Genomic DNA, 57,671 nt, shown 5'->3' with positions numbered 1-57,671 from the left:
CGCCGAGCTCAAGCTCCGCCGGATCCGGGGCGGGTACGGAAGCGGGGCCCGCTCCCGTCCGTCAGCTGTCGGCGCGGGACGAGCACGACGGGCAGAAGGGGGCCTTGCGCTCGATACAGACGTCGTCGATCACCGGGCCGTTGGGCGCCGTCGGGCCCGTGGTACTGACGAAGGCGATGGTCGTGGCGGCTGAGCCGGCCACGAACGTGAACTGACGGCGCACGTACCCCATGGCCGCGTAGGTGGTGCCGGTGACATCGAAGGAGAAGTCCTGGAACTCCTGACCGTCGATGAGGACCTTGCCCGTCTTCACGGCCGGGGTCGCGCCGGTCGGGTTCCCGGCGAGCGCGTAGGTGACCGTGTAGGCGGCGCGGGGAGTGGTGGTGAAGGTCTGGCTCACGGCACTGGTGCCGTTGAGGTCGATGGACTGGTCGCCCTCGGCGGCCTGCCAGGTGCCCGCGCCGATCAGGTCCACCGCCCCGAGGGTCACGGACCACGGGCCGATGTCCTGACCCGGGAAGTACGGGGTGAAGAGGTTGGCGGGTGCCCTGGGGTACTCGAAACTGCCGTCGTGGAAGCGGTTGGCGGGCGGCGCCGACGCCGCCGCCCCGGAACTGACACCGGCACCGGCCAGCAGGGCGGCCGTGGCTATGGCTGCGGCGGGGACACGTAATGAGAACAAGGGGCTCTCCCGGAGAAGTGGACGGGACGGTCAGGTTCTCGCGCTCCCAGGCCATGTCGTCACCATGGCGCCGTCCGCCCGGAGGGCGTCGCGGGCCAGGCGGGATCGTGACGATCCATCAGACACGCCCTGGGGTCGCGCCTCACCGGTCGGTAGCCGACGGTTCAGGCTACGGCGGCCCGTACCTCCGGGTGGAGGCACTGTGCGCCGGCCCGAGCGGCGCCTATGGGCGCGGAACAGCGCTCATCCCACCCTCAGCGCTCACCGATGCGCCGTGCGCCCTCGGGGGTGACCCAGGCCGCGAGGGAGGCGTCATACCTGCCGGTCAGGGCGATGGCGGCGGCCTCGGCCGCACAGCCTCGGACATCGTACGAGTGGAGCGGTCCCGTGCTCGAACCGTCACGGAACCCGTTCCGGCGACGCGGCGGTCCGGCCGTGGCTCCGGCGGTGCCGACGGGCCGGAGCGGAACTGACGGCGGCCCGGGAAGGGAGGGCATCGTGGAAGGCATGGCCCGAGGCGGCGTCCTCACCGCCCGGTGTCGGGAGGTGTACTCAGTGTTCGGCGTTGGCAGGTGTACTCACCGTCCGGTATCGGCAGGTGTACTCAGCATTCGGTGTCGCCCCACTCCTGGATGACCACCTCGTCGCCGACCGACAGCTTTCCCGGCCGTATCACGGAGAACTTCGCGCCGAACACCACGCCCCCGCTCGCCGCTCGCCGGTACTCCGCGAGCGTGCGCAGGGGCTCCGGCCCCCGCCGCGCTCCGGCCTCCTGCTCCACCAGGGTGACCGCGCAGCGCGCCGCGAGCTTGGCATAGCCCAACTGGGCGCCGCCGATGATGACATGGCGGGCGCGGTCCTCGGCGTGCGGGACGGTCGCCCAGTCGCCGCCGTCGCTGTCGGGACGGTGACCGCCCGGACCGTCGACGACGATGTTCGGACGGAAACGGTTCATCGGCAGGGGAGGGGCGCCACGTTCGGACATCCGCCGGTTGAGCAGGGTGAGCGAGGCACGGGACAGCAGGTGCACGGCGCCGCTGTCGGCATAGCCGGCGCGGCCAGGGGTCAGTCCCTGCGTGACCCGGTCGTGCTCCGGCGGCACGCGGACGAGACGGCTTGGGGTGCCGAGCACCTCCGAGAGCCAGGCGGCGACGGTGTCACCCTGGTCGATCCCCTGGAAGGCGGCGCCGAACAGCTCGACGTCACGGCGCGGCGCGGACGTGGTCACATCGAGGCACACGGTGCCGTAACGGGTCGTGCCGTCGGCCGAGTCGAGCGTCAGTCGTGTGCCGTCGGCGCTGACGGCGGGCCGGATCAGGGCCAGCCGGGGGTGGTGGCGCTGGGTGCGATAGACCCCGTCCTCGCTGATGACCATGAAGCTGCGGTCGTGCGCGAGGCCGGCCAGGGTGAGGTGCGCGTCGCTTGTCGACGTACCCGCACACCCCTTGACGGGGTAGCAGATCAGATCGGTGACGTAGGCCATCCGGCGTCTCCTTCGGTCGGCGGCCCTCTGAGAACGCCGGTGCTGGTGGGGTGGTGCCATCGGTATCAGGGCGATCCCCACCACCCTGGGGATCAGCCCGTGAGGAGCGCCCGGCCCACATGGCCGGTGGCCGGACTCCGCCTCGGCGAGAACCGGATCACCGGCCGGGACACGCGGTCCGGGTCGGCGTGGCCTCCGGGTGTGCCGCGTCGACCGCGCACCGCGCGGCGCGGTGTTCAGCGCCGGTGGCACCACCTCGACCACCGTCGGCACACCTGAGACCACCGCCAACACCCGAACCTGGAGCGCCGTCCTGCCCGCCCCCGACCTGGACCGCGGCCCTGTCCCGGCCGAGCGTATCCAGGACCCGGCCGGAGCGTCCACACACCGCCCCTGATCACGGCGACGCCCACACCAACGCGGACTGCGCGGTGGTCCTCGCCCGGCGCGTCGGCGATCACACCGCGGTGTACGGACACGTCAGCCGTGCCACCCGGCGGACCGACCACGCCCCGCTCCTCTACGGCCTGCGGCGTTTCCACCGCCGGCCACGGTGAGCGTCGATCGCTCCGCGGGGCCCTGGCGCGGGAGGGAAACGTTGGGTCAAGAGCCCGGCCTGCCCCGGCTCGCCCGGAAGGCGAGGCCCTACACTCGCCGTCACCGAGGCTGGCGTGACCGCGTCTCGTGTGGTAGCCGGGGAGGAGCGGAAGCGTGCGAGGTGAGATGGACTTCATGGGCGACGACACGGACCAGGCGCGGTACTTCGATGACCTCGCGGGCGCCGAGGACGCCGAGGACGCCGAAGACGCGAGGCTCCTTGGCCGACTGGACGACGTCGTCACAGGCGGTACCGGGAACGGATGCGTGCCCGCGCTGCGGGGGGTGAACCTCGGGATACGGCCGGGGAGTTTCCTGGCGGTGATGGGCGGCCCTGCCTCGGGGAAGGCGACACTGGCGCGCTGTCTCACGGGCGATGTGCGGCCGGTCTCCGGGACGGTGTGGTGGGCCGAGGGGTGTTCCGGGAGGGTGTTGGTCGGCTCAGGCCCGGAGCCGGACGGCTCGGCGATCGTGGCGCGGGCGTGGCGGGAGACCCTGATGGAGGCGCTCGCCGAAGAGCCGGATCTGCTGGTGGTGGACCAGCCGGTGTCCCTCGGGGACGGTGGCGAGCGGGAACGGGCCGTCGCGCTGCGCGAGATGGTGACCGAGCGGGGCCTGGCCGTGGTGATGGTGACCGGCGATGCCGTGGTCGCGGCCCAGGCCGATGTGGTCCTCTTCCTCAAGGACGGCCGCATCGTCGATGCCCTCGCCGGAGCCGCGCCGGGCCGGATCGCCGCGTGCGGGGCCCGTGTCGGCGTCCGAGACTGACACACTCCTGCCTTCCGGTGCGCACCTCAGCGGTGGCACCCCACTCCGGTGATTCCTTAACTCGTCCTGCCGGGTGCGGTGTTGAATGAGCGAGCCCTGGTGCCTTCCCGTGCCGGTCCGGTGGGCGCCGCCGTCGCCCGGGCCGGGGCATGGGACGGCGAGCGATCGGAAGCCCTGGCCGCTCCGGCGGGTGCCGCGCGATCCCTGAGCCGTTCGCTCCGAGCCGGGACCTAGCCGGTCGGAGTGCCCACCCCGTTGTCAGGCACCTTGGCTTCGTGTCGTGCGGAGACCGCTGACTCGATGGCGTCCTCGCGGCCCGGTCCCACTGGTCAGGCATATTTCACGTCGCCTTAAAGACATGGCGGCCCGTTCCCGGTGAGGGGCAATCTGTAACCGCCCCACAAGGGCGGCATCCATCAGCGGCGCTGATCTCCGTACGCGTACGACGCGGTGCTCCCTGGCGTACCGGCAGCGAGTCGCCCACCCCGTTCCATGGCGCGTGACGAGCCACCGAGAGGGAACGCGGTTCTCCCGCCCCACTCACCCGGGGTCCCGCGCGTCCCCCATCGCCGGTGCGGGCCCGCCCTTCTCGCCACCCCCGCCATCACACCGCGATGCCGCCCCGGGCGCCGCCCGGAGAGAGCTGTGGAGGAGCAATGGACCCATCACCGACGGCACCGCCCCGCGGACGGCCCGGAGCCGGTGGCGGAGTGCGGCGGCCGAGCCCGGTGCCGTGGCGGAAGTACCTCCCCCGCGAGCCGATCGGGCCGCCCGACCGCACCTGGCCAGGGCCGCGTGCCTGTGGGGCCCCGCTCTGCCGCGGCGTCGACCCGCGCGACGGCGACCAGGACCTGACCGACCCCAGGGACCTGCCCCATAGCCGTCGTAGGGCCGCGGGATTCCGGGTCCGCGGCCCGGAGCGCGCCCCCCGGAGCCACCACGTCCGCCCCGGGAACGCGCGGACGCGGGACCGGGAGGCGGCATGACCACCCCCGCCACGGGGCGGAGCACCCCGACGACGGCCGCGGGCGCGGCCCGTACGATCCTCGATGTCTTCGCGTCCCAGGTGGCGCGCGACCCGAACGCCACCGCGATCCAGCACGGAATGTCCGCACTGACCTTCGCCGAACTGGACCGGCGCAGTACGGCCGCGGCCCGGCGGCTGGTCGGCCACGGCGTCGGACCGGAGAGCCTGGTGGGTCTCCTCGTCGAGCGCGACCCGGACATGGCCATCGGGGTCCTCGCCATCCTGAAGGCGGGCGGCGCCTTCGTACCGCTCGATCCGGCCTACCCGCGCGCCCGGCTCGCCTGGATGGCCGCCGACTCCGGGATGGGGCTCGTCGTCACCGGCTCCGGCCGCAGCGGTCCGCCGCCCCTCGACGGCGTACGGGAGGTGCCGCTGGACGGAGACACAACGGGCGGAACCGGCGGAACCGGCGGCAACGGCGGCGGAACCGAGCCAGCGGACCGTCCGGAGCCGGTGTCCCCGGCGGGCCGGACCGATCCGCGCTCCGCCGCCTACCTGATCTACACCTCCGGTTCGACCGGCACACCCAAGGGCGTCGTCGTCGAACACCGCAACCTGCTGGCCGTGTTCACCGCCTGGGACCGGCTCCACGGTCTGTGCGCGGCACCTCCGCGCCTGCTCTCCGTCACCAGCCTCTCCGTCGACCTGTTCCTCGCCGATCTGCTGCGCTCCGTCTTCGCCGGCGGCTCCCTCGTCATCGCGCCGCAGGACGCCGTCACCGACCCCGGCCGGCTGCTCGACCTGCTGGAGACCACCGGGGCCGACGCGATTGAACTCGTCCCCAGTCTGGCCAAGGCCCTCGGACGGGAGGCGGCGGCCCGCGGACGCACCCTGCCCACGCTCCGGCTGCTCTCCGTCGGCTCGGAGGGCTGGCTGACCGAGGACTGCCGCGAACTGCTCCCCCTGCTCGGGCCCGGCACACGGGTCGTGAACGCCTACGGCGCCACCGAGACCACCATGGACTCCTGTCTGTTCCCGCCGACCGCCGGGCCGGGCCTGAGCACCAGCACCTATGTGCCGATCGGCCACCCCCTGCCCGGGACGACCGTGTACGTCCTGGACGCCGCGCTCCACCCCGTGCCCGACGGCACGACCGGCGAACTGTGGATCGGCGGGCTCGGCGTCGCCCGGGGGTACCACGGACGCCCCCGGATCACGGCCGAGCGGTTCGTCCCCGACCCCTGGACCCCCGGCGGCCGTCTCTACCGGACCGGAGATCTCGCGCGACGGCGCCCGGACGGAGAGCTGGAGTTCCTCGGCCGCTCCGACGACCAGGTCAAGATCCGTGGCTTCCGGGTGGAGACCGGAGAGGTCGAGGGCACCCTGGTACGCCATCCGTCGGTGGCCGCCGCCGCCGTGATCGCGCACCGGTCCGCCGACCACACCCGCCTCGTGGCGTACGTGGTGCCCAGCGGGCCGCGGCCGCTCGACACCGAGATCCTGCGCGCCTTCCTCGCCGAGCGGTTACCGGCCCCCGCGCGGCCCGCCGTGCTGGTCGCCCTCGACCGCCTGCCCACCCTCCCGAACGGCAAGGTCGACCGCCGGGCGCTGCCCGCTCCGCCGCGCCCCACCTCCCCCGGAGCATCGGGCCGCGCACCCGCGCCCGGTGCCGAACGGACCCTGGCCGAGATCTGGTCCGACGTCCTCGGCGTCGACGGCGTCGGTGCCGACGAGGACTTCTTCGCCCTCGGCGGTGACTCGGTGCTCGCGCTGCGGGCCGCCGCCCGCGCCCGGGCCGCCCTCCACACCGACCTGACCCTGCGGGATCTCTTCGAACACCGGACCGTCGCCGCCCTGATCCGGAACGTCCCGCCCGGCCAGGGGGCTCCGGCCGCCCCACGGATGAACCCGAGCGCCACCTCCGGCGGGCACCCGCGCCGCGCACCGGAGGCGGGCCCGGGTCCCGCTGCGGATCCGGCGTCCACGGTGAGCGGGGGATCCGCTGCGGATCCGGCGTCCACGGTGAGCGGGGGATCCGCTGCGGAACCCGCGTCCACGGTTCCCGGGGCATCCGATCCGGCCCCGGCGCCCACCGTGCGCGGATCCGCTCCGAGTGGTCGCCGGGAACTCCCCCTCACCCCGCTCCAGCGCCGGCTGTGGTTCCAGCACCACTACGCCCCCAGCGCCGAGTACGCCGTGGGCGGTGCCCTGCGGCTGACCGGCCCGCTGGACACCCGGGCCCTCGAACGGGCCCTCACCCTGCTCGTCGCCCGGCACGACGCCCTGCGCACCACCTTCGAGGCCATGGGCGAGGACGATGACGGACGCCGGATCGTCCACCCCCCGGCGCCGGTGGCCTTCGACCGCACCGACCTCACCGCCGTGCCCGCGGACGCCCGGAACCGGGCGCTGGACCAGCTGCTGGCCGGGGACCTGCGCCGCCCCTTCGCGCTGGACGCGGCGCCCCCGCTGCGCCCCCGGCTGATCCGGCTGGCCCCGGACGACCACGTCGTCAGCCTGACCACCCACCACCTCATCACCGACGACTGGTCGTACGAGGTGCTGATGGCCGACCTCGGCGCCTTCTACACGGCGGCCACCACCGGAACGACGGCCCGCCTCAGCGCACTCCCGACGCCGTACGGGGACGGTGGCGAGCCCCATCCGCCGGGCCGTGACGCGGAGCGGGAGCGGATCCAGCTCGACCACTGGCGCGAGCACCTCGCCGGGCTCTCCCCGAAGGAGCTCCCGCTGGACCGGCCCCGGCGGCCGGACACCGGCAGTACCGGCGCGGTCGTCCGCACCACCGTCCCGCGCCCGGTCACCGAGCGACTGCGCGACCTCGGGCGCACCCACCGGGGCACCCTGTTCACCACCCTCCTCGCGGCCTGCCAGGTGCTGCTGGCCCGCCATACCGGACAGCACGACACCGCCGTGGGAACGGTGCTCGCGGGCCGTGACGACCCCGACACCGACGACCTCGTCGGATTCCTCGTCAACACCGTCGTCATCCGCACCCGGGTGGACGAGACCCGGCCCTTCACCGATCTGGTCGACCAGGTGCGCGACACACTCCTCGACGCCGTCACCCATGGCGCGCTCCCCTTCGACCGGGTCGTGGAGGCCCTGGCGCCCGAGCGCCACGCCGACCGCACCCCCTGGATTCCGGCCATGGTCGTCATGCGGAACACCCCGTCCCGCGCCCGGCGGTTCGCCTCCCTCACCGTCAGCGAGGTCGAGGTCCCGGTGGTGGCGGTCCCCTTCGACCTCACGGTGGAGTTCCAGGAGGACGCCGCCGGAGGGATGCGCGCCGACTTCCTCTACAACGCCGAGGTGTTCGACCGGGAGACCGTCGAGGCCCTCGCGCGGCGGCTGTGTGTCCTGCTGGCCGGTATCGCGGCCGACCCGGGAGCCCGCACCGCCCGGCTGCCGCTCCTCACCGCCGAGGAGCACCGCGCCCTGACCGCCCACGCCTCCGGCGGACCGGCCGCCGACCATGACCGCACCATCCACGAGGTGTTCGCGGACCAGGCGCGGCGCGATCCCCGCCGGACGGCCGTGATCAGCGGTGACCAGCGGCTCGACTACGGAGAACTCGACGCCCGGGCCGACCGGCTGGCCCACCACCTCACCGCCCGCGGGGTCGGGCCCGAGGCCCTGATCGGGCTCTGTCTGGACCGTGGTCCCGAGCTGATCGTCGCCCTCCTCGCCGTCCTCAAGGCGGGCGGCGCCTTCCTCCCCCTGGACACGGGCCAGCCGGCCGGCCGGCTCGCGGAGATCGTCGTCGACAGCGGTACGCGCCTGGTGCTCACCGAGCGGCACCACCTGCCCCTGCTGGAGCGGCTCCCCGCCGATGTCGCACGCCTCGCCCTCCCCGCCGACCGCGCGCTCGTGGACCGCCACCCCGCCACCGGGCCCGCCGTGCCCGTCCGTCCGGAGAACCTCGCGTACGCGGTCTACACCTCGGGTTCGACCGGTCGCCCCAAGGGCGTACTCGTTCCGCACGCGGGTGTGTGCAACCTCGCCGCGGACAGCCGGGGCAGCCTCGGTCTTGAGCCCGGCGCCCGGATGCTCCAGCATCTGCCTCTCGCCTTCGACGGCGGCATCTGGCAGGTCCTGATGCCCCTGCTGAACGGGGCGACCCTCTGTATCTCCCAGCCCGGGGACGACGCCCCCGACCGGCTCGCCGCACGCGTCGGGCGGGACGGTGTGACCATCATGATGCTGACCCCGGCGCTGCTCGCCGCGCTGGACCCGGCGGCCCTGCCGGAGTTGGACCTGGTGTGCGCGGGCGCCGATGTGTGCCCGGTGCCGATGGCGCGCGCCTGGCAGGCGGTGGCCCCGTTCGCCAACGCGTACGGCCCCACCGAGACCACCATGGCCACGACGGTCCACCGGCTGCCCCGGCCCGGGCCGCCCCCGGCCGGACCGCGCGTCCCCATCGGCACACCCGTGCGTGGCAGTGTCTGCTACGTCCTCGACGCCTCGCTGCGGCCCCTGCCCGCCGGAGTGCCCGGGGAGCTGTACATCGGCGGAGCCGGAGTGGCCCGTGGGTACCGGGGCCGTCCCGCCGCCACCGCGGAACGCTTCCTGCCCGACCCCTGGGGCCCTCCCGGAAGCCGTATGTACCGGACGGGGGACCTGGCCCGCCGACACCGCGACGGGACCCTCGACTTCCTCGGACGCGTGGACGGTCAGGTGAAGATCGGTGGCTACCGGGTGGAGACCGGTGAGGTCACGGCCGCCCTGGCCACCCACCCCGATGTGGCCGAGGCCGTGGTGACCGCGCGCACCCCGGCGGCCGACCCGGACGCGCCCCCACGGCTGGTGGCCCACCTGGTGCCCAGGCCCGGGCGGACGATCCCCCCGGCCCCCCGGCTGCGCGGCCACCTCGGCGGCCTGCTGCCCGCCTACATGGTGCCGTCGCACTTCGTCGTCCTGGACGCCTTCCCGCTCAACCGCAGCGGCAAGGTCGACGTACGGGCGCTGCCCGCGCCACCCCGGATGACGGCCGGGCATGGTCCCCGCACCGGACCGGAGAGCGGTGTCGAGGGCGTTCTGGCGGATGTGTGGGCCGCCGTGCTCGGTATCGAACGGGTCGGCGCGGACGAGGACTTCTTCTCCCTCGGCGGTGACTCCATCAACACGCTGCGGCTCGTGGCCCGGGCCCGCGAGGTGGGTCTGTCCCTGACACCGAAGGACGTCTTCACCCATCCGACGGTCCGCGCCCTGGCCCAGGCGCTGGCGTCCCGCCGCACCGACTCCGTCCCGCCGGTCCCCGGGGAGGCCGGGCCGCGCGCCCCGGCCGGTGGTTCCGGTGCCGATGTCCCGTGGGGTGATATTCCACGGGCCGGGGCGGCCCCGGCGGTCGTGCCGGGCGGACCGGCGGACGCGCCGCGTCCGGGGTCGGTGCCGGGACCGGCGGACGCGCCGCGAGGGGGGCCGGTGCCGGGGACGGCCTCCGCGCCGGAACCGGGTGATGCGTCGATTCCGGGCTCGGTGCCGATTCCGGCGTCCACGCCGCGCCCGGGCCCCGAGCCGGAGACGTATCCGCTGACGCCGCTTCAGCAGGGGTTGCTCTTCCATACCCTGGCGGCCGGTCAGGGACAGGACCCCTACGCCCGACGTGTCACCCTCACCCTCACGGGCATCACCGCGCCCAGGGTGCTGGCCCGGGCCTGGCGGTACGTCGTGGCCAGGACACCCGCGCTGCGCAGCGGCGTCGAACTGCGGGGCGCGGCCCCGGCGGTGCAGCGGGTACGGCCGTTCGCCGACGTCCCGATCACCCACCACGACTGGCGTACGCTCCCCGCGCGGCACCGCCGCGCGCGCTGGGACCGGCTCGTCGAGGAGACCGCGGACACCCTGCCCGACCCGTGCCGCGAGGTGCCGATGAGGCTCGCCGTCGTCCGGGTGACCGACACGGAGGTGCGGCTGCTCTGGGACTGCCACCACCTCTTCCTCGACGGGTGGAGCCTCACGGAGGTCATCGCCGATGTGCTCCGCGCCCATGCCGCGCTCGCTCGTGGTCGCGCCCCCGAGCTTCCGGAGCGCGGGCCCTTCAGCGAGTACGTCGACTGGCTCGCCGGCCGCGACCAGGAACCGGCCCGGGCGTACTGGCGGTCCGCGCTCGCCGGGTTCACCGGCCCGACCCCGCTGCCCCTCGCCGACGCACCGCCGACGGGCCACCGGGTACGCCACAGCGCGGTCCGTACCACGCTGCTGACGCCGGACGCGGAACGGCGCCTCCGGGCGTTCGCCCGGCGCGGTGGCCTCACCCTCAACACCCTGGTACAGGCCGCGTGGGCGCTGCTGCTGGCCCGTCACACCGGGACCGACGACGTGGTGTTCGGCGGCACGGTCGCCCACCGGGGCACCGAGCCCCCCGGGGCGCCGTCGATGATCGGGCTGCTCGTCAACACCCTGCCGGTACGGGTACGTGTCGACGACCGCGCGACCGTGCTCGACTGGCTGCGCGCCCTCCAGCGGGAGCAGGCCGAGGCCCGTCAGTACGACACCCTCCCGCTCGCCGAGCAGCACCGCCACACCGCGCTGCCGCCTGGGACGCGGCTGTTCCACACCGCCGTGGCCCTGGACAATGTGCCCGACGTGCCCGACGTGCCGGACGCCACCGCTGCCGACGTCCCCCGGCTCACCGGACTGCGGACCGAGAACGCCACCGAGAACCCGCTCACCCTCTTCGTGCACACGGCCGACGGGTTCGCCCTCGACCTGCGGTACGACCGCGACCTGTACACCACGGACACCGCGCGCGGGCTCTCCGACCGGCTGCGGCGACTGCTGGACGCGCTGACGGCGGACCCGGCCCGGCGGGTGGGCACCCTCACGGTGGCCGATCACCCGGCCGGGGTGGGTTCGCCCACGCCGACGGCCCGTCGCCTGCACGACCTCTTCGCCGAGCAGGCCGCGCGGACCCCCGACGCGCCAGCGGTCGAGGCGGCGGGACGGATCCTCGACTACACGGAACTCGACGGCAGGGCGAACCGGTTGGCCCACCATCTCATCAGCCGGGGCGTCGGCCCCGAGACGGTCGTCGGCGTGGCGCTGCCCCGGGGCGCCGACCAGGTCATCGCCCTGTTGGGGGTGGTCAAGGCGGGCGGGGTGCACCTGCCGCTGGACCGTGCGCACCCCGCTGACCGCCTCGCCGGGATGCTGGCGGACGCCGACGCGGCGCTCCTGCTGACCGACGCGGTGGACGGCGCCCCCTGGTGCCCGGCGGGGATTCCGGTGCTCGCGCTCGACCACGACGCGGCGTCCCTCGCCCGGCTGCCCGGCACCGCGCCGCCGTCCCGGACGCGACCGGAGAACGCCGCCTACATGGTCTACACATCGGGTTCCACGGGTGCGCCCAAGGGCACGGTCGTCACCCACCGGGGGATCACCGGTATGGTCGCCGCGGCCCGGGGCGCCGGGGTCGGCCCGGGCCACCGGGTCCTGCGGTTCGCCTCGGTCGGCTTCGACGCCGCCGTCTGGGAGGTCGTGCCGACCCTGTGCTCCGGCGCCACCCTGGTCGTCGTGCCGGAGGACGAGCTGCGGGCGGGTGCCGTCCTGGCCCGCACCGTCACGCGGCACGGCATCACCCATCTGACACTGCCGCCCGCCGTGCTCGCCGCGCAGCCCGTCGACAGCCTGCCCGCGGGGCGCGTCCTGGTCAGTGCGGGCGATCGGCTCCCGGCCTGGCTGGCCGCCCGCTGGGCGACCCACCACCGGCTGTTCAACGGCTACGGACCCACCGAGTCGACCGTCTGCGCCACCGTCAGCGAGCGGCTCACGGCGGGGGACGGCACCGAGGACCCCTCGATCGGCACCCCCATACCCGGCACCGGTGTGCTCGTGCTCGACGCCGGACTGCGACCCGTGCCCGACGGTGTGCCCGGGGAGCTCTACCTCACGGGCATCGGACTGGCCCGGGGGTACCGGGGCCGGGCCGGACTCACCGCGGAGCGGTTCCCGGCCTGCCCCTACGGGCCCCCGGGCCGGCGTATGTACCGCACCGGCGACCTGGTACGCCGACTGCCCGGCGGCGCGCTGCTCTTCCTCGGCCGGGCCGACCAGCAGCTGAAGGTCCGCGGCTTCCGGATCGAACCCGGCGAGATCGAGGCCGAGCTGGCGGACCACCCCGAGGTGGAGCGGGCCGTGGTCGTGGCGGTGGGGGAGGCCCAGAGGCGCCGGTTGGTGGCCCATGTCGTCCCGGCCGGGACACACACCCCGGCCCCCGCCGCCCTGCGGGAACACCTCGACCGCAGGCTGCCCGCCCATATGGTGCCCGTGATGTACGTCCGGCACCGGGCGCTCCCGCTGACCGACCGGGGCAAGGTGGACCGCCGGGCCCTGGAGCGCGCCGCCGTCACCGCGCACGGCGCCCCGCCCGCCGGGGACGGGGCCGCCCGCGCCGGGGCCGAGCGGACGATGGCCGGGCTGTGGGCGTGGCTGCTGGACCGGGATGCGGACCGGATCGGACGCCGGGAGAAGTTCTTCGAGGCCGGGGGAACCTCGCTGACCCTGCTCCAACTCGTCGGCCGGATGACCGAGCTGGGCGTGGCGGACGTCTCCGTGGCCACCCTGCTGGAGCACTCCACCCTCGCGGAGATGGCCCGCCTGCTCGACCACACCTCCGGCTCCGTACCCCGGTCCGGTGACGGGACGGCCGTACCCCGGTCCGACGACGGGACGGCCGGAGCGGGCGCCCCCGGCCGACCCCTGCCCGAACCCTCGTACAGCGCAGGCAGCGCAGACAGCACAGACACCCCGGATTCCCCCGACACCGAGAACGACTACGCACTGTGAGGCGGGACGACGACATGGGACAGGAAGCCGTGGCGATCGTCGGGGCGGCGTTCGCCCTCCCCGGCGCCGACGATTTCGACACCCTGCACGGAATCCTCCGCTCCGGGCGCTCCCGGCTGGGCGCGCCAGGACCGGACCGGGTCCGCCACGCCGGGGGCGACCCCGGCACCGCCTATCTGCCCGGGGGCTACCTCGACCGGATCGACCTGTTCGACCACGACTTCTTCGGCGTCCCGCCGCGCGAGGCCGAACTGATGGACCCGCACCAGCGCATGACACTGCACCTCGTACACCGGGCCATCGAGGACGCGGGACGGGCACCGCGCTCCCTGCGCGGCACCCGCACGGCGGTGATCCTCAGCGCCCCCCGGCCCGAGTACGCCACCCTGATCGAGGAAGCGGACCCCCAGCGGATCCTCGGCACGCTCCCGGCCGCGCTCGCCGCGCGGGTCGCCTACCTGCTGGACCTGTCCGGCCCGGCCCTCGTCGTGGACACCGCCTGTAGCGGAAGCCTGGCGGCGCTCGCCCTGGCCGTCGAACAGCTCCGCGGCGGCGGCGCCGAGCTGGCCATCGCGGGCGGCATCAGCCTCCAGGTGCTGCTCCAGCCCCGGGCCGGCCATGAACCGCTGCTCGGGGTCGAGTCGCCCGACGGGACCTGCCGCCCCTTCGACGCCGACGCCGACGGCACCGCGGGCGGCGAGGGCGGGGGGTTCGTCCTGCTGAGACCGCTCGGCGCGGCCGTGGCCGACGGGGACCACATCCACGCGGTGCTCCGTGGTGTCGCGGTCAACCACAACGGCTACCGCGCCACCAGCATGAGCGCGCCGAGCCATGAGGCACAGGCCGGACTCATCGCCGAGGCCTGGCACGGAACGGGTGGCTCGGTGGCGTCGGCGGGCTATCTGGAGTGCCATGGATCCGCCACCCCGCTGGGTGATCTGACGGAGGTGACCGGGGTGCGCCGGGCCGTCGAAGCGGCCGGTGGCGCCCCCGCCGCGCTGCCCATCGGCGGCGCCAAGGGCACCATGGGCCACCTGGACCACGCGGCCGGCATGGCGGGCCTGTTCCGGGTGCTCAGCGCGCTGCGGCAGACGACGCTGTACCCGACCGCCGGATTCCGCACCCCGCACGCCCTGCTCGCCCCCGGGGGTCCCGTACGGGTCGACACCGAGGCCCGCCCCTGGCCCGCCCCGGCCGACGGGACGCCGCGCCGGGCTGGCCTCAGCTCCTATGGACTGACCGGCACCAATGTGCACGTGGTCATCGAGGAGGCCCCCGCCCCGGCCCCCGTACCGGACCCGCCCCGACCGGCCGGGGAACTCATCACGGTGTCGGGCGCCACCCCCGAGGCCCTCGGCAGCGCGCTGCGCGGGCTGGCCGACTTCCTGGACACCACGGACCACGACCTCGCCACCGTCGCCCACGTCCTGACCCGGGGACGGGACCACCACCCCTGGCGCCGGGCGTTCGCCGCGCGGTCGCACGCCGCCCTGGCCGACGCCCTCCGTACCGCGACCGTCCCCGAGCGCCCGGCCACCGCCCCACGACCCGTCGTGCTCCTGCTCTCCGGCGACGGCGACGTCGCCCAGAGCGATGACACGGCATGGCGGGCCCTGCGCGGCGACCATCCCGCGCTCGCCGACACGGAGGACCGCCTCGCCCCGGGCGGCCCCGGGGCGGAGGACCGCCCCGGCACCGCCGCGACGCTGCTGATCCGTCAGCTCGCCCTGCACGACCTCGTCCGCTCCCTCGGCCTCGACACCGGCCGGCTGGTCGGCTCCGGACCCGGCAACCTCGCGGTCGCGGTCGTACGCGGCCGCACGACCGCCGCCCGGGCCCTCCACGACGCCACCGGGACCGCGCTCACGGCGGACGTCGACGAGGACGGACTGCGCCGGGCGGTCAAGGACTTCATCCGCGACGACGCCCTCCTGGTGGAGCTGGGGCGCGACGGAGTACTGTCCCGCCGCATCAGGGCACTCGCCCCGGAACTGACCGTCCTGCCGCTGCTCGGTCCGGACGGGGTCCCGGCCGCCCTGGCCCGGCTGTACGAGGCGGGCGCCGATCTCGACTGGGAGCGCCACCACGCGGGGCGGCGGCTGGGCCGTGCCGCGCTCCCCACCTATCCCTTCGCGCCCGTCCCCTGCTGGTACCGCCCCCCGGAGCGGCACCGCCCACGGCCCGACCAGGGGAACCCGGCCGCCCCGGGCCCTGTCCGGGCGGCCGTCGCGGGCCCGACGAGATCACCAGGACAGGGCCTGGCTCCCCCGGCGCAGGAGCCTCCGCCCACCAGGGACGAGGCCGGTCTCCGCCAGCAGGTCACCGACCTCTGGTCACGGATCCTCAAGGTTCCCGGCATCGGCCCGGACGCGGACTACTTCGCGCTCGGCGGCACCTCCATCGCGGGCATCACCCTGCTGCGCGAGTCCACCGCCCGCTTCGGCGTCCGGCTCACCTTCGCCGACCTGTACGAGCACCGCACCGTCCGCGCGCTGGCCGCCGTCATCGCCCGGCGGGCATCCGGCGACGCCGCCCGGGCCGAGGCGTTCACCCCCCTGCCGCCGCTGCCGTCCGGGGAACGCGTCCCCCTCTCGTACAACCAGGAGCAACTGTGGTACCTCGACCGGCTCGCCCCGCTCGGGCCGCTGTACAACATCCCCGGCGATCTGCGGCACCACGGCGACCTCGACCATGACGCCCTGCGGGCGGCACTGCGCGACGTGGTCGGGCGGCACACCGTCCTGCGCACCCGGATCGCCGAGGACCTGGGCCGACCCCATGCCGTGCTGGACGCGCCCGTGCCGGAGCCGCGCACCGTCGACCTGAGCGGGCACCCGGACCCCGGGGAAGCGGCCCGCCGACTGGTCGAGGAGGAATCGCGCGTGCCCTTCGACCTGGCCACCGGGCCGCTGCTGCGCACCACACTGCTGCGGCTGGGCGAGCGGGAGCATCTGCTGCTCTGCACCTGGCACCACATCGTCTTCGACGGCTGGTCACCCACCGTCTTCTTCCGCGACCTCGCCGAGTACTACGACGCCCGCCGGACCGGCCGCCCCGCCGTGCTCCCCGGGCTTCCCGCGGGGTACGCGGAGTTCGCCGCCTGGCAGCGGAGCTGGCTGGACCCGGAGCGGATGGAGCACGGCCTGCGGTACTGGCGCGATCGACTCGCCGGACTGGAGCCGGCCGAACTCCCTCTGGACCGGCCGCGCCCCGAGGCCGTCTCCCACGCGGGCGATCTGCTGGAGTTCTCGTTGTCCGACGCGGTCGACCGGGGGCTGAGGGAGTTCAGCCGCGCGGAGGGGGTGACCCCCTTCGTCACCCTGCTGGCGGTCGTCAATGTGCTGCTGCACCGATGGGCGGGCCACGAGGACGTGGTGGTCGGCGCCGCCACCTCGGGCCGCTACCACCCCGACACCCACGACATGGTCGGCTACTTCAACAACGTGCTGCCCTTCCGTACCCGGGTCGAGGGCGGGCTGACCTTCCGCGAGGTGGTGCGGCGCACGGCACAGACCGTGACCGGGGTCCTCGACCACGAGGAGATCCCCTTCGGGAAGATCGTCGCCGACCTGGCACCACGCCGGGATCCATCGCGGCACCCCCTCTTCACCGTCTGCTACACCCACCAGAACACGGCGCGTCACCTGCCGGACTCCTCCGGCCTCGAACTCGTCCCCGGTGGCGTCAACTTCGGCGGCATCGCCCCCGGCACCGCCAAGGTCGATCTGACCATCGGCCTCAACGACGAGCCGGACGGTCCGATGATCGGCTACCTGGAGTACGCCGTCGCCCTGTTCGACCGGTCCAGCATGGAGCGTCTCGCGACCCTCTTCCAGGAACTCGCCGCGGAGGTCGTGGCGACCCCGGACCGGCCGCTGCGACACGGTGGCACGGGCCGTGCCGACGCACCCCGTACGGCGGTTGGGGCGGCGTCGGAGCCCGTGCGCGCGGCGCCTCCCGGGCGCAGCGCGGTGCTGCGCGGCCCGGTCCGCGCGCTGCCCGCCGAACCCGTACCGGCCGTGGTGGCCCGCCGGGCCGCCGAGGACCCGGACCGGGCCGCGGTCGTCGACCTCGCCACGGGGCGCACCCACAGCTACGGGGAGGTCGAAGCGCTGGCCGCCTGCCTCGCGCGGCGGCTCGTCGCCGCGGGTGTGACCCCCGGCACCCCCGTCCCGGTCGTCGTCCCGCGCGGTGTGGAGCTGGTGGCCGGCTGGCTCGGTGTGCTCAAGGCCGGGGCCGTCCTCGTCCCCGTCGACCCGGCGCTGCCCCCGGCGCGCGTCGCCGACCTGCTGAGCCGGGTGGCACACCCGCTCGTCGTGACCGGTCCGGGCGTACGGCTCCCCACCCCCGCCACCCGGACCGTCCCCGCCGTGGCGGACGGCCCCGCCTCCGCGGGCGCCTCACGGCCCCCGTCGCCCGCCGCCCCACAGCCACCAAGCCCCCTCGACCCGCGCCCCCTCGATCCGCGGCCGCAGGAACCGGCGGCGGTCAGCCCCCTGGCGTACATCGCCCACACGTCCGGCTCCACCGGCACTCCGCACGGCTGCGAGATCGGCCACGCCAGTCTGCTCAACCTGCTGGCCTGGTACGGCGAACTGACGGGGCTGGCTCCCGGCGACCGGGTGGCCCAGCTCTGCGCCCCGGGCTTCGACGGCGCCCTGCTGGAGACGTTCGGCACGCTCTACCACGGAGCGACCCTGCACATCCTCCACGACACCCTGCGCACCCCGGCGGACCTGCTGGGTCTGCTGGACCGCGAGGGCATCACGGTGGCCATGATGCCGACCCCGCTCGCCGAACTCGTCCTCGGCTCCGGCCTCGACGCACCGGGCCTGCGGGTCCTGGCCACCGGCGGGGAGAAGCTGCGGATCCGCCCCGCCGGGGGAGTGTCCTACCGCGTCCTGAACCTCTACGGGCCGACCGAGTGCACGGTGGTCTCCACCTGGGCGGAGGTGCCCCCCGGCAGCAGCCCGCAACCGCCCTCCATCGGGCGTCCGGTGCACAACACCAGCGCGTACGTGCTGCGCCCGGACGGAGCGCCGTGCACCACGGGTGAGGAGGGCGAGCTGTATGTCGGCGGGGTGGCCGTGGGGCGCGGCTACCACCGGCTGGCCGCGCTGACCGCCCAACGGTTCGTCCCCGACCCCTTCGCGGGCGCCGGAGCCCTGATGTACCGGACGGGGGACCTGGCCCGGCTCTCCGCCGATGGCTCACTGGAGTTCCTGGGCCGCGCCGACCGGCAGACGGAGATCCGGGGACACCGGGTCGAACCCGCCGAGACCGAACGCGCCCTGCTCGACCACCCGGCGGTCCACGAGGCGGCGGTGCTGCCCGGCACCGCGCCCAGCGGGGCGCCGGGGCTCGTCGCCCATGTGGCCGGGGAGCGGCTTCCGGCGGCGGCCGAACTGATCGCCTGGGTGGCGGAGCGACTGCCCACCCCCCTGGTGCCCGGCCGGATCGTCCCGTACGAGCGGCTGCCGCGTACCCCCAACGGAAAGACCGACCAGACGAGGATGGTGGAGATGACCGAGACGGTGCGCACACCCGGGCCGACGCTCCAGGGCGGCGCGGTGGACGCCGCCGCGGCCGAACGGGTCCTCAGCCGTATCTGGAGCGAACTCCTCGGCCATGCCACGGTGGCGCCGGACGACGACTTCTTCGCGATCGGCGGCGACTCGGTGCTGAGCGTCGCCGTCGCCGCCCGCGCCGAGGCGGCCGGGCTGACCCTCACCCCCCACGACGTCCTCCGGCTGCCCACCGTGCGCGGACTCGCCGCCCACGCGGTACGGGTCCCGGAGCGGCCCACGGCGGCCGGCGCGCCGTCGGCCCCACCGCCCAGCGGCCCCCTGCCGCTCACCCCGCTGATGCACGCGCTGCTGGAGCACGCCGAGGACGGCGCCCGGGACTTCGTCGTCGCCGAGGTGCTGGAGGTCGCCGCGGGCATCCGCTCCGACACCGTGCGCACCGCGCTCGCCCACCTGGTCGCCGTCCATGAACCGCTGCGCTACCGGGTCCGGCACAACAGCGTCGGCCGCCGGATCGAGGTGGCCGCCGTCCCACCCCAGGACATCCTCGACGTCACCGTTCTGCCCGCGCTCGACGAGGAGGCGACCCTCGCGGTCCTGGCCGCCGACAAGGAAGCGCTGGGCAAGGACATCGACCCCGCCCGGGGGGCCATGCTCCGGGTCCGCTTCTACGACCGGGGCCCGGCGCGCACGGGTCTGCTCCTGCTGATCGTCCACCACTTCGCGTACGACCACACCTCGGCCGTGCCCTTGGTGGAGGACCTCAACGCCGGACTGCGCGGCACCGCCGGGGGCACCGCGGCGGACCCCGGCCGCCGCGCCTGGGGCGAGTGGAGCCGTCATCTGGCCGCCATGGCCACCAGCGATGAACTCGCGGCCGAGGCCACCTACTGGACGGCGGTCCTGGCGGAGGGCGCCGCCGCACCCGGACCGCCGGACCACCCGGAGGCCCTGACTTCCGGCCGGGGCCGTCAGGGACTGGTGGTACGGACCGTGCCGGAGGGCCGGGTGGCCCCCGCACTCCTCGGGGGCGGCACCCCGAGCCGCGAGGCCGCGACGGCCGCCGTCGCCTGCGCCTGGAGCCGCTGGCTGGGCGGCTCGGCCGCGTATCTGCTGACCGTGGGCGAGGCGACCACCAACGTCTTCAGGCCGCACGGCCGCGCCCGGTCGTTCGGCTGGTTCAGCAACGCCTTCCCCGTGGTGCTGCCGGTCGGCGGAGCGCGGGCCGACGAGGCCCTGCCCGAGGTCGCCGAACGGCTGCGCGCGGTTCCCCACGACGGCGTGGGCTACGGCATCCTGCGCCACCTCAGCGACCGGACCCCGGCCGTCGAGCGGCTGCGCGCCCTCCCCGAGCCGCGGGTGCTGGTCGAGCACACGTCCACCGGGGGCGAGCCCCTGCGGCTCGGCGACGGCCCCGCCTGGATCCGCTCCGAACCACTGATCGTCGAGCAGCCCTCCCTTCTCGCGTACGTACCGATCGTGGTCGCCAGCGCGATCGTCGACGGGGAGCTGGTCATCTACCTCGCGCATGACGACCGGCTCCCCGGCGACCGTATGGAGGCGCTCGCCGACCACCTCGCCACCGCCTTTGCCGAACTCGCCGGGGAGCGGTGAGTGGCCGCCCCACTCGCCGTCTCGGCCGCCGCCTGGCAGCTGCCACCGGACCCGTTGCCGCTGGCGGCGCTGCCGGAGCTCGCCACCCTGGGCCCGCGGGAGCGGGCCACCCTCGATGCCCTGGGGATCGAGCGGATCCGCGCCGATGACACGCTCACCGACCATGACCTCGCCCTCGGCGCCGGCCGGGCGGCCCTGGCGGAAGCCGGGCTGGCCCCGGGGGAGATCGACGCACTGATCGTCATCGAGTCCCGGGCCCCCGAGAGGCTGCTGACCTCGGAGGCGACCCGGCTCCAGGAGGCACTCGGCGCCGAACGGGCGCTCACCTTCACCGTGGGCGGTCTCGGCTGCGCCTCCCTCACCCCCGCACTGCTCACGGCACGCGGACTGCTCGCCGCCGATCCGGAAGCCGCCCATATCGTGGTGGCGCACGGCAGCAAACCGGCGACGCCCGGCCGCTACCGCGACCCGGTGACCGTGAACGGCGACAGCGGCCAGGCGCTGGTCCTGGCCCGCACCGGCCGGGTGCGGGTGCTCGACGTGCTCCAGGAGACCAACGGCTCCTACTGGGACCTCTTCCACGTCGTGTACCGGGGCCGCCCCTTCGCCGCCTGGCGCGAGGAGTGCGCGAGCCGCGCCACGTACTCCTTCCGGCTGGCCGTGGAGTCCCGCAACCGACTGCGGGGAATGCTGCGGCGGCTGCTGGACCGCAATGGCATGCGCGTCGACGACATCGCCGGATTCGCCGGACAGAACCTCTCCGCCGGAGGGCTCGCCTTCACCCAGGACGCGCTGGCCGTGGAGCTGCTTCCGGCCTGTCACGAGAACCTGCGCTCCTACGGCCACCTCGGTTCCAACGACTGCCTCCTGAACCTCTACACATCCCTGGAGCGAAAGGAGATCGCCGAGGGGGACCGGGCCGTGCTGATCAATGTGAGCCCGGTGGCGGCGTGGAGCCTGCTGCTGGTGGAGATCGGCGACGGAGTCGAACACACCCACTGCCTGTAGACATCGGGAGGACCGACATGACCACGCCCACCGAGGAGATCCTCGACTTCCTCGCCCAGGCCATCGGCAAGCGGGTCGACCCGGAGGAGGACTACTTCGCCAGTGGTCTCGCCGACTCGCTCTTCGCCCTGGAACTGGTGACGTACGTCGAGCGGCGGTTCGACCTGGCGATCGAGGTGGAGGACTTGGAGCTGGACAACTTCCGCACCGCCTCCCGCGTCGCCGCCTTCGTCCACGCCAAGACCGCGTCGCCGGGAACGGAGGCCGCCCGTGAACGCGGCTAGCCGCACGGTGGCCACGGCGGTCGCCGACGTCGTGGCCGGGGCACTGGACCGGGCGGGGGAGTGGGACCACCACGGCGTCCTGCCGCCGGAGGTGCCCGCGGCGCTCGCCGCGTCCGGCATCCTGCGCGTCGACGTCCCGGTCCGGTTCGGTGGCCTGGGCCTCGGCCCCGCCACCCTCGGGGAGCTGTGCGCGCGGATCGGCGGGGCGTGCAGCGCCCTGCGCGGCTGGGTGACCGTCCAGTCCATGGTCACCGCCGCCGTGGTCCGGTGGGGGACGGACACCCAGCGCGCCCGCTGGCTGCCCGGACTGCTGGACGGCACGCGGCAGGCCGGGTTCGCCGCCACCGAGGAGGGCGCGGGCACCGACCTCGCCGCCGTACGGACCCGGATCCGCGCGGACGGCGACGAGGTCCGGGTGACCGGCCGCAAGCTATGGGTCACCTTCGGCGGCACCGCCGGTCTGCTGCTGGTGCTCGGCACGGCGGCGGGCCGCCCCACGGCAGTCCTGGTGGAGAGCGACCGCCCCGGCATCGGCCGGGAGCCGGTGACCGGGCAGCTGGGCATGCGGGCCGCCGCCCTCGCCCATGTGGAGTTCGACGACGTCCGCGTCCCCCGGGAGAACGTCATCGCACCGTACGGCTTCGGGCTCTCCCACGTGGCGGCCACCGCGCTGGACCACGGACGCTTCACCGTGGCGTGGGGCTGCGTCGGGATGGCACGGCGCTCCCTCGATCTGGCCACCGCCCATGTCGTACGGCGCGACCGCGGGGCCACTCCGCTGGCCGCGCACCAGTTGGTACGCGCCGGACTGGCCCGGATGGCCGTACGGACCCAGGCCGCCACCGAACTGTGCCTGCGCGCGGCCCGGTTGCGCGCCGCGAAGGACCCGGAGGCGGTCGCCGCCACCATCATGGCCAAGTACGCGGCCGCCGCCGCGGCGAGCGAGGTGGGCGGCCGGGCGGTGCAACTGCTCGGCGCCGCGGGCTGCGCCCCCGGCAGTGCCGCCGGGCGGATGTTCCGGGACGCCAAGGTCATGGAGATCATCGAGGGTTCCGAGCACATCGCCGAACTCCACATCGCCGAGCGGCTGTTGCGCGGCCAGGGCTTCCGGTCGGCCCCGGCCGCTCCTGACCGGCCCCCGGCCGCCCCCGACGGGGTTCCGACCGTCCCCGACGGGGCGCCGCGTGACCCCGCGCCCCGCCCGTCCCGCGCCTGGGAGGAGAGCATCCGATGACCCCGACCCCCGCCCCACCGACCCCACCCACAGTGAAGTGCCTCGTGTGGGACCTTGATGACACCCTGTGGGACGGCACCGTCCTGGAGGGGGACGAACCCGTGCCCTTCCCCGCCGCGGTCGCCACCCTGCGCGCCCTGGACGAGCGCGGAATCCTGCACGCGGTGGCCAGCCGCGGCGACCACGACACCGCCGTGCGCCACCTGCGGGCCCACGGCCTGGACGAGCTGTTCACGGTGCTGGAGATCGGCTGGGGGAGCAAATCCGCCGCGGTGGGCCGCATAGCGGCGGGCCTCGGCATCGGCACCGACACCGTGGCCTTCGCCGACAACGACCCACTGGAGCGAGCCGAGGTGGCCTCGGTGTGGCCCGAGGTCCGCACCTACACGGCCGAGTCCGTGGCGGACCTGCCCGAGTACGGGGACTTCAGGCCCGGACCGGTCACCCCGGAGTCACGGGCCCGGCGCCTGCTGTACCGGAGGGAGGCCCTGCGCACCCGGGCCCGGGAGGACCACACCGGGCCTCCCGAGGAGTTCCTGGCCTCGCTCCGACTGGTGCTGACCATCCGCCGGGCCGAGGAGAGCGACCTGGAACGAGCCGGTGAGCTGACCGTCCGCACCCACCAGCTCAACACCACGGGCCGCACCTACGGCGTGGACCGGTTGCGGGAGCTGTGCCACTCGCCGCGCCATGAGGTGTTCGTCGCCGAACTGACGGACCGCTTCGGCTCGTACGGCACGATCGGCCTCACCGTCACCGCGCTCGACGAGGACACCAGCACCCTCCGTCTGCTGCTGCTCTCCTGCCGGGTGATGTCGCGTGGCGTCGGACCCGCGCTGCTGCGCCATCTCGTCCGCGAAGCCCTGGCGGCGGGCCGCCGCCCCGTCGCCGAGTTCGTCCCCACGCCGGTGAACCGCGCCATGCTCGTGAACCTCCGCTTCTGCGGATACGAGGTCACCGGGCGGACACCGGAACGCCTGCTGCTGGCCTATCGGGGCACCGACGCGCCACCGCAGGACGGCCCGGTGCGCGTGGTCAGCCGTACGGAGGTGCCCTGGTGAGCGCGCCCACGGAGCCGACTGGCGCGAGCGCGCCCGCCGACCCGGCCGGCGCGAGCGCGTCCCTGGGCGTGATCGGGGTGGTCGGCGCCGGGACCATGGGCGTCGGAGTGGCCCAGTGCGCGGCCGAGGCCGGCCATCGGGTGGTCGTCGTGGACAGCAGCGCGGCGGCCCTGGACAGCGCCCCGGACCGGCTGCGCGCGGGGATCCGGCTACGCCGTCTGATGGCTGGCGCGGCCCCGCCGCGGGAGGCGGACGCGCCCGCCCGGGTGCGCTGGACGGACCGGCTCGCGGAGCTGGCCGACGCGCGGTTCGTGATCGAGTGCGCCCGTGAGCGCATCGTTGTCAAGGAGGAGGTGTTCCGTGGACTCGACGGTGTGTGCGGCCCGGACACCATCCTCGCCTCCTGCACCTCCGCGATCCCGGTGGCCCGGCTGGCCGCCGTCACCGACCGCGCGGACCGCGTCATCGGCACCCACTTCATGAACCCGGCTCCGCTGAAGGCCGCTGTCGAGGTGATCCGGGGGCCGCTGACGAGCGAGCGGACGGTGCGGTCGACGGAGCACCTGCTCGCGTCGCTCGGCAAGAGGGGAATCGTCGTCAACGACGGGCCGGGCTTCGTGTCCAACCGGGTGCTGATGGCGACGGTCAACGACGCCGCGGCCGTCGTCCAGGCGGGCACCGCCGACGCGCGGTCGGTGGACGAGATCTTCCAGGAGTGCTTCGGGCATTCCATGGGACCGCTGCGGACGGCCGATCTCATCGGTCTCGACACGGTGGTCGACTCGTTGCACGTGCTGCGGGAATGCACCGGGGACCCCCGTTTCGTTCCCTGTGCTCTGCTGGTTTCTCTGACCGCGGCCGGACACGTCGGACGCAAGAGCGGCCGGGGATTTCATGTATACGCCCCAAAGCCCCCTGCGCGGCCTTCCGGATTCTTTGCCGCTCGGTGATCTGAACTCTCGCTTCGGGGCGGCGGGAGGGGGTGATGTTTATTCCACTTGGAGGGATCGGAAGGGAGTTTTCCGCATCGGGGAACGGTCGTCCGCGCGAGGGGCCGACCGGTCGGCGGACTGATGGATTCCTACCGATCCTTCCCTTCTCGGCGCGCGCCGAGGAGACGATGTCTAGTGGTGAGGGTGACATGGCGGGTGACGAGGAATGCCTGGAACCTGTCGAGGGTCCCCCGGTGGCCTTCGCCCTGGACGATGTGACGACGGAGCCAGGCCGGATGGCGCCCGGAGCCGCGTCGAGGGTCGGGCTGTCCCGGGTGACCTTGGGCGTTCGGGTGGGCCGGTTCCTGGCCGCGGTGGGGGAGCCGGGCTCGGGCGTGACCGAGCTGCTGGACTGCCTCGCGGGCACGCTGCCGCCGGTGCTGGGCCGGGTGCACCGGGCCGCCGGGTGGCCCGTACGCCGGGTCCGGCCGACGGGTCTGCCCCTGGAGTTGCGCGCCTGGGAGGTCGTGGCGCGGGAGGTGCCCGGCGGCGGTGCGCCGGAGCTGCGGTGCCTGTGGCGGGCGGCGGGTCTGCGCTGGCGGTCCCAGCGCAGGGTGGCCGACCTGTCGGCGGCGGCCCGGCAGCGGCTCGCGGTGGCCCGGGCGGCCGCCGCGCCACCGGCGATCCTGTTGGCGGCCCAGCCCGCGTCGGCGCCGCGCGGGGAGGGTGCCGCTCTCGCCGCGGCGCTTCGGGGAGTGGTGGACGCCTGTGGGATCACCGCCGTGCTGTCGACGGCTGACGCGGCGGCGGCGGCCCGTGCCGACACCGTCGTCTTCCTCCACCGCGGGCGGTTCGTCGATGTGGCCGCGGGCGGCAACTCGGGCGCGGTTCGCGCGTACCAGGACCGAATCGGCCGCCGGATGTGACCCGCCTCCGGGCAGTTCTACGGAAAGCTGCGATCATGTGACCTTTGTGAACTCCCGGCTGTTCGGCGGGCGGCGGTGATGGCCGTCATCGCGGGAGATATGAGGGGCGTTCCCCTGCTGCTGTGATAGCGTCGACGGGCTTTTACTGTATGCGTAAATTGCATGTCGGGGGTGGTAACCATGCGGCGCATCAGTCTGACGCACGAAAGCCTTGTGCGCACACGACTATCGGCCGGCCCGGACAAACTCGTTGAAGCGCTATTCGCGCTCGACTTACTCTGCTCGGGAAGGGGCGCCGTCGAGTTCGAGGTCTGGCGCAAGAAAGTAAATGCCGCACCACAGGTCCGTGCCCTGGTCAAGCTGGCGCAGACCATCCGTCCCTTTCCCGACATCTATCGTGTGGTACGCCAGGCGATGGCGGACGATGCCGATCTCGCCGACGCGGAGCACCGGCCCCAGGTGGTCGGCGACGTCCTGGCCTTCTACCGGGTGGCCGTCGCGCCGTACCGGAAGGGCATCGCCGCCCGGCTGGAGATCGACCGGGCGGCCCGCGGCCAGATCGTGCTGAGCGGCGGTATGGACCGACTGATGAGCACGCTCCATCCCGCCCTGCGGTGGCAGCCACCCGTGCTGGAGGTGCCGGGCGGTGGGGCGGACCTCAGCCTGGAGGACGGCCTGGTACTCACCCCCACACTCTTCCTCCACTCCCGCCCGCCCGCGCTCTTCGTCGACCACGAGGACGCCCGGCAGCCGGTGCTCTTCTATCCGATCCCGGTCAGGCGCGAGTGGATACTCCCCCTCTGGCGCTCCGGCGACGGCGACGAGCGCGCGCTGAGCGCCCTGATGGGGCGGACCCGCGCCGCCGTCCTGCGAGCGCTGACCGACAGTTGCACGACGACGGAACTGGGGGAGCGCGTCGGCATCTCCGCGGCGGCCGCCAGCCAGCACACCGGGGTCCTGCGCAACGCCGGGCTGATCACCACCGTCCGCACCCTCAACACGGTCCAGCACGCGCTCACCCCCCTGGGCAACGCACTGCTCCACAACCATCTGAAGGTCTGACCCGCTCCCCGGCCGGGAGAGGCGGGGAACCACCGCTCGGGACGCGTGCGTTGTAGAGTAGGCAAACTGCCCTTGACCTGCAAAAACGCAGGCAGGGAGCCGATGCTCAGGAGTAACCCGATGATGCGCACCATGTTTAAGTCCAAGATCCATCGCGCCACCGTCACCCATGCCGATCTGCACTATGTCGGTTCCGTGACGATCGACGCGGAGCTGATGGCCGCGGCGGACCTGCTGCCCGGTGAGCTGGTGCATATCGTCGACATCACCAATGGGGCCCGGCTGGAGACCTATGTCATCGAGGGCGAGCCCGGCTCCGGTGTCATCGGGATCAACGGCGCGGCCGCCCATCTCGTCCACCCCGGCGATCTGGTCATCCTGATCAGCTATGCGCAGGTGAACGACGAGGAGGCGCGCTCGCTGGCCCCGCGCGTGGTGCACGTCGGCGCCGACAACAGGATCATCGAGGTGGGAGCCGACGCCTCCGCGCCCGTGCCGGGAGGCGAGACGCTCAGGAGCCCGCACTCGGTGGCCTGAGCCGGAATCGGCGCCCCCTGAGCGGACCGGGTCGGGCCACCCAGCGCGACGAGCGGGGGCGCCCGGTGGCATGGGCTGACCCTGCGCGGGCAGGCGGGGCGTTAGAGAGTGGGAACGCATGACTCTCGTACCTGGAGGTCCGGCATGACCCAGCCACCCGTACCACCGTCACCGATCCCCACCCCACCGACGCCTACGCCGCCACCGGGGCCAGGACCGGGACCCGTGCCCGTACCCTCACCGCCGCCCGGGCCCGCGCCGGAGCCGGTTCCCCGGCCGCCGACGCCGGGGCCCGAGCCGACACCGGAGCCGGAGCCCCTGCCAGGGCCCGCCTGACCTGTCCGACCTGTCTGACCTGTCTGAATCCCCCTGTTTCCGCCCGTGGCCCGCCAGGCGTCGCGTCGACGCACCGGGCGGGCCACGGGCGGGTCAGGCGGGCCGTGGGGACAGCCTCAGTCCGAGGAGACCTCGGAGCGGTCCCCGCCCCAGAGCGTGTGGAAGGAGCCCTCCCGGTCCGTACGCCGGTAGGTGTGCGCGCCGAAGAAGTCCCGCTGGCCCTGGGTGAGAGCGGCCGGGAGGCGCTCGGCGCGCAGCGCGTCGTAGTAGGCGAGGGCGGCGGAGAAGCCCGGCGTCGGCACGCCCTGGCGGGCCGCCGTGGCGACGACCTCGCGCCAGTCGTCCTGGGCCTCGCCGATCTCCTCGGCGAACTGCTTGTCCTGGAGCAGGCTCGGCAGATCCGCGCGGGTGTCGTACGCGGCCCTGATCCGGTCCAGGAACGCCGCCCGGATGATGCAGCCCTCACGCCAGATGGACGCGACCGAGCCGAGGTCGATGTCCCAGTCGTACGCCTCACTGCCCGCCTGGATCTGGTGGAAGCCCTGGGTGTACGAAACGATCTTCGAGGCGTACAGCGCCTGCTCCACCCGCGCGGCGAACCGGTCCGCCGCCTCGCCGCTCAGCGGGGTCACCGCGGGCCCCGGCAGCCCGCGCGAGGCCGTGCGCAGCTCACCGTGGCCGGAGAGCGAACGCGCGAAGACCGCCTCCGCGATCCCGGACACCGGCACCCCGAGGTCCAGCGCGATCTGCACGGTCCAGCGGCCGGTGCCCTTCTGCTCCGCCTGGTCGCGCACGACGTCCACGAAGGGCTTCCCGGTGGCCGCGTCCGTGTGGGCCAGGACCTCGGCCGTGATCTCGATCAGATACGAGTCGAGGCGGCCGGTGTTCCAGGAGCGGAAGGTCTCGGCGATCCGCTCGGGCGTGTACCCCGCGACCGAGCGCAGCAGGTCGTAGGCCTCGGCGATCAGCTGCATGTCGGCGTACTCGATGCCGTTGTGCACCATCTTCACGTAGTGACCGGCGCCGTCCGGGCCGATATGCGCCACCGTGGGCTCGCCGTCCTTCGCCTTGGCGGCGATCTTCTCCAGCAGCGGCCCCAGCGAGGTGTAGGACTCGGCGGAGCCACCGGGCATGATGCTCGGCCCGTGCAGCGCGCCCTCCTCACCGCCCGAGATGCCCACGCCCACGAAGTGGATACCGCGCTCGCGCAGCTCCTGCTCCCGGCGCCGGGTGTCCGCGAAGTGGGCGTTGCCGCCGTCGATGATGACGTCGCCCTCCTCCAGCAGCGGGGCGAACTCCTCGATGACGGCGTCGGTCGGACCGCCCGCCTTGACCATGATGACCAGTCGGCGGGGCCGCTCCAGCGCCGCGACGAACTCCTCCGGGGTCTCGGCGGCGACGAAGGCGCCCTCGTCACCGAACTCCTCGACCAGAGCATGGGTCTTCGACGCGGTCCGGTTGTGGACGGCGACCGTGAAGCCGTTACGGGCGAAGTTCCGGGCCAGGTTGCGGCCCATCACCGCGAGTCCTGTCACACCGATCTGGGCTGTTCCACTCATGCTGTGCTCCTGGCTCCTGGATTCCCCGGGGCTGATCCCCGTCCGCCCCCAGCGACTACGTATAGCTGGCGGCGGTCACTCACCGATCTTCAAGCCGTCAGCGGCGGAGCGCATTCCCGCCCCCGCGCGGACCGGGGAATGACCCCCGAAAGAACGGAAGAACACCCGAAAGGAGCACACGGGGCGGTGTGCTCCTCGGATGTCTGCGCGGCACGCTCCGGCGCACGGTCCGCCACCGGGCGACCCCCGCCTCACCCCGGGGGCACCGGAGCCGCCGACTGGCTCCCTCCCGGCCGTCCCGGCCTGACCTCGCTGACCGGCCCGGCGGCCCCAGCCGCCCCCTCTGCGCCCGATGCGCCCGGCCTGAGCTCTTGTCATAGTCCACGGCGACCACCTAAGTTGGCGGCTTGACGTGACCTTTTCGTGATCCGATCTATCCGTCCTCGCTGTCTAGACCGTCCTCACCGTCCAAACCGTTAGTGGGAGTCTCACCATGGCCGCAAGCGGTCGGCATCGCCGATACCAGCCCAGCCGGATCAACCGGGCCTCCCTCACGGTGACCGCGGGCGGAGCGGGCATGGCGCTGCCGCTCATGGGGGCCGGTACCAGCAACGCGGCGTCGGTGGACGTCTGGGAGAAGGTCGCGGCCTGTGAGTCGACCAACCAGTGGTCGATCAACACCGGCAACGGCTACTACGGCGGGCTCCAGTTCACCCAGTCCACCTGGGAGGCGTACGGCGGCCGGGAGTACGCCCCGCGCGCCGACCTCGCCAGCAAGGACCAGCAGATAGCCGTCGCCGAGCGGGTGCTCAAGGGCCAGGGCCCCGGCGCCTGGCCCAACTGCTCGGTGCGCGCCGGACTGACCCGGGGCGGTGACTCCCCGGACATCTCCCCGCAGGGCGGGTCCTCCGAGCGGGTCGCCGAGGCCAGAAAGGCCCCGGCGCAGGAGCGTCAGCGCGAGACCCCGCGCGCCGTCGTCGAGCAGCGCACCTCGCCGACCGCCGTCCCCACCCACCGCGAGGGCTACACCGTCGCCCGGGGCGACTCGCTCTCCGGGATAGCCGACGCCAAGAGCGTCCGGGGCGGCTGGCAGCAGCTCTACGAGCAGAACCGGCGTACGGTCGGTGCCGACCCCGATCTCATCTACCCCGGCCAGCGGCTGGTGCTGAAGATGACCGCCCCCGCGCCCCGGCAGAAGGCCGACGAGGACCGGAGCGAGCGCCGCGAGGCCCCCCGGCAGCAGCGGGCCCCGCAGGCCAAGAAGCAGGCCCCGGAGGCGGCCAAGGAGCGGGCGCCGCAGAAGCAGGTCACGAAGCAGACTCCGAAGCAGGCCCCCAAGCAGGTCAAGAAGCACATCACCAAGACGGTCGGCGAGCGCACCACGCGGATGAGCGCTCCCGTCGACGCCTCGATGGGCACCCCGTACCGCAAGGCGGGCTCGGCCTGGTCCAGCGGTTACCACACCGGGCTGGACTTCCCGGTACCCACCGGCACCTCGGTCCGGTCCGTCGCCCCCGGCCGGGTCATCTCCGCCGGATGGGCCGGTTCCTACGGCTACGAGGTCGTCATCCGCCACCACGACGGCCGCTACAGCCAGTACGCCCATCTCTCCGCGCTGACCGTCCGCGCGGGCCAGGAGGTCGGCAGCGGCCAGCGGATCGCCCGCTCGGGCTCGACCGGCAACAGCTCAGGGCCGCATCTTCACTTCGAGATCCGTACGGGGCCCGGATACGGCTCCGACATCGACCCCCTCGCCTATCTGCGGGCGGGTGGCGTCGCCCTCTGACGCCCGCCGCCCGGGAACCCGCCGCCGCGAGGTCTCGGCCGCGGCGGCGGCCACGATGGTGCGCGGGATCGTCCCCGCGCCCGACGCGGTCCGCGCCGGGGCGCCCGGGGCCGGTGTCAGCCGCTCGATGCTGTCAGGGGCGCCATGGGTGTCAGGGCCGGCCGGGCTATGGGGGGCGTCGGGGTGGGCCAGCCGCTCCGTCGTGAGCATCACCAGCCCGGCGGCGGCCATCGCCCCGGCGCCGATCGCCAGGACCGTGCCCAGCGCGCCGTAACGGAAGCTCTCCCCGAACATCGTCAGTCCCACCGCCGCCGCCACGACCGGGTTGACCACGGTGACCGTGGCCAGCGGCGCCGCGAGCCCCGCACCCCGGTACGCCGCCTGGGAGAGCAGCAGCCCCGCGCAGGCCAGCACCGCGATCAGACCCAGGGTGGGCCACTGCACCAGCGGGTCGGCCCACTGCCAGTCGACCGCCACCGTCTTGGTGAACACCGAGGCGATCCCGAACGCCACCCCGGCGGCCGCGGCCAGCAGCACCCCGCGCTGCACCGGGCGGTGCGGCGCCTGCGCCATCAGGAAGAGCAGGGCCACCACCCCGGCGGTCACCGCCGCCAGCACCCCGCGCTGACCCGCGCCCAGGGTGTGGGAGCCCGTGTCCCCGCTCAGCTCCAGCAGGGCCGCCAGCCCGACCGTGGCCAGCAGCGCCCCGCGCCAGGCGGTGGCGCCCGCCCTGCGTCCCACGAACAGCGCCGCCATCGGCAGCGCGAAGACGATCGTCAGTGCCCCGAGCGGCTGCACCAGGCTCAGCGGGCCATAGGCCAGCGCGACCACGTGCAGCAGCGCGCCGACGCCGTTGAGGACGACGGCACACCACCACACGGCGTTGCGCAGCGGCGCGTAGGGCCGGTCGGGGACGGTGGCGGCCACGCGCTCCTGGACGATCGCCCCGGCCGCGTACGCGACCGCGGAGACCAGGGACAGGAGCACGGCCAGCACGAGGGAACTCATAGAGACCACGATCTCCGTGATTCGCGTTCGCGTCGTCGTCCTTGAGCACACACAGGCGTACTACTGACGGAGTACGAGCGTGGGTCAAAACTCGCCTGAGGGATGGTCGTGCAGGTCAGAGGGGGTGGAGTCGGGTGGACGGCTGGGGCGGGAGTCATCGCGGGGTGCGCGTCGGCCCTCCGTGCCGGGTGTGCCACCGCCCCGGCTCCCGTCGTCGTCCCGTCCTCGCCCGCCACCGTCTCTCCCTCGGTCGCGGCACGCGCCCGGCGCGCCGCACGGGTGGGGACGTCCCCCACCCCCTCCATCGTCCCGCTCGCCGACGGGCCGGCGCATCTTCGAGCCTGCGGCGGGCGCCGGAGGGCCCGACGCCCGGCCCGTCGGCTCCCGGCGTCCCCGGTGGGCCCTGTGGTCAGGGAGGCCGGTGGGTTAGGTTGGCGGCGATCATCGACGCCGCCGAGGGCCGGGGCGAGGGGAGCGGGGGCGCATGGACCTGCGGGAGCTGAACACGCTGGGTGGCTTCTTCGCCCTCCGAACCGGTACGGAGGGGACGCCGCCGGGCACACCACTGGCCCGGGTGTACGAGGGTGAGCTGACCGAACTGACCCGGCGCGTGGACCTCGTCACCGAACGTCACAACCCCTCCGAGCGCCGTGTCGCCGCCTCCATCGCCCAGCTCGGCATCGCCGCCCGGCTCTGGTCCATCGCCCTCGGCGCGGCCGCCCTCTACCGGGAGCTGCCCGATCTCGACCCCCGGGCACTGTGGTGGACCGCCGACCGCTCCACCCCCGACGACCTGGTCCTCACCACCGTACGGAGTCGGCCAGGAACGGCCGCGAACATCCGGGAGACCGTCCAGGAGAACCATCTGCGGCCGCTCTCGGCGGCGCTCAGGACCGACACCCGGATCTCGGCCAGGCTGCTGTGGGGCAACGCGGGCTCCGCGCTCGCCGCCGCCGTCCAGCAGATCGACGGCTGGGCCTTCGACCACGACCGGCCCGAGGTGGCACGGCGGGCCGAGGCCCTGGCGGCGGAGCTCTTCGACCACCCCGATCTCCGCGGCACCGTCGAGGGGCCACGGCGGCGGCGCACCAGCTGCTGTCTGTACTACCGCGCCCCGCGCGGCAGCCTCTGCGGGGACTGTGTCTTCAGCGGCCGGCCGGCCCCCGCGGCACCATAGGCCGTGTCATCCGTGGTGAGGGTGAGGCGTCTCGTACCGGCGGGGCTCAGGGTGGCTCACGGCGGTGGCCGGACAGAGCCTTGTGGAGGGTCGGCCGAGCCCCGATCATGACCGGGTGCCTGATGTGCCCGTCGATGAACCCACGTGCCCCGAGGGCCCGCTGACCGTCCGTGAGTATGTGGCCGCCCTGCGCGCGCTGCGGGACTGGTCCGGACTCACCTACCGCCAACTGGCGGCCAAGGCCGAGGCCGCCGGGGAGGTGCTGCCGTCCAGCACCCTGGCGGCGGCCCTGCACCGCGACACCCTGCCCCGCCCCGAACTGGTCGCCGCTCTGGTGCGCGCGGTCGGGCTCGACGAGACGGCCGTCACCCGCTGGGTGGCCGCCCGGGAACGGGCCCGGGAGACCGCGCTGGACGCCGGGCCCGTGCCCGACCCCGGGGCGGTGACCCCCGATGGCGCGGAGACCGGCGGTGGTGGGAGCGCGCCGCCGCCCGGACGGCCCCGGCCCCGGTGGCGGGCGGCGGTCGCGGTGGCGGCCCTGGTCGCCCTGGCCCTGGCGGTGGCCCTGGTGGTGGTCCTCGACCGGGATCAGGAGCCGCCAGGGGGTGCCGGCGCCTCCGCCGTGCCGCGACTGCCCGCCAAGGGCTGGTACCAGATGCGTCCTCAGCATGTCGCCGAGGCCCTGTGTGTCGGTGAGGGCCGCGAGCGCAACAAGCGCACCGTCCGGCCGCTGGCCGTGCAGCGGCCCTGCGGCACGGTGGTCCCCCGGACCTATCTGGAGCGGATCAGCGAGGGTGTCTACCAGATCCAGTGGCATCGCGAGGGCATGACCACCGGCTGTCTGACCGTGGACCAGGCGTACACGGTGTCCCAGGCACTGCTGGCGCCGACCGTGTGTGAGGGGGCCGCCCACCAGCGGTTCGTCCTGGAGCCCGGGAAGCGCGGCGACTCGGGCGTGCCGCTCTTCCGGCTGCGGCCGCTGCACTCCAACCTCTGTGTCGGGGTCCTCGGCGGTGCGGCGGACACGGACGTCGGCGCGGAGATCGCGCAGAAGGACTGCGACGGCGGCGCGGACCAGGACTTCGCCTTCGTCCCGGAGACCGGCTGATCTGGTCAGCCGGATCGGGTCAGCCTGATCTCATCGTCCCGCCTGCCCTGCCCTGCCCTGCCCGGCTCGATCTCGCTCCGCCCGGTCCGCCCTCCCGCCTGCGGCGACCTGACCAGGGCCCTCGGGCGGATCAGTGGGCACCTCCAGGAGACCGGCGCATTTGGCCGTCGCCCTTTTGGCTCGGTAAAGTCGCGCTTTTGGAACCCCCGGCGTATGAGCAGATCGAGGAACGGCAACGGCCATGACGGTGACAGACGACAGCCCCGCTTTCGGCCCCGGAATCGACCCCGAGCGACTCGCCGTCTGCCTCAGCGTCCTCGATGAGCTGGACCAGCTGGACGTCGACCATCCCGACGCCATCACCGTCCGCCGGGCGACGGCCGGTATCTACCGCACGGTGAAGCAGCGCCGCAGGCAGGAGCGGCGCGCCGCCAAGACCGCGCATGACCGCACGGTCACCGAGGCCACCGCCACCGGCTCGGCACAGCGCATCGACGACGAGACCGAGGGGCTGCTGCCCTCCGCGACCGCCCGGGGCGAGATCGCGGGCATACTCAAGCGGCCCCGCTCCTGCTACATCTGCAAGACCCGCTATGTCGAGGTCGACGCCTTCTACCACCAGCTCTGCCAGGACTGCGCCGCCGAGAACCGGGCCCGGCGGGACGCCCGTACCGACCTCACCGGGCGGCGGGCGCTGCTCACCGGCGGCCGGGCCAAGATCGGGATGTATATCGCGCTGCGGCTGCTGCGCGACGGCGCCCACACCACGATCACCACGCGCTTCCCGAACGACGCGATCCGCCGCTTCAAGGCCATGCCCGACAGCGAGGAGTGGATCCACCGGCTGAAGATCGTCGGGATAGATCTGCGGGACCCGGCGCAGGTCGTCGCCCTCGCCGACGCGGTGGCCGCCGAGGGGCCGCTGGACATCCTGATCAACAACGCCGCGCAGACCGTGCGCCGGAGCCCGGCCGCCTACCGTGAGCTGGTCACGGCGGAGTCGGCGCCGCTGCCCGCGGGCGAGCTGCCCGCCGCCCAGGTCATCGGCACCTTCGGCAGCGGGGCCATCAACACGGCGGCGGTGGCGGCGCTGCCCTCGGCGGCCGGTCAGGGCCTGAGTGCCCAGGAGGTCACCGATCTCGCGCTGGTTCCCGGCTCGGCCTCGCTGGAGCGCATCGCGTCGGGCACGGCGATCGACGCCGGGGGTCTGGTGCCGGACCTGGACGCCAGCAACAGCTGGATCCAGACCGTCTCCGAGGTCGACCCCGTGGAGCTGCTCGAGGTGCAGCTCTGCAACTCCACCGCGCCGTTCATCCTGATCAGCCAGCTCCGCGCGGCGATGGCCGCCTCCCAGGCCCGGCGTACGTACGTCGTGAACGTCTCCGCGATGGAGGGTGTCTTCAGCCGTGGGTACAAGGGCGCGGGCCACCCGCACACCAATATGGCCAAGGCGGCGCTGAACATGCTCACCCGTACCAGTGCGCAGGAGATGTTCGAGGCCGACCGCATCCTGATGACGGCGGTCGACACCGGCTGGATCACCGACGAGCGGCCGCACCCGGACAAGATGCGGCTCGCGGAGGAGGGCTTCCACGCGCCGCTGGACCTGGTCGACGGGGCCGCGCGGGTCTATGACCCCATCGTGCGCGGCGAGGCGGGCGAGGACCTCTTCGGCTGCTTCCTCAAGGACTACGCCCCGGCGAACTGGTAGTCCCGGACCGGTTCCGGCTGACCCGGGCGGCGGGCTCCTCCCGTACCGCTCGCCGGGCGCCGCCCGGAACTCCTCCCAGGCCCCCTGGTGCGGACCCCGCCGATCACGGCCGGTCCGCGCGAGGGGGCCTGGGCCAGTTGGAGCAGCGCGCCCCGGGCTCCGTTACTCCATTGGAGTGGCCGCGCGAAGCGGGCATAGGAGCATAACTCCCGTGAAAAGTCTAGGTGTTGGCCTGAAATGGGCAGATCGGCAGGCCCCATCGAGCGGGGGTGTGCTCATTTGGTTAATCTAGGGGGCACGGACGTCATCGGAGGGTCCACGAAAGCCCCTTGACCGTCCTGGGACACGTCTGCAACCAGGCTGCGGTCCCGCCCATGTGCCGGCGCCACCGCGACCGAATCGCCCCTTGTCCCAGTTTCGCGACACAGAGGAGTGCGCGGTGACATCAGATGTGAAGAAGCACGAGACGAGATCGGTTGAGGGCACGGGCGAGCTGACCGCCCGGTCGGACGAGCTCGGCAGTCTGGACGTGTGGGCGAGGTCAGCGCCCATCCGGCTCGCGGGGTATGAGGAAGATCTCTGCGAACCGCACATCCTGCCCAGCGTCGACTGACCGGGCCTAGCTGCACCACCGCGCCCCTCGCCACCGAGGCGGGGGGCGCGGTCGTGTTCCCGGGCGCCGCCGTCAGTCCTGGTGGCCCGCTCCCGGGCGCCGCCATGGACGGCGACCGTCCGCTCCGGGACGCGCGGGATGCGGCGGGTGTACGGGTGGTACGGGACCGGTGAGCCGGGTGGGTCCCAGGAACTCGCCCACCTCCGTCCGGTGCCACCAGGCCCCGGTGGCCCTCAGCTCCCGCCAGGTGGTGAACCGGTAGCGGAAGATCCGCACCCGGATATGGCTGGGTGGCGCCTCGGGGAAGGGGTTGTGGGCGAGCAGCCGCACGGTGTCCCGGTCGCCCTCCAGCAGCCGCTCGACCAGCCCGCCGAACCAGGGGCGGGCATAGGCCGGGGAGATCGCCGCGAACCACAGCATCCAGTCGAGCCGCAGATGGTACGGGGCGAACTGGCGAGGCAGCCGGCGGACGTCCGTGGGCTTGCCCTTGAAGCCGTACTCCCGCCAGCGCGAGTCCCGGTGCGGACGCTCCTCGTCCGTGCCCTCCACCACCAGTTCCTGCCGGACCCGGCCGACCGTGCCGAAGGCACCGTAGGCGTTGACCAGGTGGAACGGATCGTAGGACCGGTTCATCTGCTGCCGCCGGGAGAGCAGATTGCGCGCGGGCCGGACGCTGCGGACCAGCACCAGCGCGGTCACGGCGAGCACCACGATCTCGTACCAGAGCGGGGAGGACGGCAGCGGGGCGGGCGGTGCGGAGACCAGGGAACCGTCCATGGCGGAGAGCGCGAGCGCGATGGTCAGCCAGTTGAGCCAGGAGAAGTTGCCGGAGAGCACCAGCCAGAGCTGGGTGACCACGATGCCCACGGCGGCGGCCGTGGCCACCGGCTGGGGGGTGAAGAGCAGGACCGGCAGCACCAGCTGGGCCACGTGGTTGGCGGCGGTCTCCACCCGGTGCAGCGGGCGGGGGAGCCGGTGGAAGAACCAGCTCAGCGGGCCCGGCATCGGCTGGGTCTCGTGGTGGTAGTAGAGGCAGGTCAGATCGCGCCAGCAGCGGTCACCGCGCAGTTTGATCAGCCCCGCGCCGAACTCCACCCGGAAGAGCACCCACCGCAGCAACAGCAGAATGAGCAGCGGAGGAGCGGTCCGTTGATTGCCGATGAACACGGCGAGGAAGCCCACTTCCAGGAGGAGTGATTCCCAGCCAAATCCATACCAGGTCTGCCCCACGTTCACGATCGAGAGATAGAGCGCCCACAGGACCGCCCACCAGGCCATCGCGAGCGCCGGCGGCACCTCGTCCGCCGCCCCCGCCACCAGGGCCGCCGCGAGGGCGGCGCCGGTCCAGGCGCAGAGGGCGAAGAGCCGGTCCGAGTAGTGGGCGTGGAAGAGGCTCGGTGCCCGGCGGAACGGCACCCGGCGGAGATAGGCGGGGACCGGCAGTATGCCCCGCTCCCCGATCAGCGCCCGGAACTGGAGCGCGGCGGTCAGGAAGGCGACCAGGTACACGGCGGCCAGAGCCCGCTGGAAGACCAGTCGGCTCAGCCAGTAGTCACCGTCTCCGAACCACTCCATCGCGCCCAGTATCGACCGCGTCGCCACGGTGACGGCCCGCCGTGGCCGCCTCGGAGGGCTGGTATGAGCCGGATGGACGCGGTCCGTCGTCGCTGTGTGCCGTGGACCCGGCGGCGGTCGTCGCTGTGCGGAGTGGGCCCGGCGGGGCCTGTGTCGCCTTCCGCCGGGGGCTGGTGGCCTGCCCGTCCTCGTCCCCGGGGCGTCCGCCGGTATCCCGGTCCCCCGTCGTCGGGTGCCGGAGGGTGCGGTCCGCCCCCGGTCGTCGGGTGCCATCGGGGCGCGGTCCGTCCGCCCGGCGCGCGGGCGGGCCACTCGTTGGCACCTCTCCAAGTGGCGCGGAGCGGGAGCGTCCGGGAGAACGGGATGGACAGGTCGGGACCGAGAGTCGGGAGATACAGGTGGGTCCCATGCGTCGTCGGGCGGAACGCCCGTCGTTCACTGGTCCAGCGACCGTGCGGCGGGAGCGCCCGGAGCGTCGCCCCAAGGCCCCGGCGGACCGGCCGGGTGCGCCCGTGGTCCGCCAGGAGGCCGTGGGGTGCCCCGCCCCCTCCCGGCGTGCCCGTTCCGCGCTGGGCGCCGCCGTCGGTGCCCTGCTCGCCCTGCCCCTGCTCGCCGGGTGCGGTACGGGGGGCGGGGCGGACCCGGACGGGTCGCACACCACCGTCTTCCTGCGCGCGGCGGCGGCCCGGGGACCCGATCCGTACACCGCGTCCACCGCCCGCACCGTCGCGGCGCCCGCGCCCTCCGCGCCCGCTGAGGCGCGCGGCAACGGCGGGCCCCAGCGGGGACAGACCCTGCGGGCGGTCTCCGGCACGACCCCCGGGCTCTACGCGGGGACCCGATCCGTCGGCAGCTGCGACGCGGAGCGCCATCTGGCCCTGCTCCGGGCCGACCCGCCCCGGGCCGCCGCCTTCGCCCGGGACTCGGGGATCGCCCGGGACACGCTGCCCGGCTTCGTCCGGGGGCTGACACCGGTCGTCCTGCGGGCCGACACCCGTGTCACCGACCACGGCTACCGCACGGGCGCGACCACCGCGCGCCAGGCCGTGCTCCAGGCGGGCAGCGCCGTACTGGTCGACGCCCACGGGATGCCGCGCGTCCGCTGTGCCGGGGGCAATCCGCTGCGGGCGCCCGTCGCGGCCCGCGACGCGGTGGTCCACGAGGGGCGGTCCTGGGCCGGGTACCGGCCCGAGCGGACGGTGGTGGTACGGCCCGCCCCGGAGTCCGTCGACAGCCTGATCCTGCTGGACGCGGCCGACGGGTCCTGGATCACCCGGGAGACGGGGACGGACGGGGAGCGCGACCTCAGCCCCGATGTGGTGCCGCCGGGCGGGCCGGACGATCTGTACGCCTATCCGCCCGCCGGGAGCCTGTCGGCGCCGGACGGGGCCGGGGACCTCCCCGGCGGTGGCACCGGGGCGGTCGGGCCCGCCGCCGACGCGGATGGTGCCGGGGACCTCTCGGGCGGCGGTTCGGGGGCGGTGGCCGATCCGCCCGGGGCCGCGCGGGTGCCGGGAACGGCGGTCGATCCGTTCGACGAGGTGGGCGGGGCGGATGCGCCCGACGGTTCGGGTGAGGTGGGTACGAACCTGGATGAGGGGGGCGCGGGCCTCGACGGCTCCGGTGATCCGGCCGCCGGTCCGGACCCGGACCCCGACCCCGGCCTGGACCCGGGCTCGGACTCGGGCTCGGGGTTCGCGGTGGATCCGGGGTCCGGGGCGGTGGAGGGCCTCGCGGGGTGATCTTCGGCGGCTTCGGCGGCGCGGCGGTTCGGTGAGGCAGTGGCTCGGCGGGGTGGCCCGTCGCGTAAGGGGGGCGGGTGCCGTGGGGGTGTGTGGTCGGGGTGTGCGGTGGGACGGCCCGGTCGTTTCCGTTGCCGTATGTATGTGGACATGACATGCACACAGTCGAAGAATCCGGCAAATGATGACAGAGTGGCCCCATGGTTGAGCGGGCGACGGGGGTCCCGTCGCTTCCCGACGACTGGCCGGCCGGGCCGGAGGAGAGCCTGGCGCTGAACCGGATGGGCAGCTTCGACTGGGATCTGGCCAGTGGTCTGATGCATCTGGACCCGATCGCGCTGGATGTGCTGGACCTGCTGCCGGAGGAGTACGACGGGCGGCGGGCCAGTGTGATCGCGCGGATGCCCTCCGAGGACGCCGCCCGGCTGGACTCGCTGGTGGCGCGGGCGCTCAAGAACGGCAGCGAGCGGTACGGCGTGTACTTCCGCTACCGCCGCCGTGACGGCAGCCTGCGCTGGACCCACACTCAGGGCATCGTCCGGCGGGACGGGAACGGCCTCCCGGAACGGATCATCGGCATCGTCCGGGACGCCGCCGACGAACTGGCCGACCCCGTCAGCAGGGTCGTACCGGACACCGACCGGCGGGACCGGACCAGTGTGGTCGAGTCGACCACCGCCGCCCTCGCGCACGCCCGGACCGTCCAGGACGTGATCGACGTCCTCACGGACGCCCAGGGCCTTGAGCACTTCGGCGCCGCGTCCCTGGTCATGGGCCTGCTGGAGCCGGGCGGCAGGATCCACCTGGTGGCCGAGGGGCCCCACGAGGCGTTCGTACCGGGCACCCGCTACACCCGGGTGGACGAGCAGTACCCCATGAGCGAGGCGGTGCGGACCCTCGCACCCCGCTTCATCGAGTCCCGCGAGGAGTTCGCCCGCTCCTATCCGGTGCTCTGGCCGCACATCAAGGACCTCGGCATCACCTCCGCCGCCTATCTGCCGCTGATCGCCCAGGCCCGCCCGATCGGCGGCTTCGGGCTGCTCTACGACGACCGGACCGGCTTCAGCGCCGAGGAACGCGATGTCCTGGTCGCCCTCGGCAGCAGCATCGCGCAGAGCGTCCAGCGAGCGCTCCTGTACGACCAGGAGCACGATCTGGCCGAAGGGCTCCAGCAGTCGATGCTCCCGCGCCGGATCCCCGAGGTCCCCGGGGCGCAGCTCGCGGTCCGCTACCGGGCGGCCCGGCTGGGCCGGGACATCGGCGGCGACTGGTACGACCTCATCGCCCTGCCCGGCGGCCGGGTCGGCGCGGTCATCGGCGATGTCCAGGGACATGACACCGACGCGGCCGCGGTGATGGGACAGCTCCGGATCGTGCTGCGGGCCTACGCCGCCGAGGGACACACCCCGGCCACCGTGATGGCGCGCGCCTCCGTCTTCCTGCGCGAACTCGACACGGACCGCTTCGCCACCTGCACCTATGCCGAGGTCGACCTGGAGAGCGGGGTGGTCCAGCTGGTCCGGGCGGGGCATATGGACCCCCTGGTGCGGGGCGCGGACGGCGTCTGCCACCGGATCTCCGTGGAGGGTGGGCTGCCGCTGGGGCTGTCGGCCGAGTTCCAGGCGCTGGAGTACCCGGTCAGCACCGTGGAACTGGACTCGGGACAGACCCTCCTCCTCTACACCGACGGTCTGGTGGAGGTGCCGGGCGCCGACCTCGACGACGGGGTCGGGCTGCTGAAGGAACTGGTGGAGGAGGGCCCGTGCGACCTCCAGGAGCTGGCCGACCATCTGTGCGAGGCCGCCGACGAGCGCGGCGGAGCGGATGACGTGGCCCTGCTGTTGCTGCGCCGTGAGGGCGCGCGGCTGCCGAGCGCGACCGGCAGGCTCCGCCGCCATGTGCCGCAGAACGAGCCGGACGCGCTGCGCTCGGCCCGCCATATGATCCGCTCCGCCGCCGCGTCCTGGGGCGCCGGGGAACGGGCCGACGAGATCGAGCTGGCCGCGGACGAGCTGGTCACCAACGCGCTGATGCACACGGACGGCGGGGCCGTGGTGACGGCCCGGGTGCTCGCCGGGCCCGAACGCAGGCTCCGGGTCGAGGTGGAGGACCTCTCCAGCGCGCTGCCCCGGCGCCGGGAGGCCGGGGAGTCCGGTGTGTCGGGACGGGGACTGCTGCTGGTGGACCGGTTGGCGGACACCTGGGGAGTGGAGTCGCGGGGCACCGGCAAGTGTGTGTGGTGCGAGTTCGCGGTGGCGGAGCCGACCGGCGTACGGGTGGGACCGGGCGGAGCGCCGGAGCGCGGCGCCCTGGCGGACGGGCCGCCGGGGAGCGGCCAGGCGGATGCCTGAGCGGCGGGCGGTCGGGATCGGGCGTGCCGGGTGCTCCGGGTGCTCCGGGTGACGGCCGGTCGGGTGCCGGTGGCCGACGGGTGACGGCCGAGCCGGTGATGGTACGGGTGGTGGCTGGGTGACACCGGGAAGGTAGGGGACAAGCCGGGCCGGTTGGTGACGGTGTGGCCGATGACGGGTGGCGCGCCCATGGTCACCCACCGGGCGCCGCATGCCCTGAGCGGATGTTAACTATCCGTAAAGAGCGCGTCGCTTCGGTGATCGATCGATCGCGGTGGGGCGGGTCCCAGGGCAGCATGGGCGGCAGTGGTGGTGCCGTCGTACGGGGCCGCCGTCGGCGCCTGTCGGCCGGTGCGCGGCGGACCGTCCGGCTCCGGGCCCTCCGCCGCCATGCCCCTGTGAGCTCCGACGAACCCGAGGACCGCCGTGTCTATCGAGCTACTCGCCCCCTTGGACCTGGCGTTCTGGCAGCTGGAGTCGGCTGGGCACCCGCTGCACCTCGGCGCGCTCGCGCTCTTCGGTACGGCTGGGCCCACCACACCGGAAGGGCGAAGGACCGGGTCCACCACCGAGCGGCCCGGGGGCGGTTCCGGGGCCGCCGTGCTCTTCGGGTCCGGTTCAGGGCCCGCGCCCAGGGCCGCCGCACCCTCCGGTTCCGGTTCCGGTTCCGGGTTCGAGTCCGGGGCCGGGTTCGCGGACCGGCGACGGCCCACCGCGCGGGGATCCGCCCCGGGCGGCGCGCGCCCCGACTCCGGTGCCGACCCCGGCGCCGCCCCCGACCCCGGTGCCGACCCCGGTGCCGCCCCCGACCCCGGCGCCGACACCATCCTCGGCCTGCTCGCCGCACGGGCCGCCGCCGTCCCCTGGCTGCGGCGGCGCGTACGCGGTGTCCTGCTGCCGGTCGGAGGCGCCGCCTGGAGCGTGGACAAGGACTTCGACGTACGGCGCCATGTCCACCGGATCCGGCTCCCGGCGGGCGATCTGGCCGAACGGGCCGTCGCCGTCGCCGGGGAGCTGATGGAACGGCCGCTCGAACGGGGCCGTCCGCCCTGGGAGATGTATCTCCTCACGGGTGCGCCGGGCGGACCCTTCGCGGTGCTGGTCAAGCTCCACCACGCCCTCGCCGACGGGATGCGCGCGGTCGCCATCGGCAGCGCCGTCTTCGACGAGACCGCGCCGACCGCCGCCACCACGGCCCGGCGCGGCCCCGGCCGGTCCGAACCTCCCGGGCGCCGCGCCTGGTTCGCCGACCCGGCCCGGCTGCTCCGCGCCGACCCGGCCCGCTTCCTCGGACTGGCCCGCGACCGCGTCGACGACCTCGGGCGAGCCGTCGGGGTGGGCGCGTCCGTCGTCCTGGCCAGCCGACTGGACGCAGGAGGGCTCTCCTCGCTCACCGCGGGCCCCAGCGGCACCCGCCGACTGGCCACCGTCGAACTCGATCTGGAGCGGGTCCGGGCGATCCGGCGTGCCGTCGGAGGCACCCTCAACGACGTGCTGCTCGCCGTCGTCGCGGGCGGGCTGCGGCGCTGGGCGCGGCAGCGGGGCGACGCGCTGCCCGCCCGGGGCCCGCGCGCCCTGGTCCCCGTCTCGCGGCGCCGCCCGGGGAGCGCGCCGGGCGCGGGCAACCGGCTCTCGGCCTATCTGCTGGAGCTGCCCCTGGCCGAGCCGGATCCCCGGGTACGGCTGGACGCGGTCCGCGCGGCGATGGACCGCAACAAGGCGGCGGGGCCGCTGCGGGGCGCGGGCGCCGTCGCCGTCCTCGCCGACCAGCTGCCGCCGCTGGCCCATCGCTTCGGCACCCCGCTGGCGAAGGGGGCGGCCCGGATGCTCTTCGACCTCCTGGTCACCAGTGTGCCGCTGCCCCGGGCGGCGCTCAGCCTCGGCGGTGTGCCGCTGAGCGCGCTCTATCCGCTGGCGCCCCTCGCCCGGGGGCAGTCGCTGGCCGTCGCCCTGACCCGGTACGGGGACCGGGTGCATATCGGCCTGGTCGCCGACGGTGAGGCGGTGCCGGATCTGGATGCCCTGGGGTGTGGTCTGCGCGAGGAACTGTCGGTGCTGTCGCGGCTGACCCCCACCGCGGCCCCCGCTCACTGACCCCGACGCCGGCCCCGTCCGCTTACCCTGCCCGTCCGCTGGTTCGCGCGCTGACCTCCGCTCGCTGGCCCCTGCCCGCGAGCCGGGGCGGCGGGCTCACCGAGCTCCTGGACCCGAGCTCCTGGACCCGAGCCCCGAGCTCCTGGACCCGCTGCGGGCGCGTACGAGCGAAGAGATCCGATAAATGCCTGAGAAAAGCTCGCCTCAAAGGATGTCCGCCCGGTATTGACGGGGTCAGTGATCCGATGAATATTGCTGCTCATCGAATGCAGCCACTCCAAGGGAGCCACGCCGCATGCGACGCACCCCCCTGGGAACCAGCGGAGTCGACCTCACCGAACTCGCCTTCGGCGGCGCCGGGATCGGCAATCTCTACCACCCGGTCGCGCCCGAGGCCGCCGAGGCGGCCGTGGACGCCGCCTGGGAGAGCGGTATCCGTGCCTTCGACACCGCGCCGCACTACGGACTCGGCCTCTCCGAACGGCGGCTCGGCCATGCCCTGCGGGCCCGGCCCCGGGACGCGTACACCCTCTCCACCAAGGCCGGACGGCTCCTCGCCCCCGTTCCGCCCGGCGGCGACGGCCGCCACGGCGATGACCTGGCCCAGGGGTTCGCGGTCCCGGCCGACCACCGCCGGGTGTGGGACTTCAGCGCCGACGGGGTGCGCCGCAGCGTCGAGGAGAGCCTGGAGCGGCTGGGGCTGGACCGGATCGACCTCGTCTATCTGCATGACCCGGACGACCACGAGGAGACGGCCTTCCGCGAGGGCTACCCCGCGCTGGAGCGGCTGCGTGCCGAAGGCGTCGTACGGGCGATCGGCGCGGGGATGAACCAGACCGCCATGCTCACCCGTTTTCTGCGGGAGACCGATGTCGACACCGTGCTGTGCGCGGGGCGGCTGACCCTGCTCGACCAGAGCGCGCTGAGCACCCTGCTGCCCCAGGCGCGGGCGCGCGGCACGCGCGTGGTCGTCGGCGGGGTCTTCAACTCCGGAGTGCTCGCCGACCCCCGCCCCGGCGCCCGTTACGACTACCGGATGGCCCCGCCCGCGCTGGTCGGGCGCGCGCTCGCGATCCAGAGCGTCACCGAACGCCATGGCGTCCCCCTGCGTGCCGCCGCCCTGCACTACCCCCTCACCCATCCGGAGGTCGCCGCCGTCCTGGTCGGGGTCCGCTCCGCCGCCGAGACGCTCGACGCCGCCGACCACTTCCACCGGCCCCCGCCCGCCGCGCTCTGGGACGAACTGCGGGCGGAAGGTCTGCTGCCGGGGGACGGACACCCGGTGGGGGAGGGACGCCGCTGACACGCGACGTACGGCTGGTGAACCGGGACGTCCTTCCGAGGCGGGAGCCGGATGCCTCGGATCCGAGGCGGCGGCCGCCCACGCGAGACGGATGCCGTGGGCACGAGACGGAGGCCATCCGGCCCGGGACCGTCCAGACCAGACCGACCGGGCCAGACCGAACCAGACCAGACCGACCGGGCCAGACCGAACCAGACCAGACCGGTCCGGGGCCGCCCCGACGGGACCGGTCCGGGACCGCACCGGGACCCGCCCCGACGAGGAGAGACGGACACCGCCGATGAGAGTCGCCCTGCACACCACGGTCCGCGCCGACCGCGTCGAGGCGTACGAGGAGGCGCACCGGCATGTCCCCGAGGAGCTGACCGGGGCCATCCGCGCCGCCGGGGTGACCTCCTGGACGATCTGGCGCAGCGGTACGGACCTGTTCCATCTGCTGGAGTGCGACGACTACGCCGGACTGCTCGCCGCCTTGGAGCCGCTCCCCGTCAACATCGCCTGGCAGGCCCGGATGGCCGACCTCCTCGATACCGTCCACGACTACTCCGCCGACGGCGCCTCGGCCCCGCTGCCGGTGGTCTGGGAGCTGTGACCGATGACGACCCACGACGGCCCCCAGTCGACCCAGCCGACCCACGACGGCCCCCAGCCGGCCCTCGTCGGACCGCTGACGGTCATCGACGCGCACCACCACGTCTGGGACCTCTCCGTACGCGACCAGGGGTGGATCGCCGGGGCCGGGCTGGCCCCCCTGCGCCGTGACTTCTCGCTCGACGACCTCGCCCCGCAGGCCCAGGGCGCCGGGGTGGGCGCCACCGTCGTCGTCCAGACCGTCACCGTCGCCGCCGAGACGCCCGAACTCCTGGACCTCGCCGACGCGCACCCGCTCGTCGCCGGGGTCGTCGGCTGGACCGACCTCACCGACCCCGCCGTCGCCGACGCCCTCGCCGCGCTGCGTGAACTGCCCGGCGGCGACCGGCTCGTCGGCATCCGCCACCAGGTCCAGGAGGAGCCGGACCCGGAGTGGCTGCTGCGGCCCGACGTCCAGCGGGGGCTCGCGGCCGTCGCGGCCGCCGGGCTCGTCTACGACCTGGTGGTGCGGCCCCGGCAGCTGCTCGCCGCCGCTGAGGCGGCCAGCCGCCAGCCGGGACTGACCTTCGTCCTCGACCATCTCGGCAAGCCGCCGATCGCCACCGGGGAGCTGGAGCCCTGGGCCGCACACCTGCGGGCGTTCGCCGCCCGGCCCAACACCGTCGGCAAGCTCTCCGGGCTGGTCACCGAGGCCCGCTGGTCCACGTGGACCCCGGCCGGTCTGCGGCCGTACACCGAGCGCGCGCTGGAGGCGTTCGGACCCGGGCGGCTGATGTTCGGCTCGGACTGGCCGGTCTGTCTGCTCGCCGCCGGTTATCGCCGGGTGATCACCACCGTACGGGAGCTGACCGAGGAGCTCACCGGCCCGGAGCGGAAGGAGATCTTCGAGGCCGCCGCGCGCCGGGTCTATGGCCTGCGCACCCCGTGAGCCTGCGGCGCGACCACCCCTGCGGCACCCTGGACGCATGCCAGAACTACCCGAAGTGGAGTCGTTGAGGGAGTTTCTCGCCGACCATCTCACGGGCGAGCGGATCACCCGGGTCCGGCCGTTGGCGATCAGTGTCCTCAAGACGTACGACCCACCGCTGACCGCACTCGACGGTGCCGAGGTGACCGGGGTGCGGCGCCATGGCAAGTGGCTCGACATCGAGACCGCCGGTGCCGGGAAGGACCGTCTCCATCTCGCCGTCCACCTGGCCCGCGCGGGGTGGCTCCGCTGGTACGACACCCTGCCACCGTCCCCGCCCCGGCCCGGCAAGGGCCCGCTCGCCCTGCGTGCCGCTCTCGACTCCGGCGCGGGCTTCGACCTCACCGAGGCGGGTACCACCAAGCGGCTCGCCGTCCATGTGGTCCGGGAGATCGGCGAGGTGCCCGCCATCGCCCGGCTCGGCCCCGACCCGCTCGCGCCCGGCTTCGACCGCGACGCCCTCGCCGCCCTGCTGGCCGGTGAGCGACGGCAGATCAAGGGCGCGCTGCGGGACCAGAACCTGATCGCGGGCATCGGCAACGCCTACAGCGACGAGATCCTGCACGCGGCGAGGATGTCGCCCTTCCGGCCGGTGCGGAACCTGGACGACGAGGACATCACCCGACTGTACGAGGCGACGCGGGCCACCCTCACGGCGGCGGTGGAGCGGGCGCGCGGGGTGGCCGCCGGGCGGCTGAAGGCCGAGAAGAAGAGCGGGCTGCGGGTGCACGGGCGGACCGGTGAGCCGTGCCCGGTCTGCGGGGACACGATCCGCGAGGTCTCGTTCGCGGACTCCTCGCTCCAGTACTGCCCCACCTGCCAGACCGGCGGCACCCCCCTCGCGGACCGCCGGATGTCACGGCTGCTGAAGTGAGACGGCCACCCCGGCGACGTTCGTACGGCCACCGGGGACGTTCGTACGAAGGTGCCGCGCCCCCCTGCGCGGCCGGGGCGCTCCGTACCGCCGCCGCACCGGCGCGGCCTCACCGCGGGGCGGACGGCAGCGAGACCAGGATCCGGCCCGACGCGTCGAGCACGTCCCAGCGGACCACGGCGTTCCGCGCCAGCGCCGTACCGCCCTCGATCTCCAGCGGCTTCGCGGCGGTGTGCCCCGGGGGCCCCACCCGCCAGCTCAGGACCGGCTGGGTGGTGCCGTCCGCCGTGACGGCCATCAGCCGGCAGCGGTCGGGGCCCCGGACACCGGAGAGCCGCAGCGCGATCCGCGTCCCCCAGGGCTGACCGGTCACGTTCGCCGTCGCCGTCACCCCGGTCATGGCGTCCGTCGCCGTGATTCCCGTGCCCGGGGGCGGGCCGTCACCATGGTCGGCCAGGAGCACCCCTGAGGGCAGGCCCACCGCCAGTACGGCCGCCGCCGCGAACAGCCGCAGCCGGCGCCGTCCGCCGCGCCGCCGTACCAGCGTGACCTCGTCCAGCAAGCGGTTCAGCAGCGGCGGCCGCACCGCGGCCGCGAACGCGGCTCCGGGCGGCGGCGGAACCGGAACGGGAGGAGGGCCGAGGGCCGACAGGGCCGAGGCCACCGGGGCGAGTTCGGTGAGCCGCACGGCGCACAGCACGCACACCGACAGATGCTCCTCGAAGCGCAACGCCTCGCCGGGATCCAGCACCCCCAGCGCGTAGGCCGCCACGTCCTGGTGGCGCGCCACTGTGCTCATGGGCCTCGACTCCCTTCACCGTACGCCCGGACATCCCGGTCACACCGATGCATACGCGGGGCGCGCCCCCCGTGCTCAAACCACGCGCGACACACCCATGGCCGCCTCCGCGGGGGACACCTACACTCACCGGCATGTTGCGCGCACTGGCGGTCGACGACGAGAAACCGGCGCTGGAGGAACTGCTCTACCTGCTCCGCTCCGACGCCCGTATCACCAGTGCGGAAGGCGCCACCGACGCCACCGAGGCGCTACGCCGGATCAGCCTCGCGCTGGACGCCGGGCCCGGCGGGGCCGACGGCAGCGATGGCATCGATGTGGTTTTTCTCGACATCCACATGGCCGGGCTGACCGGACTGGACGTGGCCCGGCTGCTGGCCCGCTTCGCGCATCCGCCGCTGATCGTCTTCGTCACCGCCCATGAGGGCTTCGCCGTCCAGGCGTTCGACCTCAAGGCGGTGGACTACGTCCTCAAGCCGGTGCGCCGGGAGCGGCTGGCCGAGGCCGTACGCAGGGTCGGGGACGCGGTCCTCGCCGCGCGTGAACCCCGCCCGGCGGGACACACCGCCCACCTCCCCGCCGCGCACCCGGCCACGGCCGTCCTGGCTCCGGTGGGCGGGAGCGAGCAGATCCCGGTGGAGCTGGGCGGGGTGACCCGTTTCGTACCGATCGACGAGATCGCCTATGTCGAGGCCCAGGGCGACTACGCGCGGCTGCACACCGAGAGCGGCAGCCATCTGGTGCGGATCCCGCTCTCCACGCTGGAGGAGCGGTGGGCCTCGCGGGGGTTCGTACGGATCCACCGCAGCCATCTCGTCGCCCTCGCCCGGATCGACGAACTGCGGATGGACGCCGGGACCACGACCGTCCGGGTGGGGGCGGCCGAACTCCCCGTCAGCAGACGTCACGCGCGCCAACTGCGGGATCTGCTGATGCGCCGCTCCTAGGCCGTGTCTGACACATCCCGTCTGTCCCGCGACGCCGCCCGCCGCGCCCTTCGGGCGGACAGCGCTGCTTCGCGGACACGACCTCGCGCCGAACCGACCGCTCACGGCGGCCGTTCGTCGCGGCCCGCCGACCGTTCGGCGGCCGGTGGCCACCGTTGGTCGCCGTCGGACCCCGTTGGGCGACGGGCGCCGTCCGCTGACCGAGCCAGCCCGGTGCCGGACGCTCCTCGCTCATGCCGCAGGCATAGCCTTGATCAGGGGAGTGAAGGGGTGTGATGTCCGATATCGAGGCGTTGCTGGAGGAGCTGCGGAGCCTGTCGGCGACGTCGGCCACCAGCGTCCATGACCTCCACGCGCTGCTCACCACCGTCAAGAGCGCCGCGGGGCGCTGGGCCGATGTGCTCTACGAGATCCAGCGGTCCGCGCAGGGGCTGGCGGGGCCGAGGGCGGAGGCGGCCCTCGAAGTCGCCTTCCGCAGGGCCGAGGAGTCCTATGTCGAACTGGAGATCGCCCTGAGCGACTGCGCCCGCGCACGCCGCCCCTGAACCGGGGCCGGACGCGGTACGGACCGGTCCCATGGTCGCGGTGGCCCGCCGCCCGGTCACGGCGGACCGGCCGGTGACCAGGGCCGGGCCCCGCTCCCCCGGCCCGCCCTCCCGGCGCGGGCGGTCTCGCCTCCCACCAGGCCCGACCGGGGGCGGCCCGGCCCTCTCCCGGGAGACCGGTCCCCGGGGCCAGGTGGCCCGGGACGCATCTACCGTCGGTAATGGCTCCTGCGTAGACTCCTCAGTTCCCGAGTAGTCCCCACGTAATCCCCGAGTCACCCACGGACGCTGGAGCGGACGCCGATGCCAGCTGAGCACACCCCCCGTCGCGAGGTGGTCACCGGAGTGCCCCGCAGCGCCCGGCGCGCGCCGGGGCACGCCCCCGCGCGGTCCGAGATCAGCGAGCAGACCACGCTCGGCACCACCTATGTACGGTCCCTGATGCGCAGCCAGCTCCGCACCGCGCTGACCGCGCTCGCGGCCCTCGCCCTGCTGGTGGGTGCCCTGCCGCTGTACTTCGCGCTGCCGGGGGCGTTCGGCGGCGGCCCGCTCTCGCCGCTGGTCGTCGCGGCGACGCTGGGCATCGCGGTCTACCCCGTGATGTGGCTGATCGCCCGCTGGTACGTCCACCGGGCCGAGCGCAACGAACGGGACTTCGTGCGCCTGGTCGAGGGGCGCTGACCCATGGCGGGACCCCCGGTCATACCCGCCGCGCGCCAGCCCGCCGCGCCCGCCGCGCATAACGTGCCTGACGTGCCTGACGTGCCCGCCGCGCATGACGTGCCTGCCGTGCCCGCCGCGTCAGCCGGGCGCGGCCCGAACGGGCCCATGGCCTCCCACGGGCGGGACGCGGCCGGGCCCACGCCCCGTGGCGGGCGCGGCGCGGCTCACCCCGGCTCCGTACCGGGCGGCGACCGCCGGTGAACCAGGCGTACGCGGTGACCGCCGTCACCGCCGTGGTCGTCGCGACCGTCCTCATCGGCGGCCTGGGGCTGCGGATCTCCCGCACCACCTCCGACTTCTACGTGGCCTCACGCACCGTCAACCCCGGCCTCAACGCCGCCGCCATCAGCGGGGAGTACCTCTCCGCCGCCTCCTTCCTCGGCATCGCGGGACTCGTCCTCGTCCAGGGCCCCGACATGCTCTGGTACCCCGTCGGCTACACCGCCGGATATCTCGTCCTGCTGGTGCTGGTCGCGGCCCCGCTGCGCCGCTCCGGCGCGTACACCCTCTCCGACTTCGCCGAGGCCCGGCTGGAATCCGCCACCGTCCGCAGGATCGCCAGCCTCGTCGTCGTCGGCATCGGCTGGCTCTATCTGCTGCCCCAGCTCCAGGGCGCCGGGCTCACCCTGGAGATCCTCACCGGCGCCCCCGACTGGGTGGGCGGGGTGCTCGTCGCCGTCGTCGTCACGGGCGCCGTCGCGGCGGGCGGGATGCGCAGCATCACCTTCGTCCAGGCGTTCCAGTACTGGCTCAAGCTGACCGCGCTGCTGGTGCCCGCGCTCTTCCTGGTCACCGCCTGGTGGGGCGACGACGCCCCGCGCGCCCGCTTCGACGCGCCCGCCGTGCTGCGCGAACACACCGTCGTACGGGTCGACGAGACCGTACGCGTCGAACTCCACCGGCCCCTGTCGCTCACCGTCACGGGCACCATCGACGGGGAACGGTACGACGGCGAGACGATCACCCTCGGTGAGGGTGCCCATCGCATCGACACGGGCACCACCCTCGGACTGCCCCCCGGCGCGCCCGTCCCGCGCGCCTCCTCCGCCGAGGACCCCGCGAGCTGGTCCCAGCCGCTCTCCGGCGGACGCGACGGAAACCACCTCTACGCCACCTACGGGCTGATCCTCGCCACCTTCCTCGGCACGATGGGCCTGCCGCATGTCGCCGTACGCTTCTACACCAGCCCCGACGGGCGCGCCGCGCGCCGCACCACCCTGGTGGTCCTCGGCATGGTCGGCGTCTTCTATCTGCTGCCCCCGGTCTACGGGGCGCTCGGCCGGATCTACGCGCCCGAACTCGCCCTCACCCAGGACGCCGACGCCGCCGTGCTCGTCCTGCCGGAACGGATCCTCGGCGGCACGCCCGGGGAACTGCTCGGCGCCCTGCTCGCGGGCGGGGCGTTCGCCGCCTTCCTCTCCACCGCCTCGGGCCTGGCCATGTCCGTGGCGGGGGTGATCTCCCAGGACGTCCTCCCCTCACGCGGGGTGCGCCACTTCCGGCTGGCGACGCTGCTGGCCATGGCGGTACCGCTGGGCGTCAGCGTGGTCGCCACCAATGTGCCCGTCGCCGACGCGGTCGGGCTGGCCTTCGCCGTATCCGCCTCGTCCTTCTGCCCGCTGCTCGTCCTCGGCATCTGGTGGCGGCGGCTCACCCCGCCCGGCGCCGCCGCCGGTCTCGTCATCGGTGGCGGCGCCGCGCTCACCGCCGTCATGGCCACCCGGGCCGGACTCGCCCCCGAGGGCTGGGGGCACACCCTGATGGCCTGGCCCGCCGTGTGGTCGGTGCCGCTGGGCTTTCTGACCATGGTGCTGGTGTCGCTGGCGACCCCGCGCCACACTCCCCCCGGCGCGACGGCGATCCTGGCCCGGCTCCATCTGCCCGAGGATCTCACCGGCGCCGCCAGATCCGAAGGAGCGGAGAGATGACGGGGACGGGAATCGCCGCCCTGGTCGCGGCCGGGGCGTTGCTGCTCCTGGTGGGGGTGGCCGTCGGGCGGCGGGTGGAGCGCCGTGGTCCGGGACCCGACCTCGACCTCGGCACCCCCGTGGAGCGGGCCACCTTCCACACCCTGCACACCGCCTCCCTGGCCGCGCCGCCGCTGCGGGCCGGGCTCACCGAGGACACCGCCCGCAAGGCGTCCCGGCGGCTGCGCTCCCTGCTCGGCACCGAGGCGCTCTGTCTGACCGACCGGGTCTCGGTGCTGGCCTGGGACGGTCCGGGTCTCGACCACCATGAGCACCGGGTGATGGTCAAGGTCGCCGAGATGCTGGACTCGGGGCGCAGCCAGAGCGTCGAGACCGAGTGCGAGGTGCTGGAGTGCCCGTTGCGCTGGGCCGTGATCGCCCCGCTCACCGGGGAGGAGGGGGTCCTCGGCGCGCTCGTCGCCTATGGCTCACGGGAGTCGGCGGTCCTGGTGCGGGCCGCGACCGAGGTGGCCCGCTGGGTCTCGGTCCAACTGGAACTGGCGGAGCTGGACCGGTCGCGGACCCGGCTGATCGAGGCGGAGATCCGGGCGCTGCGGGCCCAGATATCGCCCCACTTCATCTTCAACTCGCTGGCCGCCATCGCCTCCTTCGTACGGACCGATCCGGAGCGGGCGCGGGAACTGCTGCTGGAGTTCGCCGACTTCACCCGCTACTCCTTCCGCCGCCACGGGGAGTTCACCACCCTCGCCGACGAGCTGCGGTCGATCGAGCAGTATCTGGCGCTGGCGGGGGCCCGCTTCGGCGACCGGCTGCTGGTCACGCTCCAGATCGCGCCGGAGGTGCTGCCGGTGGCGCTGCCGTTCCTCTGTCTCCAGCCGCTGGTGGAGAACGCGGTCAAGCACGGGCTTGAGGACTCCCCGGACGAGTGCCGGGTGATCATCGCGGCGCGGGACGCCGGGGCGGAGGCGATGGTGACGATCGAGGACGACGGGGTGGGGATGGACCCGGGGGTGCTGCGGCGGCTGCTGGCGGGGGAGCACGGGGGGTCGGCGGGGATCGGGCTGTCGAACGTGGACGACCGACTGCGGCAGGTGTACGGGGACGAGTACGGGCTGGTGATCGAGACGGGGGTGGGCGCGGGCATGAAGATCACCGTCAGGATCCCCAAGTACTGCGCGGGGGTGCACTCCGGGCCGAGCCGACGCCCGCGCTGAGGCCGGGGCCGTGCTGGGCCGAGCCCGTGCTGGGGCGGGGCCCCGGCCTCGTCCTGACCCGGTCCCGGCCGGGCGGTGGCCCCCGCCCGGCCCCGGTGGCCGTCAGCGGATCAGAAGAGATGGATCGCCAGATGACTCAGCGGAAGGCCCAGTTGCCAGGCCGGGGTCCATATCCGCTCGTCCTCGTCCACCAGGGCGTCCAGGGCCTCCGCCGTGTGCCAGACCTCCGTCGCCCCGAGGTCCGCCGCGAACAGTTCCGTATCCCGCAGCCAGCGCCACGCCTTCTTCGCCAGCGCGAGATCGGGGTCGGGGCACCCCAGGGCCCGCTCCGCCCGCTCGCGTTCGGCCAGGCAGGTCTCCACCCACTCGTACCAGGGGTGTCCATAGGAGGTGAGGCTGAGCCACTCCTCGACCCGGGACAGGGCCTTCGCCTCCGGCGCCGGAACAAAGCCCGCCGCCGGTGACGGCTGTGACGGCTGTGATGTCGGGGTTTCCGTGTCACAGAGGTGGACGGTGAGGGCCAGGGTCTCGCGGCCCGCCCGGAACTCCAGTGTGCCGCCCTCGACGAGCGCGCCGCCGCGCAGCATCTCGTCAGCGACGTACTCGGCGCAGAGCCACGCCATCGGGATGGCCGGCGCGCCTCCGCTGGTGTCGTTCGTGCTCTCGGAGTGCACCCTTCCCACCTTCTTCCGGACGATGTCGGATGCCGACTCGCTGACGAGCCTCCACCGACAGACACGGTTCGGGGCGCGTCTTTACTCAACTGCGTCGTGACGTTTCGCATACGGCCGCCCTCTCGCGTTGCCGTGGGGAGAGGGGGGTACGGAAGGGGCCTGAGGGACGGGCGGGAACCGGCCATGGGCATGAGTGAGGGCCACCCGCTCCCGGGGAGTGGGTGGCCCGGCGGGTACGGGGAGGACCTCAGGACCGGGTGGGCCGCACCGCCGCACGGGAGCGCGCGTAGCCGGGCAGGCTCCGGGCGAGGGCACGCAGGGCGTAGTACGACCGGGACTTGACGGTACCCGGCGGTATGCCGAGCGACTCGGCGGCCTCGTTGACGCTCAGCCCCTGGAAGTAGATCCGCTCCAGTACCGCGCGGTGCTCGGGGCTCAGCGAGTCCACCGCCGCGCGGACGTCGAGCGCGGCCACCGCCGACTCGGTGACGTCCAGGGGGTCGGGGGTGGTGGCGAGGACCCCGTCGCCGATCTCGGTGGGCCGGGCGAGCCGCGAGCGGCGGGCGTCGATGGCGAGTCTGCGGCCGACGGTGAAGAGCCAGGGCCGCATCGACTCATAGGGGCCGTCGAAGGCCTCGGGGTGTTGCCAGGCCCGGACGAGGGTCTCCTGGAGCAGGTCCTCGGCGCGCTGCTGGTCGCCGTAGGTCAGTCCCTGGAGGAAGCTGAGGAGCGCGGGTCCGTGCTCCCGCTGAAGCTCCGCGATGGCTCGCTCGTCGGTGGTCGCGGGAGCGGTCATTGTCGCCGTCGCCATGGCCAACACCCTTTCGCACTGCGGTAGTCGTCGCTTGCTCACGGTTATGTGCGGTATACGAACGCATTCGGGCGCCGAGAAACAGACGGTCAGGACCGGTCTTCGGCGAGCGGTCACACCGAGCGGCGAGCGGTGCGGTGAGCGGGCGGCCGGGGGCGGACGGCCGGGGAAGCGGAACGGTGAGCGGTGGAGCGCGGTGTCAGTCGCGCGGCACCTCCGGCACTGAACGGAGGATCAGCCCCCGTCGTCCGGAAGCCCCGCTTGCCCGTCCCGGCGCCGATGGTCCCGCCGCACGCCCGGACGGTTGTCGTCGTACGCGCCGGGGCCCACGGGGCTGAACGGGCGTTCCGTCCGGTGCTGACCGGGTGATCAGCGCGGGCCGTCCCGGTGAGGCGGCGGACGGGGCCGCATGGCGAACCTGGGAACCCGATATCCCTCTCTATAGTCATATTTGTCATATTTTCATAATGCATGCGTCGTTAGGTGATGGGAGCCGGGCGTGAGGGTGCGTAGACGGTGTACGGCGGCGGTGGCCGTCGTCGTCCTGCTGGGGCCGGTGGCGGCCTGTGCCGCGCCGGACGGCGCCCGGGAAGCCGGACGGCGAGCACCGTCGGGCACCCCCACCGCCCCCGCCGCCGCGGCCGACGGCGGGGGAGCGGCGGCCCGGGGGTTCACCCTGGTCGCCAGCGGCGACGTCCTGCCGCATGACTCGATCATCCAGCAGGCCCACGCGGACGCGATCGACGACGGCTACGACTTCCGGCCGATGCTCGCCGGGGTCAGGCCCGTCGTCTCCGGCGCCGACCTGGCGATCTGCCATATGGAGACCGTGTACGGCGCCGACGGCGACTACAGCGGCTACCCCGCCTTCACATCCCCGCCCCATATCGCCAAGAGCCTCGCCGCCACCGGCTACGACGCCTGCTCCACCGCCTCCAACCACTCCCTGGACGACGGCGCCGACGGCATCCGCCGCACCCTGGACGCCCTCGACGCCGCCGGAGTGCGGCACAACGGCTCCGCGCGCACCGCCAAGGAGGCCACCACGCCCGCCTGGCTGACGGCGGGCGGCGCGCGGGTCGCCCAGCTCGCCTACACCTACGACACCAACGGCAACCCGTTGCCCGAGGGCCAGCCCTGGGCGGTCAGCGCGCTCGACGAGACCGCGATCCTCGCCGGCGCCCGCGCCGCCCGGCGCGCGGGCGCGGACGTGGTCGTCGTCAGCCTCCACTGGGGCACCGAATGGCAGACCGACCCCGACGAACGCCAGATCACCCTCGCCCGCGCGCTCACCGCCGCGACCAGCCCCACACCGGCCGGCCCCCGGCCCGATATCGACCTGATCATCGGGACACACGCCCATGTGCCGCAGGCGTACGAGAAGGTCAACGGGACCTGGGTGGTCTACGGCATGGGCGACCAGATCGCCGGACCCATGTTCAACCACACCGGCGCCTTCGACCCGCGCGGCAACCAGAGCTCCATCGGACGCTTCACCTTCGCCCCGCCGACCGCGCCCGGACGGCGCTGGCAGGTGACCAAGGCGGAGTACATCCCCCAGTGGATGGACCTCGACACCAACCGGGTGATCAACCTCGCCGACGCGCTGGCGGCGGGCGCGGAACGTGAGGACTACGAGACCGCGCTGGAGGAGATCAGCGCGGCGGTGCTGGGGCGCGGCGCGGGGGAGGACGGACTGCGGATGGGGCGGTGAGGTTCCCGCCCGGGGCAGGGGGCCGTGGGGCTG

Annotated in this window: 38 protein-coding genes; 29 read left to right on the top strand and 9 right to left on the bottom strand. The window is 74.0% G+C overall.

What is annotated here, in order from left to right:
• Nucleotides 1-61: 61 nt before the first annotated feature.
• From ACFVIM_RS04480 to ACFVIM_RS04470, 3 genes are all read right to left on the bottom strand, one after another.
• Nucleotides 62-682 carry a choice-of-anchor C family protein gene (locus ACFVIM_RS04480; protein ID WP_384298302.1) on the bottom strand — a complete coding sequence of 207 codons (621 nt, stop codon included), beginning with the start codon at nucleotides 680-682 and terminating at the stop codon, nucleotides 62-64.
• Nucleotides 683-936: 254 nt separating this feature from the next.
• Nucleotides 937-1,191 carry a hypothetical protein gene (locus ACFVIM_RS04475; protein ID WP_384298299.1) on the bottom strand — a complete coding sequence of 85 codons (255 nt, stop codon included), beginning with the start codon at nucleotides 1,189-1,191 and terminating at the stop codon, nucleotides 937-939.
• A gap of 95 nt (nucleotides 1,192-1,286) precedes the next feature.
• Nucleotides 1,287-2,165, bottom strand: coding sequence for an MOSC domain-containing protein (locus tag ACFVIM_RS04470; RefSeq protein ID WP_384298297.1), 879 nt, complete (start codon nucleotides 2,163-2,165; stop codon nucleotides 1,287-1,289).
• Nucleotides 2,166-2,876: 711 nt separating this feature from the next.
• On the opposite strand from ACFVIM_RS04470, the gene ACFVIM_RS04465 reads away from it, so the two are divergent.
• From ACFVIM_RS04465 to panD, 11 genes are all read left to right on the top strand, one after another.
• Entirely contained in the window at nucleotides 2,877-3,530 is a 654-nt protein-coding gene (locus tag ACFVIM_RS04465; protein ID WP_384298295.1) for an ATP-binding cassette domain-containing protein, read from the top strand.
• Between the two features lie 982 nt (nucleotides 3,531-4,512).
• Complete coding sequence (locus ACFVIM_RS04460; RefSeq protein ID WP_384298292.1) at nucleotides 4,513-13,305, top strand: amino acid adenylation domain-containing protein; 8,793 nt, start codon at nucleotides 4,513-4,515, stop codon at nucleotides 13,303-13,305.
• A 14-nt stretch (nucleotides 13,306-13,319) separates the two neighbouring features.
• Nucleotides 13,320-20,444: an amino acid adenylation domain-containing protein gene (locus ACFVIM_RS04455; RefSeq protein WP_384298289.1), complete on the top strand. Its 7,125-nt coding sequence runs from the start codon at nucleotides 13,320-13,322 to the stop codon at nucleotides 20,442-20,444.
• Complete coding sequence (locus ACFVIM_RS04450) at nucleotides 20,445-21,452, top strand: 3-oxoacyl-ACP synthase (RefSeq protein ID WP_384298286.1); 1,008 nt, start codon at nucleotides 20,445-20,447, stop codon at nucleotides 21,450-21,452.
• Nucleotides 21,453-21,469: 17 nt separating this feature from the next.
• A complete protein-coding gene (locus ACFVIM_RS04445; protein ID WP_384298284.1) occupies nucleotides 21,470-21,736 on the top strand; it encodes an acyl carrier protein in 267 nt (88 codons plus the stop codon).
• Nucleotides 21,723-22,970 carry an acyl-CoA dehydrogenase family protein gene (locus tag ACFVIM_RS04440; RefSeq protein WP_384298281.1) on the top strand — a complete coding sequence of 416 codons (1,248 nt, stop codon included), beginning with the start codon at nucleotides 21,723-21,725 and terminating at the stop codon, nucleotides 22,968-22,970. Before ACFVIM_RS04445 ends, ACFVIM_RS04440 begins: the two co-directional genes overlap by 14 nt.
• Entirely contained in the window at nucleotides 22,967-24,031 is a 1,065-nt protein-coding gene (locus tag ACFVIM_RS04435; RefSeq protein WP_384298278.1) for an HAD-IIIC family phosphatase, read from the top strand. The genes ACFVIM_RS04440 and ACFVIM_RS04435 overlap by 4 nt, the downstream gene beginning before the upstream one ends.
• Nucleotides 24,028-24,981 (top strand): 3-hydroxyacyl-CoA dehydrogenase family protein, encoded by a 954-nt coding sequence (locus ACFVIM_RS04430; protein WP_384298275.1) that lies wholly within the window; start codon nucleotides 24,028-24,030, stop codon nucleotides 24,979-24,981. Before ACFVIM_RS04435 ends, ACFVIM_RS04430 begins: the two co-directional genes overlap by 4 nt.
• 170 nt (nucleotides 24,982-25,151) lie before the next feature.
• Nucleotides 25,152-25,889 (top strand): hypothetical protein, encoded by a 738-nt coding sequence (locus ACFVIM_RS04425; RefSeq protein WP_384298273.1) that lies wholly within the window; start codon nucleotides 25,152-25,154, stop codon nucleotides 25,887-25,889.
• A 213-nt stretch (nucleotides 25,890-26,102) separates the two neighbouring features.
• On the top strand, nucleotides 26,103-26,951 hold the full coding sequence (locus tag ACFVIM_RS04420) for an ArsR/SmtB family transcription factor (RefSeq protein WP_384298270.1): 849 nt from the start codon (nucleotides 26,103-26,105) through the stop codon (nucleotides 26,949-26,951).
• A 120-nt stretch (nucleotides 26,952-27,071) separates the two neighbouring features.
• Nucleotides 27,072-27,488 (top strand): aspartate 1-decarboxylase, encoded by a 417-nt coding sequence (panD, locus tag ACFVIM_RS04415; protein WP_384298267.1) that lies wholly within the window; start codon nucleotides 27,072-27,074, stop codon nucleotides 27,486-27,488.
• Between the two features lie 452 nt (nucleotides 27,489-27,940).
• Here panD and gndA read toward each other — a convergent pair whose 3' ends face one another.
• The gene (gene gndA, locus ACFVIM_RS04410) at nucleotides 27,941-29,383 is read right to left on the bottom strand and encodes an NADP-dependent phosphogluconate dehydrogenase (protein ID WP_384298264.1); all 1,443 of its coding nucleotides are present in this window, start codon (nucleotides 29,381-29,383) and stop codon (nucleotides 27,941-27,943) included.
• A gap of 493 nt (nucleotides 29,384-29,876) precedes the next feature.
• On the opposite strand from gndA, the gene ACFVIM_RS04405 reads away from it, so the two are divergent.
• Nucleotides 29,877-31,169 carry a transglycosylase family protein gene (locus ACFVIM_RS04405; RefSeq protein ID WP_384298261.1) on the top strand — a complete coding sequence of 431 codons (1,293 nt, stop codon included), beginning with the start codon at nucleotides 29,877-29,879 and terminating at the stop codon, nucleotides 31,167-31,169.
• Here the strand turns inward: ACFVIM_RS04405 and ACFVIM_RS04400 are convergent.
• Nucleotides 31,071-32,177 (bottom strand): DMT family transporter, encoded by a 1,107-nt coding sequence (locus ACFVIM_RS04400; protein ID WP_384298259.1) that lies wholly within the window; start codon nucleotides 32,175-32,177, stop codon nucleotides 31,071-31,073. The two genes, ACFVIM_RS04405 and ACFVIM_RS04400, sit on opposite strands and share 99 nt — an antisense overlap.
• A gap of 484 nt (nucleotides 32,178-32,661) precedes the next feature.
• On the opposite strand from ACFVIM_RS04400, the gene ACFVIM_RS04395 reads away from it, so the two are divergent.
• The 4 genes from ACFVIM_RS04395 (at nucleotide 32,662) to ACFVIM_RS04380 (ending at nucleotide 36,786) form a co-directional block, all read left to right on the top strand.
• Nucleotides 32,662-33,354 carry an IucA/IucC family C-terminal-domain containing protein gene (locus ACFVIM_RS04395; protein ID WP_384298256.1) on the top strand — a complete coding sequence of 231 codons (693 nt, stop codon included), beginning with the start codon at nucleotides 32,662-32,664 and terminating at the stop codon, nucleotides 33,352-33,354.
• 115 nt (nucleotides 33,355-33,469) lie between these two features.
• On the top strand, nucleotides 33,470-34,462 hold the full coding sequence (locus tag ACFVIM_RS04390; protein ID WP_384298254.1) for an XRE family transcriptional regulator: 993 nt from the start codon (nucleotides 33,470-33,472) through the stop codon (nucleotides 34,460-34,462).
• A gap of 241 nt (nucleotides 34,463-34,703) precedes the next feature.
• The gene (locus ACFVIM_RS04385; protein ID WP_384298252.1) at nucleotides 34,704-36,173 is read left to right on the top strand and encodes an SDR family NAD(P)-dependent oxidoreductase; all 1,470 of its coding nucleotides are present in this window, start codon (nucleotides 34,704-34,706) and stop codon (nucleotides 36,171-36,173) included.
• Between the two features lie 439 nt (nucleotides 36,174-36,612).
• Nucleotides 36,613-36,786, top strand: a complete 174-nt coding sequence (locus ACFVIM_RS04380) for a hypothetical protein (protein WP_384298250.1) — start codon at nucleotides 36,613-36,615, stop codon at nucleotides 36,784-36,786.
• Between the two features lie 72 nt (nucleotides 36,787-36,858).
• Here the strand turns inward: ACFVIM_RS04380 and ACFVIM_RS04375 are convergent, their stop codons facing one another.
• Nucleotides 36,859-38,361 carry a lipase maturation factor family protein gene (locus ACFVIM_RS04375; RefSeq protein WP_384298248.1) on the bottom strand — a complete coding sequence of 501 codons (1,503 nt, stop codon included), beginning with the start codon at nucleotides 38,359-38,361 and terminating at the stop codon, nucleotides 36,859-36,861.
• A gap of 407 nt (nucleotides 38,362-38,768) precedes the next feature.
• Between ACFVIM_RS04375 and ACFVIM_RS04370 the strand changes: the two genes are divergently transcribed.
• The 7 genes from ACFVIM_RS04370 to ACFVIM_RS04340 all read left to right on the top strand — a co-directional run bounded on the left by ACFVIM_RS04370 (nucleotide 38,769) and on the right by ACFVIM_RS04340 (nucleotide 48,283).
• Nucleotides 38,769-40,103, top strand: coding sequence for a DUF6777 domain-containing protein (locus tag ACFVIM_RS04370; protein WP_384298245.1), 1,335 nt, complete (start codon nucleotides 38,769-38,771; stop codon nucleotides 40,101-40,103).
• Between the two features lie 200 nt (nucleotides 40,104-40,303).
• Entirely contained in the window at nucleotides 40,304-42,454 is a 2,151-nt protein-coding gene (locus ACFVIM_RS04365; protein ID WP_384298242.1) for a SpoIIE family protein phosphatase, read from the top strand.
• 426 nt (nucleotides 42,455-42,880) lie between these two features.
• Nucleotides 42,881-44,548, top strand: a complete 1,668-nt coding sequence (locus ACFVIM_RS04360) for a wax ester/triacylglycerol synthase family O-acyltransferase (protein ID WP_384298239.1) — start codon at nucleotides 42,881-42,883, stop codon at nucleotides 44,546-44,548.
• 295 nt (nucleotides 44,549-44,843) lie between these two features.
• Nucleotides 44,844-45,851: an aldo/keto reductase gene (locus ACFVIM_RS04355; protein WP_384298237.1), complete on the top strand. Its 1,008-nt coding sequence runs from the start codon at nucleotides 44,844-44,846 to the stop codon at nucleotides 45,849-45,851.
• Between the two features lie 280 nt (nucleotides 45,852-46,131).
• On the top strand, nucleotides 46,132-46,443 hold the full coding sequence (locus tag ACFVIM_RS04350; protein WP_384298235.1) for an L-rhamnose mutarotase: 312 nt from the start codon (nucleotides 46,132-46,134) through the stop codon (nucleotides 46,441-46,443).
• 3 nt (nucleotides 46,444-46,446) lie between these two features.
• Nucleotides 46,447-47,370, top strand: coding sequence for an amidohydrolase family protein (locus tag ACFVIM_RS04345; RefSeq protein WP_384298232.1), 924 nt, complete (start codon nucleotides 46,447-46,449; stop codon nucleotides 47,368-47,370).
• Nucleotides 47,371-47,407: 37 nt separating this feature from the next.
• A complete protein-coding gene (locus ACFVIM_RS04340; protein ID WP_384298230.1) occupies nucleotides 47,408-48,283 on the top strand; it encodes an Fpg/Nei family DNA glycosylase in 876 nt (291 codons plus the stop codon).
• A gap of 109 nt (nucleotides 48,284-48,392) precedes the next feature.
• Here the strand turns inward: ACFVIM_RS04340 and ACFVIM_RS04335 are convergent, their stop codons facing one another.
• Nucleotides 48,393-49,082, bottom strand: coding sequence for a zf-HC2 domain-containing protein (locus ACFVIM_RS04335; protein WP_384298228.1), 690 nt, complete (start codon nucleotides 49,080-49,082; stop codon nucleotides 48,393-48,395).
• A gap of 134 nt (nucleotides 49,083-49,216) precedes the next feature.
• On the opposite strand from ACFVIM_RS04335, the gene ACFVIM_RS04330 reads away from it, so the two are divergent.
• The 5 genes from ACFVIM_RS04330 (at nucleotide 49,217) to ACFVIM_RS04310 (ending at nucleotide 54,439) form a co-directional block, all read left to right on the top strand.
• Nucleotides 49,217-50,029, top strand: coding sequence for a LytR/AlgR family response regulator transcription factor (locus tag ACFVIM_RS04330; protein ID WP_384298226.1), 813 nt, complete (start codon nucleotides 49,217-49,219; stop codon nucleotides 50,027-50,029).
• 275 nt (nucleotides 50,030-50,304) lie between these two features.
• Complete coding sequence (locus ACFVIM_RS04325) at nucleotides 50,305-50,574, top strand: hypothetical protein (RefSeq protein ID WP_384298223.1); 270 nt, start codon at nucleotides 50,305-50,307, stop codon at nucleotides 50,572-50,574.
• 303 nt (nucleotides 50,575-50,877) lie between these two features.
• Nucleotides 50,878-51,255 carry a hypothetical protein gene (locus ACFVIM_RS04320; RefSeq protein WP_384298220.1) on the top strand — a complete coding sequence of 126 codons (378 nt, stop codon included), beginning with the start codon at nucleotides 50,878-50,880 and terminating at the stop codon, nucleotides 51,253-51,255.
• Nucleotides 51,256-51,494: 239 nt separating this feature from the next.
• A complete protein-coding gene (locus ACFVIM_RS04315) occupies nucleotides 51,495-53,225 on the top strand; it encodes a cation acetate symporter (protein WP_384298217.1) in 1,731 nt (576 codons plus the stop codon).
• A complete protein-coding gene (locus tag ACFVIM_RS04310) occupies nucleotides 53,222-54,439 on the top strand; it encodes a sensor histidine kinase (protein WP_384298215.1) in 1,218 nt (405 codons plus the stop codon). Before ACFVIM_RS04315 ends, ACFVIM_RS04310 begins: the two co-directional genes overlap by 4 nt.
• A 110-nt stretch (nucleotides 54,440-54,549) precedes the next feature.
• Here the strand turns inward: ACFVIM_RS04310 and ACFVIM_RS04305 are convergent, their stop codons facing one another.
• Together ACFVIM_RS04305 and ACFVIM_RS04300 are read right to left on the bottom strand one after the other, a co-directional pair.
• Entirely contained in the window at nucleotides 54,550-55,062 is a 513-nt protein-coding gene (locus ACFVIM_RS04305) for a hypothetical protein (protein ID WP_384298305.1), read from the bottom strand.
• Between the two features lie 298 nt (nucleotides 55,063-55,360).
• Nucleotides 55,361-55,924 (bottom strand): sigma-70 family RNA polymerase sigma factor, encoded by a 564-nt coding sequence (locus tag ACFVIM_RS04300; protein WP_384298212.1) that lies wholly within the window; start codon nucleotides 55,922-55,924, stop codon nucleotides 55,361-55,363.
• Between the two features lie 499 nt (nucleotides 55,925-56,423).
• On the opposite strand from ACFVIM_RS04300, the gene ACFVIM_RS04295 reads away from it, so the two are divergent.
• Nucleotides 56,424-57,638, top strand: coding sequence for a CapA family protein (locus ACFVIM_RS04295; protein WP_384298209.1), 1,215 nt, complete (start codon nucleotides 56,424-56,426; stop codon nucleotides 57,636-57,638).
• Nucleotides 57,639-57,671: the final 33 nt, after the last annotated feature.

This window comes from Streptomyces sp. NPDC057638 (assembly GCF_042800315.1).
Taxonomy (GTDB): Bacteria; Actinomycetota; Actinomycetes; order Streptomycetales; family Streptomycetaceae; genus Streptomyces.
This window is presented reverse-complemented; position numbering and strand designations above follow the sequence as displayed.

Bases quoted from the DNA above. Each gene is read 5' to 3' on its own strand.
- ACFVIM_RS04475 (WP_384298299.1), bottom strand. From the start codon at position 1,191: ATGCCTTCCACGATGCCCTCCCTTCCCGGGCCGCCGTCAGTTCCGCTC.
- ACFVIM_RS04470 (WP_384298297.1), bottom strand. From the start codon at position 2,165: ATGGCCTACGTCACCGATCTGATCTGCTACCCCGTCAAGGGGTGTGCG.
- ACFVIM_RS04460 (WP_384298292.1), top strand. From the start codon at position 4,513: ATGACCACCCCCGCCACGGGGCGGAGCACCCCGACGACGGCCGCGGGC.
- ACFVIM_RS04455 (WP_384298289.1), top strand. From the start codon at position 13,320: ATGGGACAGGAAGCCGTGGCGATCGTCGGGGCGGCGTTCGCCCTCCCC.
- ACFVIM_RS04445 (WP_384298284.1), top strand. From the start codon at position 21,470: ATGACCACGCCCACCGAGGAGATCCTCGACTTCCTCGCCCAGGCCATC.
- ACFVIM_RS04435 (WP_384298278.1), top strand. From the start codon at position 22,967: ATGACCCCGACCCCCGCCCCACCGACCCCACCCACAGTGAAGTGCCTC.
- ACFVIM_RS04425 (WP_384298273.1), top strand. From the start codon at position 25,152: ATGTCTAGTGGTGAGGGTGACATGGCGGGTGACGAGGAATGCCTGGAA.
- panD (WP_384298267.1), top strand. From the start codon at position 27,072: ATGATGCGCACCATGTTTAAGTCCAAGATCCATCGCGCCACCGTCACC.
- gndA (WP_384298264.1), bottom strand. From the start codon at position 29,383: ATGAGTGGAACAGCCCAGATCGGTGTGACAGGACTCGCGGTGATGGGC.
- ACFVIM_RS04405 (WP_384298261.1), top strand. From the start codon at position 29,877: ATGGCCGCAAGCGGTCGGCATCGCCGATACCAGCCCAGCCGGATCAAC.
- ACFVIM_RS04400 (WP_384298259.1), bottom strand. From the start codon at position 32,177: ATGAGTTCCCTCGTGCTGGCCGTGCTCCTGTCCCTGGTCTCCGCGGTC.
- ACFVIM_RS04395 (WP_384298256.1), top strand. From the start codon at position 32,662: ATGGACCTGCGGGAGCTGAACACGCTGGGTGGCTTCTTCGCCCTCCGA.
- ACFVIM_RS04385 (WP_384298252.1), top strand. From the start codon at position 34,704: ATGACGGTGACAGACGACAGCCCCGCTTTCGGCCCCGGAATCGACCCC.
- ACFVIM_RS04375 (WP_384298248.1), bottom strand. From the start codon at position 38,361: ATGGAGTGGTTCGGAGACGGTGACTACTGGCTGAGCCGACTGGTCTTC.
- ACFVIM_RS04370 (WP_384298245.1), top strand. From the start codon at position 38,769: ATGCGTCGTCGGGCGGAACGCCCGTCGTTCACTGGTCCAGCGACCGTG.
- ACFVIM_RS04365 (WP_384298242.1), top strand. From the start codon at position 40,304: ATGGTTGAGCGGGCGACGGGGGTCCCGTCGCTTCCCGACGACTGGCCG.
- ACFVIM_RS04355 (WP_384298237.1), top strand. From the start codon at position 44,844: ATGCGACGCACCCCCCTGGGAACCAGCGGAGTCGACCTCACCGAACTC.
- ACFVIM_RS04350 (WP_384298235.1), top strand. From the start codon at position 46,132: ATGAGAGTCGCCCTGCACACCACGGTCCGCGCCGACCGCGTCGAGGCG.
- ACFVIM_RS04345 (WP_384298232.1), top strand. From the start codon at position 46,447: ATGACGACCCACGACGGCCCCCAGTCGACCCAGCCGACCCACGACGGC.
- ACFVIM_RS04340 (WP_384298230.1), top strand. From the start codon at position 47,408: ATGCCAGAACTACCCGAAGTGGAGTCGTTGAGGGAGTTTCTCGCCGAC.
- ACFVIM_RS04335 (WP_384298228.1), bottom strand. From the start codon at position 49,082: ATGAGCACAGTGGCGCGCCACCAGGACGTGGCGGCCTACGCGCTGGGG.
- ACFVIM_RS04330 (WP_384298226.1), top strand. From the start codon at position 49,217: ATGTTGCGCGCACTGGCGGTCGACGACGAGAAACCGGCGCTGGAGGAA.
- ACFVIM_RS04325 (WP_384298223.1), top strand. From the start codon at position 50,305: ATGTCCGATATCGAGGCGTTGCTGGAGGAGCTGCGGAGCCTGTCGGCG.
- ACFVIM_RS04320 (WP_384298220.1), top strand. From the start codon at position 50,878: ATGCCAGCTGAGCACACCCCCCGTCGCGAGGTGGTCACCGGAGTGCCC.
- ACFVIM_RS04310 (WP_384298215.1), top strand. From the start codon at position 53,222: ATGACGGGGACGGGAATCGCCGCCCTGGTCGCGGCCGGGGCGTTGCTG.
- ACFVIM_RS04305 (WP_384298305.1), bottom strand. From the start codon at position 55,062: ATGGCGTGGCTCTGCGCCGAGTACGTCGCTGACGAGATGCTGCGCGGC.
- ACFVIM_RS04300 (WP_384298212.1), bottom strand. From the start codon at position 55,924: ATGGCGACGGCGACAATGACCGCTCCCGCGACCACCGACGAGCGAGCC.